Here is a 57671-nt window from a genome sequence, read left to right on the forward strand (position 1 = left end):
ATTTTACTTTTTATTGCCAAAATCTCGACATTTTGAGCCAGATAAGCTTGCATTAAAGCCACTCTTCCAATCTCTTCTTATGCATTTGAAGGATCCTGCATTATTAAGTTTATTTGGTGTTGGATTCTTGCTAATGGGATCTTTTGTAACGATGTACAACTATATAGGTTTCCAACTGATAGAACCGCCTTATTCTCTTAGCCAAACAATTGTTGGCTGGATTTTTTTAATTTATCTTGTAGGGACATTCAGTTCGGCATGGATGGGTAATTTAGCGGACCATCACGGGCGTTACAAAATTCTTTTGAGCGGGATAGGGCTTATGCTTGCCGGTGCTCTCTTATCATTAACGGATAACCTATTTATCAAGATTGCAGGAATAGCGATTCTTACTTTCGGTTTTTTTGGAGCTCATTCCATTGCAAGTGGATGGGTTGGAAAAAGAGCAACACATGAAAAAGCACAAGCTTCTTCGCTGTACCTCTTTTTCTACTACGTAGGATCCAGTGTCGGCGGAACAACCGGCGGGCTCTTTTGGTCTAAGTTCGGCTGGAGCGGTGTCGTAGGTATTGTTTTAGTCTTTTTAATCGCAGCGAGCATCCTTGCTTTTGCAATCCATAAGATTACAGTGCGCCAATCGCTCAATGCTCATCAATAAGGAACAAGACACAATAAAAGGCTTCTGTCATCCCAAACGATGACGAAGCCTTTTTGGTGTTATTCTAGTGTATTTAACAAAACGTATCCGTAGATTTTGGATTTTTCAATCCAAAGAGCGGACGTATAAAGAGTGCTACATATGTGCCGAAAAAGGCCATTACTGCCCACACCCAACCATGAAGGCTGAAGGAAGCTATACCGCTGAAATATGCACCAATGTTACAGCCGAATGCAAGACGGGCACCATAACCCATCATAAGACCGCCTACTACTGCAGCTGCCGCTACTTTCGGTTGAAGTTTCTTCGGTTTAAATGTACCTTGGAATGCAGCTGATATAAATGCGCCAAGGATAATACCGAAATTCATGACACTCGTTGCATCAAGGAGCACTGATTGGCTTAAGGCATTGCCTTTAGCTCCTGCGAAAAAGCCCCAGCTTGACACGTCTACGCCCATTGCCATTAATGCTTTGCCGCCCCATAGAGCAAAAGCAGAAGTAATACCCCAAGGACTGCCTTTTACTGCTAGAGTCAACGCATTTAACAATGCAAGAATAATAGCAGCTGCGAATAATGGCCAAGAACCGCGAATCATTTTTTTAAAGCCTTTAGTTGTTGGTAGAGGCTTCATCATCGGCGGGCGTTTCTTTTTCGCAATCTGTACAGTAATCCAGTAGATGACAGCAAATGCGATGAGTTGGACGATTAGTGCGCCCACATAACCGAGACCTGTTGATTCAGCTAACGAAATGGCTGGCAATGAAGGTGTGTCCTCCATCCAAAATGTGAAATTATATGCACCTAGAACAGATCCCGCAATGAATGCAATGAGCGTTAAAAGCATGGAAGATGTTCCTCCACCCACTTGGTAAAGTGTTCCTGATGCACATCCATTTCCAAGTTGCATACCAATCCCGAAAAGAAATGCACCGACAAGCAAGCTTGTGCCTACAGGTGATACATTGCCCTCAGGAGCGACTCCAGTAAAACTAAAGCCCGTTCCGAGTATTATCGCGAACAAGATAGATGCAATTGCAAGCATAAGCATATGCGCTTGCAACCCTTGCACATTACCGACTGATGCCAGACGACGGAAGGCAGAGGTAAAACCAAAGCGTGCATGCAGTAACGTCATGCCAAGGGCAATGCCGATAATAAATAGTACACCTTGGGTCCAATTTGCCACGTAAACAATTGAAATCAAAAGAATAATTGCTATAAGAATCCCTGCTGAAGCTAGCGGTTTTTGCATAGGGTTCAGCTTGGCAACCACTGTAGTTGATTTGTGGTCCCAATTTGAGACAGTTTTTTGAGTCATACTTTTCCCCTCTTATCCTATTAGAATACTTGGTTTTATGTTCTTTATAATAGTCTCTTTTCGATAAAAAGTAAAGAAGTTTGCTATTCATTTGATCTGTAATACATAAAATTTTATTATTTACTAGATAAAAATGGAGAATAAGACTTCATTTGAATTATTGAAACCTCTATAAATAAACAATCCCCTTTGAGCTTTTCTGTTAGGGGATTGTTATGGACTACGTGTTTTGCCATTTTTTGCGGCGTACATACCATGCCCAAACTATAACAAACCAAGTGAACCCCAATGCCCACCCAGCTGCTACATCTGAAGCGAAGTGCCTGCCTTCCGCGATACGTGACAAGCCAATTAATAAAGACAATAGTATTGCTACTAGCCATACAATTATTGAACTAGCGCTCTTCCTTTTATCCTCAGTCATAAAATAAGCGAGGGTGAATAAAAAGAGGACACTCATCATCGCATGATTAGATGGAAAACTAAAGGATGCCAATTGATTAGGAATGTCTGGTCTAGCACGATGCACCCATTCTTTAATAAATTGATTAATCATATTTCCTCCGCCGATCGTCAGCAGTGTAAACATCATGCCACGATAATTGCGATCGCGTAGCCATAACCAAACTAGCAGCAAAACAGCGATCATTAAGATAAATGTTTGTTCGCCAATATAATGGAAAGGAATAATAAATGCATTGCCCTTAAGTAAATGAGCTGCTACTAAATCGATTGTCGTTACCCATTCATTCTTTAAACTAATCCTTAAAAAAATAAAAATAGCAAAAGCAAGAATGCCTAAGGAATACATGATTTTTGACATGCCCAATCCCCCCTTGTTTATTAGCATACCCTTTTATACACAAACCTACTTCATCTAACGCAAGCTACTCCAGAGTAGTTTCACTATCATACACAACAAAAAACACCTAGCCATCTTGGGCTAGGTGTTAACAGTGATTATAAAGCTTTTTCTACTTCTTTGACCATTTCTTTAACAGATTGGATACCTCCACCTGATAAGTACCATACTTCTGGGTTTAAGTAGATCATTTTTCCATCTTTATAAGCAGTTGTTTTCTTTACAATATCGTTTTCGATATCTTTTTTCGCTGAAGCGCCTTCTGTTACAACAGCATCGCGGTCTACTACGAAAATGATATCTGGATTTTTCTCTAATACATATTCATACGAAACGTTTTGTCCATGAGTTGATACTTCAATGCCTTTATCTACTGGTTTAAAACCAAATACATCGTGAATAAGGCCGAAGCGTGAAGCAGGACCGTAAGCGCTGATTTTACCTTCAGAGCCTAGGATAATTAGTGATTTTTTATCTAAACCTTTTGTTTCGCCTTGAACTTTTGCGATAGTTTCATCTACACTAGCAAGTTCAGTTTTCACTTGATCTTCTTTGCCGAAAATTTTGCCTGCTAATTCTGTGTTTTCTTTAAATGATTCCATATAGCGAGATGTATCTAAACCAACATAAACAGTTGGCGCAATTTTGCTGAATTCTTTATAAAGGCTAGCTTGACGTCCAGAAATAAAGATAACATCAGGATTCAATGAAGCTAATTTTTCAAAATCTGGCTCTTTTAATGAACCAACGTTTTCGTAATCGCTACCTTCATATTTTTTCAAGTAACCAGGAATCGAATCTTGTGGAATACCTGCAACTTTTACACCAAGTGTATCAAGTGTATCTAAGAAGCCCATATCAAATACAACTACTTTTTTCGGGTTTTTCGGAACATCAACTTTATCTTTTACAGAATCAGATGAACCATCTTCATTTTGTACTCCAAAATCGTTTGTTACGGCAATTGTTTCTTTAGAACCGCTATTAGAATTCCCTTTATCTTTGCTAGAATCTTTTGAATTACAAGCACCTAGCACAAATAGTACTGCAAATACTAATGTTAGTAATGACCACTTTTTCATTTGTTTTTCCCCTTTATCATGAATTAAAATACACACAGATTCGGCAGCTATTCATCTCTTGAATAGGTATATCCATATCGTATATTTCTTTGAGTGACGCGGAATTAATGATTTCACTGGTTGGTCCTTCTTTTACGACTTTCCCATCTCTGAGCGCCACAATAAAATCTGAATAAACGGATGCGAAGTTGATATCATGAAGTACAATCACTACAGTCTTGCCCAATTCATCAACAAGTTTACGCAAAATCTTCATGATTTGAACAGAATGTTTCATATCCAGATTATTTAATGGTTCGTCTAGCAAAACATATTCGGTATCTTGAGCAATAACCATCGCAATAAATGCGCGTTGTCGTTGCCCACCAGACAATTCATCTAAATAATCATGTTGGATATCCTCTAAGTTCATATAATGAATGGCTTCATCAACTTTTTTTTGGTCCTCTTCAGTAAGATGGCCTTGCGAATATGGGAAGCGTCCAAAAGAAACGAGTTCACGAATGCTTAATCTAACATTCATAAAATTGGATTGTTTTAGAATAGATACGCGTTTTGCGAAATCATTGGACTTCACTCTCTTTACATCAGTGCTGTCTAACAATACTTCACCGGTATCCGCATCAAGTAAACGGCTTACCATCGACAATAGCGTCGATTTTCCGGCGCCATTTGGGCCAATAAAGGAAGTGATTTTACCTCTTTGTATATCAACACTTACCTTATCAACGACCATTTTCTTTCCAAAATACTTGGAAATCTCTTTTACTTGGATCATGCAGATCGACTCTCCTTCAATAATAAGTAAATAAAGTAGATACCACCGATGAAATTGACGATAACACTTAATGTTGTTGAGAATGTAAATACTCGCTCAACTATCCATTGGCCTCCGATTAATGCAACTAAACTCATAAATGACGCACCCGTAATCAAAATGGAATGCTTATACGTTTTGAAAAATTGATAAGATAAATTGGCTACTATCAAACCGAAGAATGTAATAGGCCCAACAAGTGCCGTTGATACTGAAATAAGTATCGCTGAGATGATCAGCATGCGCTTGACCACTTTATCATAAGGCACACCTAAATTAATCGCTGTATCTCGGCCGAGTGATAGAACGTCTAGTTGATTGATCATTCTAACACCATAGATCATGACAATCACAACTACCACTAATGCCAGCCATACGAGATCACCGTTGACATTATTGAAACTAGCAAACATTTTGTCTTGTACGCGGGTAAATTCATTTGGATCAATCAAAACTTCCATAAAAGTTGTGATACTTCCTAAGAACGTCCCCACAATTATGCCCACTAAAAGCAAAAAGTAAATCGGTCTCCCGCCAGCGCGAAATAAAAATTGGTATAGGATTAGCGCAAAGCCTATCATAACGACAACTGACACAAAGAAGTTCACTTGCGCGTTCATAATGACAATATGGCCAGATCCAAAAAAGAAAATAATAAACGTTTGCAAAAGCAAATATAGAGAATCTAACCCCATAATACTTGGAGTCAAAATACGGTTATGCGTAATCGTTTGGAAAATGACCGTTGAATAAGCGATAGAAACACCTGTCAAAGCCATTGCCAAAATCTTAATTACTCTCCGAGGCAATATGTAATCATAATTGCCGTTCAAGCCTTGGAAAATATACAGTGCGCTAAATATAAACGCAACGCCTAGCAATATTGCTAATTTAATACTATTACGCATACGCCTTCCCCCTAAACAACAAGAATAGGAAGACTGCACTGCCTATGACGCCTACCATTAAGCTGATAGAAATCTCATATGGATAGATAAGGACACGGCCTAATATATCGCAGAATAAGAGGAATATAGCCCCTAAAAGCGCAGTATGTGGCAGTGTTTTTTGCAAGTGGTCTCCTTTAAAAATGGAGACAATATTGGGAATGATCAATCCTAAAAATGGAATCATACCAACTGTTAAAACAACAGTAGTAGTAACTAAAGCAACAAGGATTAAGCCGAAATTAACGATACGTTTATAAGCAAGCCCTAGGTTTTTTGCGAAATCTTCACCCATTCCAGCCACTGTAAAACGGTTGGCATAGAAGTAGGCGATAATCAATACAGGCACACTAATATAAAGCAGTTCGTAGCGACCTTTCATGATCATCGAGAAGTCACCTTGTAGCCATGTGGAGATATTTTGGATGACATTGGACTTATAAGCAAAGAACGTCGTGATAGAAGACAATATATTCCCAAACATCAATCCGACAAGCGGTATGAAAATCGCATCTTTAAATTTAATGCGGTCCAATATTTGCATAAATAATAATGTGCCGGCAAGCGCAAATACGAAGGATACCGCCATTTTTTCAAGCATCGAAGCGTTTGCAAATAACAGCATCGATACAAGAATCCCTAAACGAGTAGCATCTAGTGTACCAGCCGTTGTAGGCGATACGAATTTATTGCGGCTCAAACTTTGCATAATTAAGCCTGCAATACTCATCCCAAAGCCCGCCAAAATAATCGCAACCAATCTTGGTACGCGACTGATGAGGAAAATTTGTGTCTTTTCTGAATGTAAGTTTAATAAGTCCTTTGGTGTGATATCACTTACCCCCACAAAGAGAGAGATAAGAGACAACACAACAAGTGCTATCAATAAATATCGTTTTTTCATGGCAATCCCGTCTACTTCCTCTTCCTTTATTAGGTGATACATCTGCAAATGAAAATCATTATCACTTGCTCCTACTTAATTATAGCATCTGAATATTATATTTCAACCGTTAATTGAAAATGATTATCAAAAGGATTTATATAGTATAGATTAGTATTTCTTTCGTTATCTTAGTACGTAAAGTAATACTTAAACCTCTACGAATTGAAAAATCTCTTTATTCGACAATATGTTTATTCTTAGTAGACAAGGGTAATAAAGTCGATATCAACAGGAATATTTTATATTTGGAGGTAAAAAGATGGTCAATCGATTTACAGGTGAATTTCATGACATGTGGTACAGAATAGCAAACTTTATTCCCAATATATTAGGAGCTATTCTGCTACTGGTCGTAGCTTGGCTTGTTGCAACTCTTATCCAAGCTATTTTTACAAAAGGCCTCAAAAAAATCGGCGCATCACGAGCAATGACGAGAGCTCATATGGCTACTGATGATAGGGACGCCTACAATAAGCTCAATTCTATTGGTAAAATACTTTACTATCTTGTGTTCATATTGTTCTTGCCGAGCGTATTAGATCAGTTGAGAATGAATTCAGTAGCGAATCCTATTTCTAATATGATGGATAAAACGCTCGATTTCCTACCTAACTTATTCATGGCTACTATTATTTTAGTGATTGGTTATTTTGTAGCCAAATTTGTTCGCAATATCGTTTCTATGATTTTAGGAACAATCAATATTGATAAATGGTTCAATAAATTGACCAAACGTGGAAACGGAGAAGTAATGTCTCCTGATAGTAAAACTACGCTTACCAATGTACTGTCCAACGTTGTTTTCATTTTAATCCTGATTCCGATTGTCACTGTTGCACTTGAAACACTTGGAATCGACTCCATTACACGTCCAGTTACTGCTATGTTAAATGAAGTGCTCAATATGATTCCAAATATTTTTGTAGCGGTTATATTAATTCTTATAGGTATCGTTCTAGCACGTTTTATCGGAGAATTGCTTAGCAATCTATTAAAAGGTACAGGCATCGACGATGTATCAAAATATTTAAATCAAAAACAACAATCATCTATGCCATCATTTGATATTGCCACAATCATTGGTAAAGTCGTGCAAGTACTTATTATTATATTCTTTACAGTTGAAGGACTCAATGTTTTGCATCTAGAAGTTCTACAAGATATCGGTATGGCTGTTATTAGCTACTTGCCACTTCTATTAAGTGCACTCGTTATTATTTTGCTTGGCTTTATTGGCTCTACCCTTCTTGGCAACTATATTCGCCAAGCTACAGGCAATCGTTTATTTGGCGGCATCGTTAAGTATGCCATTCTTATCATGGCAATCTTTATGGCCCTTTCACAATTGCACTTCGGTACAAGCATTGTCAATCTAGCCTTCTTGTTCGTCATAGCTGGCCTTTCAGTGGCATTTGCCCTATCATTTGGGCTTGGCGGTCGAGAATTTGCTAGTCGCCAACTGCAAAAGTTTGAAGCGAAAATGGAGAAAGAAAGTAAGAATTCAAAAGACGAATAAACGCTCCCTCAATAAAGCCTAATTTCTAAATAAGGAAATTAGGCTTTAATATTGTCTTAATGGAAACAAAATAAAAAGCTTGCCTGCAAACCATATAAACTGATTTACAAGCAAGCTTATTTTAAAATCGCTATAAAGCGAATTTCGATTTTATTTAATATCGCCCATTTTTTTAGAGATCCATGGACTTAGTATTAACATGATGATAAATAATGCAACGGAAGCACCACCAAGGAATCCGAAGTATTGTACCTCAGAAATTTTATCAAACAACTTAGCTAATTGAGCATTCAATGCTTGTGCTGCAGTACTAGTCAAGAACCATAGTGACATTGTTTGCGCAGCAAATGCAGCCGGAGCTAATTTTGTTGTTGCCGATAAACCAACCGGTGACATTAATAACTCACCTACTACTACTAAGAAGAACGAAATAACGATCCACCATGGGCTAATTAACTCTGTACCACCTGAAGAGATTGCTGGAATAATCATAATCAAGAAAGATGCCCCTGCAAATAACAAAGAGAATGAGAATTTAATCGGCGTAGATGGTTGACGATTGCCAAGCTTCATCCAAATAGCTGCAAAGATTGGTGCCATTGTAATAATGAATAATGGGTTCAATGATTGGAACCATGGTGCCGGGATATTATAAGAGCCAATTGATAAGTCTGTACGCTGTTTAATATAAGTAGCAAGTATAGTAGAACCTTGCTCTTGAATAACCCAGAACATTGTACCAGTAATAAACAAAGGGATGTATGCAAGAAGATGAGACTTTTCTTTCGCTTCTGTTTTCTTACTAGTAAACATCCAAATGAAAACACAAATTGGTGCTAATAAACCAATGACTGTAAAGAAGTTTACAACATTGTTAATTGTAATGAGGCCAACCATTGCCGCAATCACAACTAAAATTGCTATAATTACTAGGGAAATTATGAAATTCTTAATGATTTTCCCACGTTCAACATCAGTCAATGGATTTTTAGGTTCCATACCTGCTAGTCCTAATTTTTGCTTTTGATTATGTGTATAGAAGAACAATCCAATTGCCATACCAATAGCAGCAACACTAAAACCAACGTGATAGTTGTATTCTTCTTTTACAGCACCTACAACTAACGGAGCGATAAATGCCCCCGCATTAATTCCCATGTAGAAAATATTAAAGCCTGCATCACGACGATTGTCATCTTCGGCATAAATTTCACCAACAATTGAAGATACGTTTGGTTTCAATAAACCTGTACCTAGAATAATAAATACCATTGAAGTGAATAAGAATGGCAAACCTCCTGGAATCGCCAGACAGATATGTCCAACAATAATTAATATACCACCCCAGAATGAAGTTCTTCTTGTTCCTAATAAGCGGTCAGCAACCCATCCGCCAATAATACCTGACATATAAACTAATGAGCCATAGATTGCCATAATGGAAGAGGCAGTAGTTTCACTAAGGCCTAAACCGCCGTTTTTCACGGTATCATACATGAAATAAATCAGAATTGCTTTCATTCCGTAATATGAGAAACGCTCCCAGAATTCAGTAAAGAATAAACTAAACAGGCCTTTTGGATGACCAAAGAATCCCTTTTGAGGGACTGATTTAACGATTTCCTCTCTTGTTGCCATAAGAAACTCTCCTTCTTTCAATATAAAAAATAGTCCAACAATTCTAACTATAAACTATATCTCTTTTCATAACTTTAAAGTTTAGTGAAGTATGTTGTCCATTATACATGCACACTTGTGTTATGTCAAAAAAATTTTTCATGGTGGAAAATTTTATATTTTCTGATTTCATATGGAGTAACCGCACGTTTTTCCCTATTATTCAATAGCATTATTAATTATTAAATAAATATGTATATTTAAAAATAAAATATTAAAAAAACAATAGAGTTTTACGTGTATGCTCTATAAATACAAATAACCTTGTCCGACTTAGTAGCATAATCCCTATTCCACAGGAAAGACTGTAAGCATGCTTTATAATACCTGCACGTTTACAGTCTCATTATATTTCTATTATGGAGTGTCCCTTGTGAATTTGCTAAGCATGAGGACTAAATTAAGTATTGCTTGTACTTTTGCATAATAGCTTCCTTAACTTCTGCTTTGACGACTGTCCCTGATTCCTCATAGGATGTCTCCAGTATATGGGCATGCTCATTTAAATAAGATACGATCTCTCCCTTTTCATACGGGATGCAGAGTGTGCAGGTAACATAATCTTTAAAAATATGGCTGCGAATGAGCTGCAGCAATTCATCTATGCCTTTTCTTTCCTTAGCTGACATCCATATCTGATTGTGATTGGTGTATGGGTAGGCCAAGTTTGCAAGATCTGCTTTGTTGAAGACATTGATTGTTGGAACATCTACTACACCAACTGCTTCAAGCGTATCATTGGTGACTTCCATCATATATTGATTTTCCGGATTAGAGGCATCTACCACATGAAGCAACAAATCCGCATCTCTCGCTTCTTCCAATGTTGAACGGAAAGCCTTTACTAAATGGTGAGGTAATTTGCTGACAAAGCCAACTGTATCCGTCAGCAAAAAGCTCTTGTTATCAGGCAATGAAATCTGTCTCACAGAAGTCTCTAATGTAGCAAAGAGCATATTTTTTTCAAATACTTGCTTGTGCTCTTCCTGGCTTGAGTTTTGAAGCAGCTGATTCATGATAGTCGATTTACCAGCGTTTGTATAGCCGACAATGGAGACAATAGGAATTTCGCTTTTCCGTCGTTGCTTCCTTTGCGTTTCTCGCTGTTCTTTTACACTCTCCAGCTCTTTATGAAGCTTAGCAATTTGATCTTCAATTTTACGTCGATCCAGCTCCAGCTTTGTTTCGCCGGCGCCTCTGTTTTTGAAACCACCGCCTGTACCGCCACCCTGCCTACTTAATGAATCGCGAAGACCGACTAATCGTGGCAGCATATATTGCAATTGTGCGAGTTCCACTTGCATTTGCGCTTCCTTCGACTTGGCGCGCCTTGCAAAAATATCCAGGATGAGCATAGTTCGATCAATGACTTTGCATTCCAGGTCTCTTTCAAGATTTCGTATTTGAGATGGTGATAATTCATCATCGAAGATGACTAAGTTTGCATCGACTGCTTCATAATATCTTTTGATTTCTTCTATTTTACCAGTCCCTACATAGTGTGAAGGATTGACTCGTTCCAAATTTTGCGTAACCACACCCACTACTTCTACATTCAATGCTTCCGCTAAATTTCCAAGCTCTTCAATTGAGTAGTCAAAGTGCAAATCATTATGTAGATTGACTCCAACTAATACCGCCTTTTCTTGCAATTCTTCCATGTATGTTCCTCCTTCGTGCGACTGGATGCTAAAAGAAAGGAGAGCAGATAGACCACTCTCCTTTTCCTTTTCTTCTATATATTATGTCCATCCTATCACAAGAAATGTTTACGATTCAAATTTTCCCTAATTCAATATTGTGCAAACGTTCTTTCTGTTCATTAGAAGCTTGGAATATAAATGTTGTGTTAGGAAGTTTTAATGTGTTGCCGTTTACCGGCAAAGATAAAAGTCTCGACCATTGAGTAATTTTTTGATCAGTGTTTCTTACATTGAACAGACAGCGTTCAATAATTAAATCCTCATTTCCCTCTTGTACCATCCCAGTTGCTTTTAGATTTTCATATCTTACTGCTAAAGGCTGCTCCCATTGGATGAAAAATGGATATGGTAGATCATCCCCTATCCTCTGCTCAATAAACAGCATTTTCCATCTTAATAGCTCACCATCTTGTGTTTTTCTTTCTGCCGGAATGACACCAGTTGTCCGGTACCCCAGTTTCCGGAAGTAACTATTTTTCTCTTCTATACTATCTGTTCTTAGACATAACGTATAAAAACCTTCACCGCCAGGCAAATCATAGAGCAGTTGTTGCACTAACGGCTGGGAAGATTTTCGAGCCACTGATTCATCTTCCACTGCTAAATACTCGATATAACTATCTCTTGTGTATAATAATGCATTGTGAGTTCCCCACTGAAGGTGTTGTCCGCCAATAACAGGATGTAGACTTTCAATCGTCACTTCTTTTGTAATTTCTTCTGGCGTTTTTTTCGTAAAATAAACCACATGATCGAGTTCAAACATATTTAGACACCCCTTAGAAAAAATGCCTGCAGCTTTACAGATACTACAGGCAATTTTTTAGTTTATTTTCTTTTCTCTTCCGCTAATAGATCAACTGTACTATCAAATTCTTCTTCAATCTCTTGATTTGGTCTATATGTCAATAAACTGACTATAACTGCAACGATCAGACAAACAAGGAATCCTGGAACAATTTCATACAGACTATTGTGCAAGGTTTTAATAGAACCCCAGACATAAGCGGTGATGGCACCAGTGACCATACCCGCAAGTGCTCCCCAGTTCGTAATCTTCCTCCAATACAATGTAAGCAATATTACTGGACCAAACGCTGACCCAAAGCCCGCCCAGGCAAATGATACCAAGTCTAATATTTTATTATCTTGATTCCAAGCAAGAGCAATCGCTAGAAGGGATACAATCAATACAGCCATTCTGCCTAAAAATACATAATGTTTATCAGTTGCATTGGTTTTAAACACAGCTTTATAGATATCTTCTACTAAAGCAGAAGACGTTACAATCAATTGAGAAGAAATCGTACTCATAATCGCAGCCAGTATCGCTGCTAACATAATTCCTGCGATAAATGGATGGAACAGTATTTGGCCTAAAGCAATAAATACGGTTTCAGGATTTTTCAGTTCTAAACCATTTTGTTGATAATAAGCAATCCCAATTAAAGCAGTGGCGATAGCTCCAAACAAACTTAAGAACATCCATCCAATGCCGATTCGTCTCGCTTGTTTTGTTTCTTTCACACTGCTAATTGCCATAAAACGTACGATAATATGTGGCTGACCAAAATAGCCTAACCCCCATGCTACTGCTGAGATGACCCCTGTTACGGTCGCTCCCGTTAGAAAGCTTAATCGATTTGGATCTACTTCACGTATCGATTGAGCAGTGTCTGAAAACCCACCTGTGAGGAACAATCCGAAAATTGGGACTATAATAAGTGCTAAGAACATGACAAGCCCTTGAATAAAATCTGTATAACTCACAGCTAAGAAACCGCCAAACAATGTATAGGCTATCACAACTCCTGAAGTTACCAATAACCCTGTATGGTAATTAAAGCCGAATGAGCTTTCAAAGAAGACGCCGCCTGTTACCATTCCAGAAGAAACATAGAAAGTAAAAAAGACTAAGATAATTAATCCAGAAGCAATACGAAGCAACTTTGTTTTATCTTTCAAACGGTTATCCAAATAACTCGGTATCGTAATAGAATTATTCGCTACTTGTGTATACATCCTAAGTCTAGGAGCAACAAATAGCCAGTTTAGATAAGCACCTACTGTCAGCCCTATTGCCATCCAAGCTTCCATCAAACCGCCTACGTAGATGGCGCCCGGCAATCCCATTAAAAGCCATCCCGACATATCCGCAGCACCTGCACTTAAAGCGGTAACTGCCGGACCTAGTGAGCGCCCTCCTAACATATAGTCTGTTAAACTGGACGTTTTACGAAACGCATACCAGCCAATCACCAGCATGGCAATCATATAAATCAATATTGCCAGCAATTGATACATATGATCCGACATAGAAATTCCTCCTTTTTCTCTACTATATTCATTCTTTCTTCCATTTACATCTTGCTCTATGGAATATGTAAAAAGAATTCATTGAATCTACTAAAAATTGATTCAATTTCATTTATCTTAACATATTACTTTATCCAATAAAAATACGAAAACACGCTTCCACACTAGGTTTATCTGTACTTTACTTTTTTTATTTTAACTCCTTTCTGAGCTCGAATTTTTCCATCTTATTCTTTTTCTCTAAATCTTATTGACGTAAGCAAATAAAGTGGTAAAATACTTTATAACTTCAACGCGTTGAATCGAAAAAGTGAACAAGTGCAAGTGATGGAATTAAAGTAGCATTGGTAAGTACAGCAAAAAGAAACTTGGCGGGTGATGTAAGCCAAGGTTTTACCAATCGTGAATTACACCATGGATGCTTGTATTTCCGAGAGTGGCCAAGAAAGCTTTGGCAATAAGGGTGGTACCGCGGAGTTTCCCTTCGTCCCTTACTAAGATTTTTTTATTAAGAGATTAGGAGGAACGATGAGATGTTTCGTATAGAAGCAAAAATGATGCCGCGTTTTCTAGAGGCAGTTAGTTTAATTGTTGTTATTATTGCCATTATGGCTCTATGTATCGCAAAATTGGATGCCCCACCGCATATGCCGATTCTCATATCAATTATGTTATTAATGGTGTATGGGCTGTTTAAAAAAGTAGCTTATAAAGATTTAGAAAAAGGGCTGATTGAGGGAGCTTCCGCAGGACTTGGCGCTATCTTTATATTTTTCTTTATTGGTGTGCTAATTAGCAGCTGGTTGATGAGCGGCACAATTCCTACTTTTATCTACCTGGGCTTTGAATTAATCACGCCCCACTTCTTTTATGCCATTGTTTTCCTTGTGACCTGTATGGTTGGCGTTGCTATCGGCAGCTCACTTACGACAACAGCAACAGTCGGTGTAGCGTTTATTGGCATGGCAAGCGCAATGGATATTTCACTTGCTGTCACTGCTGGTGCTATTGTTTCCGGCGCGTTTTTCGGGGATAAGATGTCTCCCCTATCTGATACTACCAATTTGTCTTCGGCAATATTGGGCGTTGACTTGTTTGTTCATATAAAGAATATGTGCTGGACAACAGTTCCCGCATTTATCCTATCATTCATACTGTATGCAATAATGTCACCTACGGCAACGCTGCATAACAAATCCAAAATCGCATCATTCCAGCAAGGCTTATTGGATACAGGAATGATCCATTGGTACACATTCATACCACTGGTTGTCCTTATTCTATTAACATTAAAAAAGGCACCGGCCATTATGACCTTAGCAGCCAGTTCTGCAGTTGCCATTGTCATCACATACTTCCATCATACTTACGGAGCGGGAGATGTAATGAATATTCTATTCAATGGTTATACCTCTGAAACAGGTATTCAAGATATTGACTCATTATTAACACGTGGTGGCATTAACAGCATGATGTTTACTATTGGGCTTGTTATATTGGCTCTCAGTATGGGCGGCTTGTTATTTACATTAGGCATTGTCCAAACAATCCTTCTGAAGGTAGAAACCATTTTCAGGAGTGTCGGTTCCGTCATTACTGGAGCTGCCCTTACTGCTGTATCAATCAATACGCTAATTGGGGAACAATATTTGTCCATCCTGCTTACGAGTGAAGCATTCCAGTCGCAATTTCAAAAAGTTGGCTTACAAAATAAGAACTTAGCACGGGTAGCAGAGGATGCCGGCACGGTCGTGAACCCACTGATCCCTTGGAGCGTGTGCGGTATTTTTATTACAAAGGTATTGGGTGTACCGACAATTGATTACTTGCCATTCGCATTGTTCTGTTTGCTGTCACCTATTCTTACCATCGTATTTGGCTGGACTGGCAAGACACTCAGTTATCTGCCAAAGGAGCAGGTGAAAAATTAAAAATATGGTACAATACATGGAGCAATTAAATCATAAAGAAGGCGATATTATTGGACTTTAATGAAATGAAACAACAGCTCCTCGAGCAATTAACGGATGAATTGCTAGTGACTGCAACGATCAGCCAGCCACGCGCAAAATCAAATGAACTAAAGCGCGTGAAGCTAAAGCCTTTAATGCTCAAAGGGATTTACCATATCCAGCTTGAATACCAGACGGCACAGACCATTAAGCATGAAAATATAACGAAGGATCAAATCGCTTCATACCTAGACAGCTTATTTGATCAATTCCGCCAATTCCAAGGCGAAATGACGACTGAAAAAATACATGTACAGCTTTCGAAGAAAAACAAAGTGTTATGGAAAGCAGAAAAAACAGAAGCCAAATCAGTTGATTTACAACATAACCGAAAGAAAAATTATTTGTTAAACCCTGATACTCCCTACCCTTTCCTGATTCGGCTAGGTGTTCAATCGCCTGAAGGAAAAGTAAAAAACCAAAAATACGATAAGTTCAAACAAATCAATCGCTTCATTGAATTTATTCATGATTCTCTGGATTACTTGCCAAAGGATCGCACCATTCGAATTTTAGACTTCGGTTCCGGCAAATCTTATTTAACATTCGCTTTATACCATTATTTAAAGATTGAGCAGGGCTTAGATATTCGTGTCACGGGCTTAGATCTAAAAAAAGATGTAATTGAAGAATGCAGCCAAATTGCCAAGGATCTTCAATATGATGGGCTAGAATTTTTAGTTGGCGATATCAATGATTATAACGATGAAAATACAGTTGATATGGTCGTCACACTGCATGCATGCGATGTAGCAACAGATATGGCATTAGCACGCGCTGTAAAATGGGGAGCAAGCGTTATCTTAAGCGTCCCTTGTTGCCAGCATGAATTAAATCGCCAACTCCAATCACCTCAGTTGGACATCATGATGCAGCATGGCCTAATCAAAGAACGATTCGCATCCCTTGCCACAGACTCAATTCGTGCCGAAATTCTAAAGCTTGTTGGCTATGATGCGCAACTGCTCGAATTCATCGATATGGAACATACGCCTAAAAACATTTTGATTCGTGCGTACTATACTGGTGCGAAGCCAAAGCAAGAACAGCGGAAACGTTATGAAGACTTTACAGCTTTTTTATCTGCCGAACCGTTCTTGGAAAAAGAATTGAAAGAATACCTTAAATAATAAAAACCGTAGCTTAACAGGTGATCCTGGTTATGCTACGGTTTTTTGCATCACTTAATATATTTATTGCTCACTAAATCTTTTTCAATCACATGCGTTGGGATAGTAAATTTCACAACACCCATATATCCAGGAGCTACTTCATATTCATCGAAGGCAATCACCAATTGATGTTTTTTATTGATATAGAAGTTTTGATTCGTTTTAATGCTTTCGAATAGTTCATCCTCTGTCAAATCATCAACTGGCACACCTGCACCGCGTACCCAATATACTTTTTCTTGGTTGGATTCTTTGATTTCTTTAATCATTTCATCTTTTATATAACTTGAAATGTGATCAACATAAGCTTTGTCTTTAAATAACATTGGTAATGATAATACAATCTTGTTTTCTTTATCAATCGTATCGTATTTCATTGTAGTCGAAGAAGAAGCTGCAGTTTGTTCCTCATAGCGTTCAATCGTAAGTAGTTGTTGATCGTTCAAGAGTACTTTATAGCCGCTGTCTACGCTATAATGTCCCCCGCCTTTTTTCTCTAAATCTTTTACTGTTTTCTCATAATGGCTATAAAGCTTTTGTCCATCTGCAATGTAACGCTCGTTTAGTGTTTGTTCTAATTTTTTATTATCTAAGCCTTTTACGTTAGCAACTTTAATATCCGCTCCATAGTTCTTGTCATTTTCCTTATATTCACGGAACGTTAGAACCTGCGTAACCTTGCCAATCACCGGTATATCGTTAACCGTTTGTGCTAAAGCAGGACTTGTATTTAATCCAACTGTAAAGATGGCTGCTGCTGCTGCAACACTTCCCACCCATTTCGTTACGACCGTTGGCATTTTTTTATGATTCTTCATCTTTTCTTTCTTCCCTTTCATTATTGCTGCCTCGACAATATCATCCAGTTCATCTGGAATGCGGGCATTCTGATATTGTTTTTTCAATTCATTTAGCTTTTTGTCCATCATCTCATCCTTCTTCCTGTTCCATATCGATACGCAAAATTTTTAAAGCTTTATATAAACGAGTTTTAATGGTATTTGAATTTTCATTTAAGATATAGGCAACTTCCTCAATCTTGAGATCTTCAAAATAGCGAAGGATCACAATCTCCCGATACTTTGTCGGAAGTCGTTCTAATGCGCCAGCTAAATCTAGATTTTCATACTGGTCTTCACTAGACGATGAGAGATAGAGCAATGTCTCGTCATCTGTCACTTGAACTCTGCGAAATTTTTTTAGGAAATCGAGCGATGTATTTATAACAATTCGATAAAACCAACTTTTCAATTTTTCCTTGTTCAGCAGTTGCTGATAGTTTTGCATTGCTTTTTGAATACTGTCTTGAACAATATCCAACGCATCTTGCTCGTTTTTAACATAACTGTATGCAAGCCAGTATAATTGTTTTTTATTTTGCCTGATCCACTCTACTAGATCATCGTCATAGAACAATTGCTTTTTTCTTTTCATTTTAGGAGCTCCTTTAGATCATCACGTGTATACATTAAAAAGACGTCGCACATGTAGTAGAAAGTTTTAATAACTTTTTAATTCATCCTTATATATTGTTTCTTTAAAAGAGAAATATATGAACTGCTATTATATAAGAAGAAACACTGTTTTAATATTTATAAAAAAAACCAAAATAATGTTATTTTATCTAATGAATTCTAATTATCTTTCTAAATATTTTTGCCCCTATTAATTTTTATTAAAAGTTCAGAAAAACAACTATTGCTTTTTCTTTTGATAATGATTATCATTACTAACAGAAAACAGATTCGTGCTTAATTTTTATTCCCCTCCCCTTATATAGCCGCTCCAAATTGGGCAGGGATTTTTTAGCTATTATTCCATATGAGAAAGAAGGATTATTTTAATGAAAGCAACTCCATTCGCAGCGGTCCTGCTTGCAGGAAGCATTTTAATGACAGGGTGCAATAATTCAGATGATACGAAGACTAGCTCTGCCGCAAAAAAAGAGGAAACAACTACTTCTTCTACAAATTTACAAAAGGAAGTGGATGCATATAAAGAGTTTGCGCTTGGCCAAATGGACCATTTCATCGTTGAAACAGATAAGTTTGTGAAAGCCGTAAAAGCAGGCGATATAAAAAAAGCGAAGGAAATTTACCCTGTGGCTCGTATGTATTTTGAACGCTCTGAACCAATTGCAGAGAGCTTCGGTGACCTTGATCCTCGGATTGATGCACGTTTGGCAGATTTAAAAGAGGAAGGACAAGGAGTAGAAGATTGGACTGGTTACCATAAGATTGAATATGGCTTATGGAAAGAAAATAAAACAAAAGGCTATGAAAAAACAGCTGATCAGCTGTTAGCAGACTCTAAGGAATTGCGCGCACGTGTGGAAACAGTTGAAGTAACCCCTGATACAATGCTAACTGGTGCAGTGGACTTGCTAAATGAAGTATCTACATCGAAGATTACCGGCGAAGAAGAAATCTATTCTCACACAGATTTATACGACTTCAAAGCAAACGTCGAAGGTGCTGAAAAAATCTTCACTATCTTGAAAGACCAAATTGAAAATAAAGACCCTAAATTAGTCAAAGATTTAACTGAAAAATTCAAAGCAGTCAATGATCTATTAGCTAAATATCAAACAAAAGATGGCGGCTATATCTCTTATACCAAACTTACAAAAGAAGATACCAAGGCTTTATCTGAAGCAGTGAACCACTTAGGTGAACCATTAAGCCAAATGGGCATTATTATGGAGTGATTAAGCAATGACTAAAACAAATGATGAACGTTTACTAGATAAAAAAATCACACGCAGACAAATGATGAAAATGACTGGCGCAGGTGCAGTAGGATTAGCAATCGGTGCTTCAGGCATGGGCGGTGTTCTAAAAGCCTTTGGGAAAGATATCTTAGAGGATCAATCTACTGTAGCCAATAAAGTTGATTTTTACGGGAAACATCAGTCAGGCATCGCGACTGCTGTACAGACAAGTATCTATTTCGCATCATTAAATGTTTTAGTAACCTCTAAATCCCAACTGCAAGAGCTGTTCCAAATGTGGACACCCCTCGCAGTCCAAATGATGAATGGCGATTTAATTGGCACAGCTTCAGAAAATGCGCTTATCCCACCTAAGGATACAGGAGAAGCAAAAGGGCTAGATGCCAATAACCTTACTATCACATTTGGAGTGGGGCCCTCTCTATTTGAGAAAAAAGAGTTAGGTCTCTCACATCTGAAACCTAAAGAATTACAAGACCTGCCCCACTTTCCAAAGGACCAGTTAGAGGAAACATTTACGGGTGGAGATATTTGTATTCAAGCTTGTGCTGATGACCCGCAAGTAGCTTTCCATGCGGTCCGCAACTTGATTCGTGCGGCGTCAGGCAAAGTATCATTGAAATGGTCGCAAGCCGGATTTAATTCTATCCCCATGAAAAATGGAAAAAAAGAAACACCACGCAACTTATTTGCTTTTAAAGATGGCACAGAAAATCCTATAACTGATAATGAAAAAGATATGAACGAAGTCGTATGGGTACAGTCCGGTGATTCGAAGCCATGGATGGCAGGTGGCACTTATTTAGTAGCACGCCGTATACAAATGCATTTAGAAACTTGGGACCGTACAGCTTTAAGAGAGCAAGAAGCAACATTTGGGCGGCATCGCGACAGTGGTGCACCTCTTGGCAAGAAGGGCGAATTTGAAGCGATGGATATCGACCGTAAAGATGCAAACGGCAATCCAATCGTACCTGAAACTTCACATACGTTCCTGGTGAAGAAGGCAAATGCGCGTTTATTACGCAGATCATTTTCCTATTCTTCTGGCGTGATGGATGCTACGGGCACGTTTGATGCCGGATTGCTTTTTATCTCGTTTCAAAAAAATCCTAAACAATTTATCAAGATACAGAACAGTTTAGGCCGCTTAGACAAAATGAATGAATACATTACCCATCGTGGGAGCGCATTATTTGCATGCTTCCCAGGTATAAAAAAAGGAAGTTATATAGGTGAAGCATTATTTAATACGCTGTAGTCAAATTCTTATACTATGTACTTTAACTGCTTTTATTGCCATGAAACCCGTATCAGCAGCCGCATCCTATAGCAACCTGTATATTTCAATCAGCGATGCGATTATGGACAGCAAACAAGGCGATGATAAAAAGGCTGAAAAGGCGCTCTCTGCTTTTGCACAAGATTGGAAGAAAGTACGTTCACAAGATTCCAAGGAAACGAAAGCAGTTGACCAAGCATTGAAAGAAGCCCAAGCAGCTTCTTCAACTGACCAACGTCTTGATGCCCTATCTACTCTTTCTAAGGCTCTAACAGCTTTAGAAAAAGCAGAAAACCCTATCGATGGGAAAGCGGAAAGACAGGCCTTCCTGACAGCGATGAATCCTGCGCTAGAACAGCTTCAAGCTGCCATTAAAGAAGGCGATGTACCCAAGATGACAGCAGCATATACTACATTCAACGCTTATTGGAAGAAGAAAGAAACACCTGTTAGAGAGCAAGACATTGCTACTTACGGCAAGATTGAAACACAAATGTCGTTCATCCGAATTGCGCTAGCTGATGAGCATCCCAACTTTGATACCATGCAAGACCAGTTTAACGTATTAAAACAAACAGTGAATGACTTTGGACTAGGGAAAAAAGTGGCCTCTTCTACTAAAGGAGACACATATTCACTGCAATCGCTCATTGATTTAATTGATAAAGCCAACGGGCAAATCGTTGCCAATGATTATTCAAAGGCTTCCGCCACTATCAAACAGTTCATCGTCACTTGGCCAAATGTAGAAGGCGATATACGCACTAAAAATGCTGGCCTTTATACAAAAATCGAAAGCGAAATGCCCATTATTGCTGGTGATTTGATGAAAGATCAGGTGGATGCAAAAGGTATTCAAACAAAGCTCGGAGACCTAAAACAACAAATCCAATTAATTCAGGGCGACCAAAATTATACACTCTGGGATTCTGCACTTATTTTACTGCGTGAAGGTTTAGAAGCACTTTTAATTATGATCGCATTAATTGCATTTCTTAAGAAATCTGACCAACGTCATATGGAAAAATGGATTTATATTGGAGCAGGACTCGGGATTGCATGTAGTGCAGTGGCAGCTATTTTAATGTCAACGCTGTTCAACTCCTCTACAATCAATACTAGCCGCGAAATGATTGAAGGATATGTAGGTTTAATTGCCGCTGCTATGATGATTGGTGTTGGCGTTTGGATGCATAGCAAATCGAACGTCAAAGCTTGGAATGCGTATATTGCTAAACAGATGAACCATGCAATGTCCAAACAAAGTGTGTGGGCAATGGCATTTATTAGTTTCCTTGCCGTCTTCCGCGAAGGGGCCGAAACACTGATTTTTTATGCGGGAATAGCACCAAAAATGTCTACTTCCCAATTTTCACTAGGTATCGGGATTGCAGCCGTCATTTTAGCTGTTGTAGCATTCATCTTATTGCGTGCGACAAATAAAATTCCTGTTCATAAATTCTTTGCCGTAGCGACTATATTCATCTATTTGCTGGCATTTAAAATAATCGGTGTAAGTATTCATACGTTGCAATTGACTGATGTTGTACCTTCGAATGTTATGAGCCATATGCCAGTATGGGCTACGATTGGCTTTTACCCAACAATTGAAACCATTAGCGGCCAGGCCATTCTTCTTGCGCTGATTATCTTTACGATTCTATTTAAAAAACGCAATGCAACAACTGCTTAGCAAAAAGACTGTAGACAGCTTGAAAAAGCTAATCTACAGTCTTTTTATTTCATTCCATTCTATCTCGCAGCTTAAACAATAAACAAGACAGCTCCGCTAAGAATAATGGAAACAATCGTCATCATTAACAGTGGCTTCAATGCTCTTGATTTCAATTCCTTTAAGTCAACAGACATGCCAAGGGCAGCCATAGCAACCGCTAAGAAAAATGTGCCTGTTTGTGCGATGGCATCTTCTACAGATGCACTCAAGAATCCTTGCTGTGTTCCCCAGGTGCCAAGCGCAGAGACCGCTAAAAATCCTAGTAAGAAATAAGGGAAGGAAGCTTTCTGCCCTGTTCCCCCTTTTTTAAACTTCAAGAAACCTACAAGCACAAGTGTTACAGGGAACAATAAGAGAACTCGGCTCAATTTTGAAAGCAATGCAGGTGTTAGAGATTCGTCGCCATAGGCTGCTCCTGCTAGTGCAGCATGTGCAATTTCATGCAAGCTGAAGCCGGACCAATAGCCATATACGGCTGGTGCTAAGTGTAAAAGTGATCCTACTGCTGGATATAGTAACGAGAAGATGGTGCCCATCAATGCAATCATACCTACAGCCATTGCTGTATCCTCTTCTTTAGCCTTTAGGATTGGTGAAACGGCTGCAATGGCTGCGGCACCACAAATTCCTGTACCAAATGCCAGTAACATCATTAAATTATCTTCTACCTTTAAAAGCTTTCCTATAATGATGGTTAGCAAAATGGCTCCTACAATAACGCCGGCCGCACGAGCAATTAACGGCAGCCCTTCATGGGCAACGACAGCGATATTGAGGCGGATTCCATACATAATGATAGCAAACCGCAAAATCTTCTTCGCGGCAAAATCGATGCCAGTTTTCCACTTTTGTGGATAAGGCAGTGTATTACGTATAATCACTGCTATCAGGATGGCTATAGCTAAAGGTCCCAGATAATTGAGCATCGGAACCTTGCTTAGGAAGTAGGATGCTATTGCAATGATGAGTACCATTAAGATTCCTTTATAGAATCCACTATTGTGTTTCATACGCTCATCTCCAGTTCATAATTTCTATTTATATGATAAGATGTACTCACCTAAAAAGATAATTAATCATTTTAATCTTTATCATAAGTGATTACTTATAGAAGGATGGTTATATGAATGATAAGTTAAGCATTTTCCTCCTCGTTGTGAAGAATATGAATTTTTCCCGTACAGCGGAGGAATTATTCATGACGCAGCCTGCTGTCAGCCAGTATGTAAAGAATTTAGAAGAAGAGCTTGGAGTCCAGTTATTTGACCGCTCCCATAAGCAGATTCAATTAACGAAGGCCGGAGAAATCGTAGCCTATTACGGAAAAGAAATAGATACACTGTCCCAAAGCATGAAACGAAAATTAGATGATTTAACAAGCCATGTGGGCGGTGATTTATTGCTAGGTGCGAGCTACTCTTATGGGGAATATTTGCTTCCAAAAAGACTAGCAGCCTTTCTTGATGTTTATCCACAAGTTGTCCCGAGCATTTGTATTGCCAATACTGCAGAGATTGCAGAAAAGATTGTGGATCAAACATTGGATTTGGGGATAATTGAAGGTACTGTCAACAATAAGTGGATAGAATCGCACAAAATTGCTACAGATCATTTAGTTGTGGTAGCAAAGTCTGGACAACCTGTGCATAACTTAGACGCACATACATGGATTATAAGAGAAGAAGGATCGGGTACACGAGAGGCTTTTGACAATTTTAAAAAAGAGCATAAATTGAATCCAACACATACGATGGTATTTGGCAGTACTCAGCTGATTAAAGAAGCGGTTGCGAATGGTCTCGGACTTGCATTGCTTTCTGAATGGACCATTCAAGATGAAATTCACCTAAATAAATTGCAAATCATCCGCCGAGAAGACTTTCATTATCAGCGAGACTTTCATGCAATCCATCTGAATACTCCCTTTTTAACCAAAACAACGGATACATTTTTAGACTATTTGAAGAGAAATAAATAAAGCTGTGGAATACTTGCACCTTTGCAAGCTTATCCACAGCCTTTACTTCTTAAAACTTAATCATTTTGCTTGGTACAACCCATTCATTAAATTGTTCTTCTGTCACAAGTCCTGTATCTAATGCGGCTTCTTTTAGCGTTAATCCATTTTTATGGGCATGCTTTGCAATTTTCGCTGCATTTTCGTAGCCGATGTGTGGATTTAGTGCTGTCACCAACATTAAAGAATTGTTTAAGAAGTGTTCTAATTTGTCTTCATTTGCTGTAATGCCTTGCAGACAGTGTTCATCAAAGCTTCTGATGACATCAGATAACAATTCAACTGATTGCATGAAGTTATAAAGAATGACTGGTTTAAATACATTCAATTCAAAGTTACCTTGAGAAGCTGCCATGCCTAATGTAACGTCATTACCCATCACTTGGACAGCCACCATTGTCACTGCTTCACATTGTGTAGGGTTAACTTTACCTGGCATAATAGATGAACCTGGTTCGTTTTCTGGAATTGAAATTTCTCCAAAACCTGAACGAGGGCCAGAAGCTAACCAGCGAACATCATTGGCAATCTTCATCAAATCTGCAGCTAAAGCTTTCATTGCACCATGCGTTGTAGCCATTTGGTCATGAGAAGTCAGTGCATGGAATTTGTTTGGCGATGGTACAAATTGCAAACCTGTCTCTTTCGCAAGAACAGCTACTACTTTTTCATCGAAGCCTTCTGGTGCATTTAAACCTGTTCCGACAGCCGTGCCACCGATTGCTAGCTCTAGCATGTGCTTAGCACTTTCTTTAATCATTTCCTCTGATTTTTCAATCATGTAAAGCCAACCGCTGATTTCTTGGCCTAATGTAAGAGGAGTTGCATCTTGCAAGTGTGTACGACCAATTTTGATTAACTGCATGAATTCTTCAGATTTTGTTTTCAATGTTGCTTTTATTTGTTCCAATGCAGGAAGTAAGTTCTTCTCTACCGCAATCGCTGAAGCAATGTGCATAGCAGTCGGGAATGAGTCATTGGAGCTTTGTGATTTATTGACATCATCATTTGGGTGCAAACGCTCATCACTGCCTTGTGCTTCTAGATACTCATTGCCAAGGTGTGCGATGACTTCATTGACGTTCATATTTGTTTGTGTACCGCTTCCGGTTTGCCAGATGACTAAAGGAAACTCTTGATCCCATTTGCCTGCAATGATTTCATCTGCCGCATGTGCTATGGCATCTGCTTTTGTTTGTGACAAGGTTCCTAGATCAACGCAAACTTTCGCTACTGATTTCTTAAGTAATGCATAGCCATGGATAAATTCGATTGGCATATGTTCAGAACCAATTCTAAAGTTTTGCTTGCTTCGCTGTGTTTGGGCTCCCCATTTATGTGCTGCAGGTACTTTAATTTCTCCCATGGAATCATGTTCAATACGATAGTCCAAATTCTCCAACTCCATTTCTTAAGATTGTTGAATACTCACTTCATATGATAGCGTTTTCCCCATTATTTGTCTGCTAATCTGTTTAGAATGAGCAAATTGCTGAGAAAGCTAGAAAGAACCTATCTAATCTTTAAGCTGGTGGCATTGGTGTTTTTGTTGGTTTCGAATAACCTTCTTTATAGTCTTCGTCGATCTTTTTACGGATATCTTTTAAAGGAACGCCTTCCTGTGCTTGTTTAATGGATTTAATAGCAATTTCTACACAAACAATGCAGCGTGTACCATGATCATCCCAGACAATCGAGCCGTCTTTTTTAACTTCTTTAATAAAGCAGTTTAGATTGCTTTCATGATTTGCGCTTTCCGCGCAGCCACAATAGCATGGCATCCATTTAAGTACTTCTGTCGCTTTGCCTGCTGCCTGATAGACCAATTTTAAATCCTCTGATTGTTTGTCCAAGAAACTCGGCAAAATATCACTTGATGCTGTTTCCTCTTGTAAATCACCATTAGGCAACTCATGCTGGCCCCCTTGGTGTGCCGTGTGTTCTGTCTTTTCTGACTGAGTTGCTTTCTCGCTATCTTGGTTTTCTTTCGCTGTTTTATCTGCACTGTTGCCACAAGCAGCTAAAAGCATCGTGCCCGCCAATAAACATGATAACCACTTTTTCTTCAAATTGTTCTACTCCTTCAAACGCTTTTCTTTCATTATACCTTATCAGGGTATAACAGTCGTATGACAAATTGACGTCAAGATGCTTTCAAAAAAATAACCTCTATCGGAAAAAATTCCGATGAGGTTATCTGTGTTATTTCTCTACAGTTGCTGCTGTATGAGCGTCATTTTTGCTTTCTGCTAAGCGCTCAATGCTTGGTCTAATATTATATTTGCCTGAGTAGTTTTCAAGCATCTCTTTCAAATCTATACCCGAAGAGGCTTTCAATGATTCTTGTAATGAAGCCATCAAATCTGTTGCATAGCCTGTCACCTTATTTGCACCGCCACCAGCTCCGCCGCCAGTGTCCACAACCGTAATTGAATCGATATTAGATAGTGGGCCCGCCACTTGTTTTGCATATTCAGGCAGCATGCTAATCATCATATCTAATACTGCAGCTTGGCCGTATTGCTCAAAGGCTTCTGCGATTTTACGTTTAGCTTCTGCTTCCGCAAGACCTTTCAAGCGGATAATTTCTGCTTCTGTTTCCCCTTGGGCTTTTTCTGAATCAGCTTTAGCCAAACCGTCTAAACGAATTTTTTCAGCTTCTGCTTTCGCTTTAGCTTCAATACGATATTGTTCTGCATCAGCTTGGGCTAATTGTTTCATTTTGTCAGCCGCTGCATTTTGTTCAACAGCATAGCGATCTGCATCAGCTTTTTTCTTGACTTCTGAATCGTATTGTTTTTCACGGCGAAGAATTTCTTTTTCTTCTAGCTCGATTTGCTTTTGACGCTCGATAATCTTGATTTGCATTTCTTGTTCTGTTACTTCTTGCTTCGCTCTTGCTGTTTCAAGTTCGTAGGCTTGGTCGGCGCGCGCTTTTGCGATATCTTGCTCACGGCGATATTCAGCCACTTTTAGTTGGTTCTCTTTTTCTGCTTCAGCAATTTCAGTGGCACGTTCTAGCTCTGCCTTTTGTGCTTCTTTATCTGATTCCGCCCGTTTGATGCGAGTTTCTTTTTCAGCATCCGCTGTCGCGATATCCGCATCGCGTCTAACTTGGGCGATACGTGGTTTACCAAGTGATTCCAAATAGCCATTTTTGTCACGTACATCTTTTATAGTGAAGGATACAATCGTTAAGCCCATTTTAGCTAAATCTTGTGAAGCAACACGCTGTACTTCTTGCGAGAATTTGTCGCGGTTTTTATAAATTTCTTCCACTGTCATAGAGCCTAAGATGGAACGTAGATGACCTTCCAATACTTCTCTTGCTTCCATTTCGCGTTCTTCTTTTGGCTTTCCTAAAAATTGTTCGGCAGCTGTGGCAATTTCCGTAATAGAGCCACCAATTTTGATGATAGCAATACCATCGGCCATGACAGGCACACCTTGCTCTGTGTAGACTTCTGGCGTAGTAACTTCCAGTTTGCTTGATAATAAGCTAAGCGGTTCTGCTTGTTGGAATACAGGTAATACAAATGTACCTCCACCGCGAATAATCTTAATGCGGTTTCCTGCTTCATCCTTATGGACATTTTTAGAGCCAAGATAACTCCCTGTCACAATCAATGCTTCATCTGGTCCTGCTGTACGATATTTCTTTACATAGACGCCAATAATCGCCAATACTAAAACAACTACAATTCCGCCAACTATCAATGCTAAAGGCATAATTTTTTTCCTCCTATTTTTACATGTTGAGCCAAGTAGTTATCAAAATATATTACTTCTTCACTTAAAAAGCAGCTTTAGAAAATCGGGCTATACTCCCTTACAAATACAGTACTTTCTTTTACTTCTATAACTAATACTTTTGCGTCATAAGGTATTTCCACAAGATCATAGCTTGCCGCTCTTTTTGATATAATGCCATTCACCGTCTCGATCACAACTTCCCCGTATCCATCAACAGGCACCGGTACGATGACTTTTCCTACTTGCCCTCCAAGAGATTCTTCTGTATAGGCCATGGAAACTTCGGCTGACTTCAAAGGAATAAGCACAAAATAATATAAAAGAATATCTAAAATAATAGCTGCTATTACTGAAATGATGGCAATGCTTATACTATTTAGTGCAGTGAAAGTTTCAAGGACCCACCCAATTGCAGTATAAAAGGTTAAAAATGCAAGTATGACTGCCGGATTAAAAAAAGGAATACCTTCTCCTACGCACTCAACCATATCGCCAAAAAACAAATAAAAGACCATGCAAATCGCTAAAATAATCAATAAGCTTAAATACCACTGTTCTATCGACCAAGTGTGAAAATCCATTGATTTCACCCCCTTCTTCGCTCGCTTTCTTCGTTACTATCTATATCTACGGTTCAGGAGGCCAAAAGTTTCATTTTTTCTGATTATTTAATTTTAAATGTGTGCAATCTAAATATTACGGGAATGTAAATTTTAATCGGACCGTGACGAAATTTGTAGGGATTTATATCGCAATTTGTTATTATTATAGTTGTGTTTTTATTTAAAACATCTACCGGTTTTTATAATTAGGAGGCTTTGTATGTTTAGCACAAAAAAAGAAGATCCCTTCTTTGCAACATTATTGAAAATTGCTGAGAATTTAAAAGAAGCATCTCATTATGCAGATGACTTTAAAATTACAAGCATTGCGGGTTTAAAAGAACTCAGCGTTACGCTGAAGAAATATGAAACAGATGGCGATTCGCTGATCCATGACCTTATTCAAATGTTGAACAAGTCTTTCATGACCCCAATCGAGCGTGAAGATATTTTGGAATTAGCTGTACGGATGGATGACATTCTAGATGGAGTGGAAGGTTGCATTGCCCACTTTGAAATGTTTTCACTTACAGAAGTCGATGATTATATGAGAGATTTCTTGAAATACATTGTGTTAAGCACCGACGAAATTGCTGCTGCTATGCAGCATTTAGCAAATAAAAAACTAATTAATATGCGCGATCATGCCATTTTAATTAAAGATTATGAGCGTAAGTGCGATGAAGTATTGCGTACTTCCATTAAGCAACTATTCCTACATGAAAAAGATCCTATCCGCATTATTCAATTTAAAGATATCTACGAACAGCTTGAAGAAGTGGCTGACTATTGCCAAAACGTAGCCAATGCAATGGATACGATTATCATGCGCAACGCATAGGAGATGTAGTAATACATGAATACAATACTGATTTTAACTGTACTGGTCGTAATCTTTGCTCTATTATTCGACTTTATTAATGGTTTCCATGATACAGCCAATGCGATTGCCACTGCCGTTTCTACACGTGCGTTAACACCTCGTACAGCCGTTATTATGGCAGCTACAGCAAACTTTATCGGCGCGGTAACCTTTACAGGGGTAGCCCAAGCAATCGCAAAAGACATTGTAGATCCATTCGCTTTAAAACATGGTGTTGTCATTATCTTAGCTGCATTGCTATCTGCAATCATTTGGAACTTACTGACTTGGTACTTCGGTATCCCGTCTAGCTCCTCGCATGCCTTAATCGGTTCGCTTGCAGGTGCAGCGATTGCATCTTCTGGATTCGGCGTGATCAACTATGAAGGATTTGGGAAAATTTTTAAGGCGCTAATCTTCTCTCCTTTTATCGCGATTATTGGTGGTTTCCTTATGATGTCGCTGTTTAAATTCGTATTTAAAGATCGCAACTTAAGCCGAATGAACAATACGTTCCGAAAAGTGCAAATTTTCACAGCTGCTCTACAATCTTTTTCACACGGAACGAATGATGCCCAAAAATCGATGGGTATCATTACTATGGCTTTAATTGCCGGCGGTTTCGTGAACCAAGGCGGAGATGTGCCGATGTGGGTAAGAATTAGCGCTGCAACCGCTATGGGCTTAGGTACATCTATCGGTGGATACAAAATTATCAAAACAGTCGGTGGCAAAATCATGAAAATTCGCCCTGTAAATGGGGTGGCTGCTGATTTATCTTCAGCAATCATTATTTTTGGAGCTACTCATTTCCATTTGCCTGTCTCTACAACACATGTTATTTCTTCTTCTATCATGGGTGTAGGTTCTGCGCAAAATGTAAAAGGCGTTAAATGGGGCGTGGCCCGTAAAATAGTCATGACATGGATTATTACACTCCCAATCTCCGGATTGCTTGGCGCTTTGATTTTTTATATTTTTAACTTATTTATGTAATAGTATTTTGCTATACAAAAAAGCCGCTCCTAGGAGCGGCTTTTCTTATTTATCCTCTAATACTATTATCCACATGTAGCTCTGTTGCATGGCCAGTCTGATTAGGTTGGTGAGGATTATTTTTAAAGAAGGTCGCAATAGACAGGTAGATTAAGATTAAGCATACAAGGACAATTCCAATGATTAGGAATGTCATCTTTTTACCAGACATAGTCTTCTCCTTTTCTATTCATTATTATTGGGCAGACGGCTTAAATCCTTCTGCATATAAATAGTCTTCAGCATCATCGCGTGTACCAAAGCTTTCTTCTAAATTTTCTCCATGATAAATATTCCAATAAGGATCATCATTTACAAGCAAAAGCTCTACTTTGTCTCGATTAAGCCAGGTTTGTTCAAATTTTTCTTCCTCTACAGGTTCGTCAACCTCTGAAAGATACATGATTGAATCCTCGACCACTTCTCGCAGTTCTTGCTCTGTGAAATCTCTAATATTCACAAGACCTTTTTGGGCTGTTGGATAACGCAGCAAGTCGCCAACATAAACAAAGCCATTACCGTTTGGGTGAAGTTTCTCTACTACAATCTTCTTCTCGTATTGGCTACCCTCAAAGTGGTAGTTTAAACGGCCCATCGATATCTCTTTACGGGTTAATTCTTTAAAACTCTCAATGATTTGTTGTTTTTCTTCAAATGTTAGCATATGATCTCCTTTTTAATATCGCTTTATATATTTTTAGTAGCAGCAGATTTAATATCTTTCCGATGTTCATAGACATTTTTGACGATGACTTTAGCGACAGCATAGAGTGGCACTCCGAGTAAAATTCCGATAAACCCGGCAATATTGCCTGCAGCTAAGATAATCGTAATAACGGTAAGCGGATGAATATCAAGCGTCTTGCCCATAATGTTGGGCGTGATAAAGTTGCTGTCAATTTGTTGAGCGACAAGTGTTACCACACACACCCATACAGCTTTCATAGGGTCGTCTAGAAAGCCTACAATGATGGCAGGCACAAGCGCAACCCATGGGCCGATAAAAGGCACCATATTCATGAAAAATGCAAACATAGCGAGCAGGAGCGCATATTCAAGGCCTATAATTTTATAGCCGATAAAAATAAGGGTCGCTAATATAAAACTGATCAATATTTGACCTTGGATATAATTACGTAATACATCATCAATATCAGTTAACGTTTTTTTCACCCATTGGCGACGTGAGCCTGAGAATAAGTTATAAATCGCAGGAGCAAACTTCTCATGATCCTTCAACATGTAGATGAAGAAAAATGGTACCAGAATTAAAATGAAGGCACCAGATACGAGGCTAGAAATAAGTTGCACCAAAAACTTACTTGTAAATACAGCGTATTGCTGTATCGAATTGGTGATTCGTTCAATCGCATCATTCAACTGGTCAGGGAATTTTTCGCGATTCTTTAAGATATAATCAATCATATCTGAAAGCTCATTTGCGAGATTGGGCGCTGCCTTAATCAAATGATTAATTTGGTTATTGATTGGCGGCACAATAACGGCGATAAAAGCATAAATAAGAGCCCCTATAATGACCAGTATAGATAAGATGCTTGCCCATCTTGGAAACTTTCTTTTTTCTAAAAAGCGCTGAATGGGTTCTGTGACATAGTATAGAACGCCCCCAGCTAGCAACGGAATAAAAATAGCACTTAGTATGACTGCAATCGGATAGAAAAGGGATTTAATTTCTAGAAAATATTTAATAATCAATAGAGCTAATAGAATCCCGACACCCGCTTGAAACCATAGTTTCTTTGTCAAATGGTTCACTTCCTCTTCGGCATTAATAACGGTCTGTAAAAACTACAATAATTGACGTTTCACTATATATTCTTATATCAGTATACGCTATTCAACTATAAACTGAAAATAGCCACCTTACGCTCAATAAAAAAATCCCGTACTCTTAGAGAGCAACGGGATTTTCAGTTTATATAATTCTATAATTGGTCATCCGCTACACTATCAAGATAGTCGCGAATCGCAACCATAACAGAATCTACACAGCCATCTTCGAATGGAGAAACAAGATTTGCTTCTTCCACCAATTTTGTAAAGGACATTTTTCCGCCTAGCTTGCAAAGGTGGATATAATCCTTCCATGCTTCCTCATGATTTTCACGAGATCTCTTCCAGAATTGGAATGCACACACTTGAGCAAGTGTGTAATCGATATAATAGAACGGGCTGTTATAAATATGTGCTTGGCGTTGCCAGAAGCCACCCTTTTCTAAATAGTCGATGCCATCATAATCACGATGTGGCAAGTAGATGCCTTCGATTTTCTTCCACGCAGCTTTTCGTTCCTCTGGTGTCATTTCCGGATTTTCATATACGACATGCTGGAACTCATCGACAGCTACACCGTAAGGCAAGAATAAAAGTGACTCGCTTAAATGCGCAAATTTATACTTCTCTGTGTCTTCTTTAAAGAACAATTCCATCCATGGCCATGTGAAAAATTCCATACTCATAGAATGTATCTCGGCTGATTCAAATGTCGGCCAAAGGTATTCTGGTATTCCAATCTTTCGGCTTGAGTATACTTGGAAAGCGTGACCCGCTTCATGCGTCAATACATCGATATCCCCTGATGTGCCGTTGAAGTTTGAAAAAATAAACGGCGAGTCATAGTCTTCGATGAATGTGCAATAACCACCGCTTTCTTTCCCCTTTTTCGCTACTAAATCCATCAACTCATGGTCAACCATGTAGTGGAAGAACTCAGATGTTTCATGAGAAAGCTCATCATACATCTTTTTGCCGTTGTCTACAATCCACTCTGGCGTTCCTTTTGGCGTTGCATTGCCGCTTAAGAAATTCAGTCCTTCATCATGGAACTTTAAATCTTCTAGGCCAATTCGTTTTGCTTGGCGTTTTCTAAGCTCTGTTGCATAAGGAACCACTACATCGCGAATTTGATCTCTGTACTTCTTAACCATGTCTGCGTTGTAATCAATTCGGTTCATCAGGACATAGCCAAGCTCTACATAGTTTTTATAGCCAAGTTTGACTGCCATCTCATGGCGTACTTTGACTAATTCATCATAAATACGATCGAAATCTTCTTCATGCGATTGGAAGAATCCAAAGCGAGCTTCATTCGCCTCTTTCCGTGTCGCACGGTCTGTAGACTCTGTATAAGGACCAAGCTGGGCAAGCGTCAATTCTTTGCCATCATAAGAAATTTGTGCAGACGCCACCAATTTGGAGTACTCAGATGTTAGCTTGTTCTCTTTTTGCATAAGATCCATAATCTCCGGTGAGAATCCCTTGATTTGGTTATCTGCTAGAGAAAATAATTGAGAGCCCCACTTTTCTTCTAGATTATTGCGGAAAGGGGAAGCAATAAGAGCTTTATAGTAATTCGTTGTTAATTCTTCCACTTCGGGTGTAATTTCATCTAAATAGTCTCGCTCTTTTTGATAGAATTCATCGTTAGTGTCGATAGAAGCACGAATATAAACCAAGTTATATTTCGTTGAGAAATCATTACGCAAACGATTGATTTGTTCAATCACATCACTTTGCGCTTCTACCGTTTTTGACTCATTGAATTCTTGTAGAAGACTATTAAATTGTTTCTTCATGTCTTCCAAGTCTGGGCGTGTATATTGATATTCATTAAATGTAAGCATCTACTATTCCCCATTTCTATTATGTACTTGTACTCTTCGTAAAGCGAAGTATTGATTACATTATTTATTATATTCAGAAAAATTTCAACTATTCTTATGAAAATCATTCTTTTTTGATAGTTTGTTTAGTTTTTGACGCTGGAAAAATTATAATACTTATTTTTTTCTTCAAATTGTGCTAACCTATTTCTATGTGCAATTTTTAAAGTGAGGTGCAATACATTGATAGGTCGTAATGATCCTTGCCCATGCGGCAGCGGAAAGAAATACAAAAAGTGTCATGGTAAAAACGCTCAAGGCGATATTACTACACTTGTAAGCGAAGAGATTGATCGTATTGTGGAGGGCTTTGTGAAGGAATCTTTCCATCCTGCAGATTACCGTCAATTAGAAAAAAGAAATCAAGTTTGGCGAGATTCTTTACAACAAACTTTTTCAATTAAATTAATAGATAAAATTGCGATGGAAACTTACATTTACATCGACCATCGTGAACTATGGCAAAGCTATATCAATCAACAGCTAACATTGCAAACTCGCAAGCAAGTGAGCGATATTTTGACTTCATGGCTAAAACCTATTTATATGCTGGCTAAAGTGGATGCCCAAACACCAGAAACTATCTCTATTACAGATATGGTGACAAACAAAAGTTACGTAATGAGCGGCACTCCATCGAAAACATTCTCCGGCAATTGGTTATTCGGTATATTTATGCCTGATGCACGCCAAGGCGAAAATGGACTTACTGCTACTAGCAGTGTTGTATTTATTCCAGAAGATAAAGAAAATGTCACAGAGATTCTATGCTCAAAACTTCAAAATGGCTATAAAGATTCACTTGATCTTTATCAATCATTTGTAGAAGAGGGAAAAATGCCTGTAGAGGAAGCAGCTCAGGAAATAAAAAGCGCAGATGATGAAGTAGCTTCCACAGTTGATAGCACTGTGAGTTTATCACCTTTTACAACTGAGGTACTAACATTAACAGACCGCTATTTAACAGAGCATGGACTAGTGGCACCTGCATTTATTGAATTACTAACACGCTTCCTTGAAGAGACTTCAATCAAAGCGAAAAAAGCCGAAACAGTTGCTGCAGGCGCTGTCTTAGCTGGACAAGCAAATGGTCAAATTCCAGAAGGCGGCTTGGTTAAAGTGAAAGATGTAGCAGGTTACTTCACTGTGTCCGCTTCTTCTATTTCCAAATACCGAGACCAAATTAGCGAATATATTAACAAATAGATAGAACAGCCAACATGGCTTTCTATCCTTTCTGTTCTTTCTTGCAGAAAGAACAGGCACTAATAAAAATAGCCACCCGCATAATCATCTGCGAGGTGGCTATTTTTTATTTCCCTAAGACAACTGTTTTTAAAAGAGCCAAACGTTCCCTTAATCTTGATTTTGCTTCCACACTTTTCGGTGTTCTTGCAGGAATAACATCACAATCTAATCCCACATTCTCTGCCAGCATTTTCGCTCGTGCCAGATGGTAGTCATTCGAAACGATTGTGATTTTCTTACTCTCATTCCCTATTATTTTTTTAGCATTTACCAGATTTTCATATGTTGTAGTAGATTTGTCTTCCAGCTTAATTCTTTTTTCATCTATCCCTCTGTCTACTAAATAGTTTTTCATTACAGAAGCTTCTGTCGCATCTTCGTCAGGACCCTGACCACCCGTTACGATGATGAGAACTTCAGGATACTTTTTAGCGTATTCGAGTGCTGCATCTAAACGATATGCCAATGACTTAGATGGAACAGCTCCTTTTTTCACCTTTGCCCCCAGGACCACTACATATTTGTTAGTGCCTGTTGCTCTTGGCTTTTCCCCTTCAGCTAGCCACTTTGACGTCAAAACCCAAAAGCCAGTGATTACCAAAATTATGACTACTATAATCCACATCTTCTTCCTTTTCACCTCATACCATTCCTTTATAATTTATATGTTGTTATGTATTTTAATAGAATCTATAAACCTAGTATATATCTAGCAACCTATAGCAAAGGCCTGGCAGTTAATTATACCAGGCCTTCTACCATTTATTTTACAAGTCTACGTTATGATACACTTGCTGTACGTCTTCTAGGTCTTCCAATAGTTCAATCAGGCGTTCAAATTTTTGTAAATCCTCGCCTTGTAGCTCAACCTCAGTTTGTGGAAGCATTGTTAGCTCCGCTACATTGAATTCAGAGATACCTTTTGCTTTTAATGCTTCTTGGACTGCATTGAATTGATCAGGCTCAGCATAAATAATAGTTGTATCCCCTTCTTCGAATACATCACGTGCGTCAACGTCTGACTCAATTAATAGCTCAAGTACATCATCAGCTGATTTGTTTTCTAAGGCAAATACGGCTGTTGTGTCAAACATATAAGCTACAGAACCACTGACACCCATATTTCCGCCGTTTTTCCCGAAAGTAGCGCGCACTTCTGCCGCTGTACGGTTTACGTTATTTGTAAGTGCATCTACGATGATCATGGAACCGCTTGGTCCAAATCCCTCATAGCGTAACTCATCATAGTTTTCTTCACCGCCGCCTTTTGCTTTTTCAATTGCACGGTCAATGATATGTTTTGGTACGCTGTATGTTTTCGCTCTTTCTAACACAACTTTTAGAGCGCCGTTTGATTCTGGATCTGGTTCGCCTTGTTTTGCAGCAACATAGATTTCACGTCCAAATTTTGCATAGATGCGAGATGTGCTTTGGTCTTTTGCTGCTTTTTTCTCTTTAATGTTATTCCATTTACGTCCCATCGGATTCACTCTCTTTCTTTTAATCGATAGATATGCTAATTGCTTTTTCATATTCAATAAGCCATTAAATTACTGTTGTATTATACACTATAATTGAAAAATGAAAAAGCTAGCCTATCTATCTACAGCTGCTACAGATCTTTCGCATTGAAAGTGTCGCCATCTTCAATGGTGCCGTATTTATAACCTCGCTCTAACCATTTCATTCGTTGAGCCGATGTACCATGTGTAAAGGTTTCTGGCACTGCATAGCCTTGCGCTTTCTTTTCAAGTGTATCATCGCCAATTGCGTTGGCAGCTGTAAGAGCTTCTTTAAAGTCGCCTTTATCTAGATATCCTTCACCTTGTACATAGTGCGCCCATACCCCAGCATAATAATCTGCTTGAAGCTCGAGCTTGACGGATAGCCGATTCGCCTCTGCCTTTGATGCTCTCTGTTCAAGCGCACTAACCTTGGAGGAGGTGCCAAGCAGATACTGCACATGGTGGCCTACCTCATGCGCCACAACATAGGCCATAGCAAAATCTCCTGGTGCTTTAAATTGGTTTTTCAATTCCTGATAAAACGATAAATCTATATAAAGCTTTTGGTCGCCTGGACAGTAGAATGGTCCGACAGCTGTGCTCATATTACCGCATTTTGTTTGGACACTGTTTGTGAAGAGCACAAGCGTTGGATCCTTATAGGTTTTTCCTTCTTTTGCAAATACATCTGTCCAAACATCTTCAGTATCAGCGAGAACGACTTTAACAAAGTCCGCTAATTCATCCTCTTCTGCAGTGGATTTATATCCGGTACTCTGGCTTTGCGGAGCTTGCGTATCAGTATTTAATATATCTTGGGGATTGCCTCCAAGTAATGTATAAATAATCACGATGATAATACCAATGCCGCCAAGGCCTCCACCTACAACTGCAGGTCCACTCATTCCCCGACGGTCTTCAACATTTTTACTTTCTCTTCTTCCTTTCCAATCCATTAGAAAAATCACCCGCCCTTATTGAAGTCCATCTATTTATACCCCGTTTTATTCCCCTATAGACACTAAGCGAAAATAGAAAAACGCAAAAATGCGATTGACTCTGCATTTTTGCGTTCAGTTTTAATAAGAATCTCATTTTATCATTTGTTTTTGTCGGCATCAATTTTCTCAAGCAATGCCTTACAGCCTGCCAAGCAAAGTTGATAGGTTTCCTCAAAGTCGCCTGTAAAATAAGGATCTGGCACATCTTTTTTCTCTTCGACCAAATCGAGCAGGCGAAATACCTTAGAACTTGCCTTTACGCCTAGCATCGGCAGGGCATTTTGAATATTGCTGTCATCCATACAAACAATATAATCAAAGCGACTATAATCTTCTTGCTTTAATTGGCGGCTAAACATGCCATTAGCAGGTATTTGATACTGAGCAAGAATCTGTGCTGTTCCAGCATGTGGCGCTTCACCTATATGCCAATCACCTGTGCCAGCTGAATCAATGTCAAATGCGTCTGTTAACCCTTTTTCTTCCACGAGGTGGCGAAAGATTGCTTCGGCCATTGGCGAGCGGCAGATGTTCCCCAGACACACAAAAAGTACGCTAGTTTTCATCATTTACCTCCTAGAACTTCAGCGGATAGAATTGGAATTTTACTTCTCCCGTAACAGCTGACTTTTTGATAAAGCCATAGTCGCGGCTATCGCTACTGTTTTGGCGGTTGTCGCCCAGTACGAAATAGGAATTCTTCGGTACTTTCTTTACACCTGACACTTCTTTTAATGTAAAGTCTTCCGTAAAGTTGTCGCCTAGACTTTCATATTCCTTAATGCCTTGTTTGAGGTATGGCTCTTTGTACTTCTTCCCATTGATATACAATTGATCATCTTTTACTTTTATTGTATCGCCGGGCAAACCGATAACTCGCTTAATGTAATGGTCATCTTCAACGGGTGAATCAAAAACAATAATATCAAAACGATCGATATGACTGACCTTACTAATAATAATTTTATTATTGTTATGGTAAGTAGGCTCCATTGACTCACCTTTGACTGTTACAGGAGAAAACAAAAACTGTCTGCATACTACAGCAATAATGACTGCAAGCAATATTGGCCAAACCCATGACAGCAATTCCTTGCCTATATTTCTTTTTTCCATTTTTATCACCTTCTATATGTGCGGCCTTCTTTAATAACTCTATCATATTATGCCACTAGCAAGAAGGAACTGTCATTTAAAAAACAAATAATTCTCCAAATAATCCTTTTAGCTACATCGGTGTACATGTTACCTAAAATATGGTCATTGCTTCCTTATGTATTGAGCTGTGCTTTTAGTGCCTCTAGCTCCTCATCCGGTATACCTAATACTTGATACACTTTTTTCAATGTTGTTTGTCTTACATTGCGATCTCCACGCTCAATCCGACTAATTGTCTTTTGCGTTACATTTGCTTGCTGCGCTAGCTCTGATTGCGTAAGACCGACAGCCATCCGATATTTAAAGATTAATTCACTACGCTTTACTGCCATCATTGCATCTGGTGAATTTTCTTGTTGTACTACATTTTCATCTTGTGGGTCATATACATTTGAAGTAACCACTAGACCACTCCTTTATCGAATTATTAGGCTTTCTGTTTCCTTGCCAGTAGTTACTTCCGCTAATTGTTGCATAATCATAGTTGAAAAATTCCCTCTTAAAATTATTGTAAGTAACTAATGGAATGATTAAATAAGAATATTGACTATACAACATTAAATTTACAGAAAATTGAAATATAGTTAATATTCTTATAATTTAAGTTGCTCCATTGTATAAACTAACAATGGTTGGTTTTGACTCTATTTATTTGCCATTCATTCTATTGTAATCTAAATTTTCTAAAAGTGTAATAACTTTTATCATATTTTTAGGATAATATTCTAAATGGTTTATTCTTATTTGGGTTGGCGATCACTTTTTGCCAAAAAAATCATAAGTGCAATCAGGCTGATAATATTGATTAACGTTCCACCTATAAGTAATACCCATTGCATTTTCATAGGGATATCTCTTGTGACAGCGAACGTAATGCTTAATGAACCGATAGCTATTAATACTACATAAAATGGCAGTCCTTTTAACATGGCTCTCACTTCCTGTTATTTATTTTTTTCATCTTATCATTAGCACTAGGAATCTTCTACCGTTCTGTATATAAAATAATATGCAAAAAGCCTATATTTTCAATAGGCTTTTTTACATTCTTTATGAAAGTTTTCTTTATTGTGCCACGCGTGTTTCTGAGTAAGATTTTATTTCGTTATAATATTTGTTTAGAGAAGAAGCAGAAACTCCAAACTCCTCCGCTATTTCCTTGATTGTCATTCCAACAGGCTCGAATAGCCCTGCCTCGCCACCAAAACGGATGGCACCTGCGGCGATGGCGACGGCTTTTCGGGCTTTTGGCTGAATTTCAACTACATAGTCTTCTACTATATCTACAAGTTCTTCCCATGGACGATTTCGTTCTTCCAAGAATGCTTCTATTTTCAAGAAGACATCTGCTTCGAAATCAGTAAACTCTAAACCGTCAAAGCCATTTTCACCTAAGCTCTCCCACAATTCAATTGAATGTGCCTTGTAGAACTCTTCTGCACTTTGCTCTTGTTTTTTAAAATTCCCGATCCATGTATCAAATACCTCTTGTTGGTCTTTCGGGAAGAAGATCATGCTTGAAATGGCTAAATAGCTCTCTTCCATTCCAGAACCATCTGGCAAGATAAAGCAGAAAACATGGACATCCAGCGGAACTGGTTTTTCGCCTTCTCTTCTTACTTTTATTTGCTTTCTAGTCAGTATGTCTTCAACAACAATATAGTGGTCCTCTACTCCAACAACTCTAGCTAGAATCATATACGGATGATTCCATGTCTCTAGAACTTCAATCGTTTTAGGTCGAACCATTTCTTTTTTAGTTTTCTCTAAATAACTTGTCCATATATCAATACGTTCATGGAAAAAGAAATAATCCATTACAATGGCCTCTGTCATCTCCTCAATTAAGTAAGGAGCGAGGCTTTTTTTCCATTCATCCGCCATTTGTATATAAGATTGATAGTCTTTCCTTAACGGATACACATCGTAAAAAGTTTGCAATACACGATCTAATTCTTCTATATAAACATCTTCTACTGTTATTGCCGCTTTTTGCGCACAGCACTTTTTGTATTTCTTTCCGCTTCCACAAGGGCATGGATCATTACGTCCTGGCATTCTTAACACTTCCTTTATCCTGCTCTTACGGCAGCAAGCCTTCGCTAATCTATAGCTGGTTTACTGACCGAAGTCTTTATTAAAAATAAAGAGCTTTTTTAGCATATCATTTTTTGGCAGCTAGTGAAAGTTTACATAAAATCTATGAATTTTTGCTATAAGTATGTTACTGTTTTTATATGAAAAAATATATTCCGCTCCTTATTCTAATTTTGGCTATCTTTATTTCTTCAAGCCAATCCTATGAGCAGCAAACTATTGTCCCTACCTTGCAAGCATATTTTCCAAATGAGCCATTCAGAGATTTACTTTCAAAACTTCACTTCTATTACTATGGGATGGATATCTCTGTAGATACAAGAGGCTACTATTATTTCCTTGAATTCCTATGTCGAAAAGCTGCCCATTTCTTTACATTTGGTGCCATTGGGATTGCTGTATATATTGCTTTACCAAGAAGAAAGCATCGTTTTGTCTTAGCTGTCTTGGCAGCATGCCTTTTAGCGGTGATAGATGAATTTCATCAGTATTTCACATCTGGACGTACCGCTTCCTATCAAGATGTGCTTTTAGACACTAGTGGAGCCATTGTCTTATTGCTCATCTGGAATGGCATCTCAATCCTTGTGAAACGACGTGCGAAAAAGAAAGCACATTAAAAAGAGACTATGATAAAAAAATAAGGTAATGAAAAAACCGAACTATATGTGATAATTTCACATTTGTTCGGTTTATCTTTTTATTATTTTGTGTTCTGTATCAGGCGGCTTTCCACGAGCTTGGCTTCAATCTCCTCGTCACTACGTTCCTGTGGGAATTTCAACTCAAGCTATTCCTACAGAAATCGCCGCCTTCTATTTCTATCCTCTTTAAGTTTGTTCTTCTAGCTTCTAATTCAGCTTATACGCAGCATTTCATTAAAACTTGCCGATACATACATCCAAATCAATAGTTACCTTACTTAATGATTTCTCGTTTATATCTTCCTTTTGATGCCAGCCAAGCGGTGTCATATGGGCTAAATCTGGTACGAGTTCTTTTTCAAGCGGCAAGGTTGCTGTGATGCGAGCGACCGTTACTTCTTTGAACTGTTCTTTAAACCGTTCAACCGTTTTGGCATTAGAATATGTCTTTTTATCTTCGTCCACAAAGAATTGATCTCTTAATTCTTTCAAATAACCGCTTTGTGGCACGACTTTGACCACGACTCCATCGGGTTTTAGAAGCCTTTGGAACTCACTATAATTAGCAGGCGAAAGGATATTTAAGATACAATCGAAACTTTGGTCTTTAAATGGGCTTTTAGCTAAATCACCCACATACCACATCATTCCACCGTAATTTTTGGCAGCAGCCACTATACCTTCTTTAGCAATATCAATTCCTGCAGCGTGCATTTTGTATGTCCCAGACTGCTCATAAGCTTCTTTTATTTTCACCAGATGGGAGCCTTCACCGCAGCCTGTATCTAATACAGTCAAATCTTTTTCATAGAGATTCAGCTGCTCAACGATTGTTTCATACATTAAGTGATAGAGATTTCTATCAATAACCTTTTTTCTTGCATTGAAAAGTTCACTGCCGTACATAGATGGAGCAGGATGAGTCATAAAATTAACGTAGCCTTGCTTTGCCAGATCAAATGTATGGCGATTTTCGCAGATCACGGTTGATTCCTCTGTGACCTTCATCTCTTTTTGACAAAGAGGGCAAGACAATATATCTTGGTGTTCCCGCATATAATTGGCGCTTGCTTCTTTCTTCGTCATTCCCATCAAAACACCTCCCGGCAAATTTTAGTATCCCGTGATATAGCTAAGTAATAAGCCTACAGAAGAAAGTAGTCCGTAAAGCGTATTCGTTAAAGCTGTGGACTTCATCGCTAGGCCCAACTTTGGCGGATTAGATTCTGCTTCTTTAAAGCTTTTAATGGCTTTAATAGGTTTTGGTACACTAATCAACACAACCAACAACCAAGGACTGACAATACCACAAAGGATAAGTACGATCATCCAAAGATATGAAACGATAAATGACCACCCTAGTATATTAATTGCTTTTTCACGCCCTGCTAGTATTGCTAACGTTTTTCGTCCGCCTTTTGTGTCTTCTTTGATATCGCGAATATTGTTTGCCATGTTAATACCACCGACTAAAATGCCAAGAGGGATGGAAACTAGAACGCTTGTTAAACTAATATCCCCTGTTTGAATATAGTAAGATATCAGTACGAACGCAAAACCCATGCTGAGCCCTGCAAATAATTCACCAAATGGCGTATAAGCAATCGGATAAGGACCACCTGTATAAAAGTAACCGATTGCCATACCTATAAGACCAATAACAACTAGCCACCAGCTGCTTTCCATACAGATATATACGCCTATAACAACAGCTAATGCATATAGTATCAAGGCAAAATTCAATATAGTACTTGGCTTTGTCCCATGACGAACAAGCGCGCCACCAATCCCGATTGATTCAGCCGTATCTAAACCACGTTTGAAATCGTAATATTCATTGAATAGGTTTGTAGCAATTTGGAGGCATAAACAGCACACCAACATCGCAATAAATAAAAGCCAATTTATTTTAATATCGAACAGTGCAAGTACTGTCCCTAATATGACTGGTGAAAAAGTAGCTGTTAATGTGTGAGGCCGAGTCAGCTGCCACATTAACTTAAATGTGCTAATTTCCTCAATCTGTGAAGAAGTTTGATTCATCGTAAGTCTTCCTTTCTACTTTGTATAACTACTCTATCTTAACTGATTTTTCGCTACTGTGCCAAAAAGGATTGTGGTTTGAATTTGGCTAAATGATTTGTTAGAATAAGGCTAATTAAATAAATGATTGATTTCTAGGGTTCCGCAATTTGATTTGGTCTGGGCCGAGAGAAATCACATAGCAATTGCTATGCCACGGAAGGAGAAAAGCCTGGGAGATTACTGATGTTCGCATCAGTATTCTTCAGGCTTTTTTCCATGAAAGGAGATATTATGCTTAGACATTGGTTAATTGTTTTAATCGCAGTATTGTTTGAAGTAGGTTGGGTTGTCGGCCTGAAACATGCCCATACGCCACTTGCATGGATTGTGACTGTCATTGCTGTTTGTTTTACTTTTTATCTTTTATTAGTAGCAGGTAAATATTTGCCTGTTGGGACTGTTTATACTGTTTTCGCAGGCTTAGGGACAGCAGGCACTGTACTCGTAGGTGCTTTTGTATTTGGTGAATCACTTAATGCTATAAAAATTGTACTGCTACTTCTTTTAATGGCAGGAGTAATAGGCCTAAAAATGGTAACGCCAGCATCAACAGAGACGGAGGGTGATTCATAATGGCTTGGGTTGCTATTATATTGGCTGGATTTTGTGAAGTTTTTGGGGTTGCAATGATGAACCGTTTTCAATTAGATCGAAAACTGTCGACGGTTCTTCTCCTAATTATCAGCTTCGGTGTCAGCCTCTTATTATTGTCATATGCCATGAACACTGTTTCGATGGGGATTGCTTATGCCGTCTGGACTGGAATCGGTACAGTTGGTGGCGCCTTGGTTGGTATGATCTTTTTTGGCGAGTCGACCAATTGGCGTCGTATTCTTTTTATCGTCATGATTTTGACTGCAGCTGTCGGATTAAAACTAGCTTCTTAATTCTTTTTTGTGCAGAATCTATATTCTGAAAATTTTTTTAGCTATAATAGAGCAAAAGAGGAGATGGGGAATTGAGATGAAAATTTTTGAAGTTACTACACAAGAAGATTTGCAAAGAGAATTCGATATCCGTCTTAAGGTTTTTGTAGACGAACAAAAAGTGCCAGCAGAGGAAGAGCTAGATGATCAAGATTATCTTGGCGGTGACTGCAAGCATTTTCTTGCCACTACCGATGACAATATCGCTGTAGGTACAGGACGTGTGCGCTTACTTGAGGATTACGGAAAGATTCAACGTGTTGCCGTATCAAGAGATTACCGTGAACATGGAATAGGGCGCTTAATCATCCAAGCTTGTGAAGACAAAGCAAAAGAACTGGGCGCTAAAAAAGCAAAATTAGATGCACAAGTGCAAGCACAAGGTTTTTATGAAAAGCTTGGATATGAAGTCAAATCAGGTGTCTTTTTGGATGCAGGCATAGAGCATGTACTCATGGTAAAACCGTTATAATGAACAAAAGCTGTTCAGGAAGTCAACTCGCTTCCTGGACAGCTTCTTTTTTATCTGTACTTTTTTCTGGTTGTTTCAGCGTATAGAGAATGCCCCCAAATATAAGAATCATGCCAAGCGTTTGCCAGATGGTTGGGCTAAAATCTAAAAGAGTGATATCCAGCAAAATAGCTACAAGCGGATCTAAAAACACTAAGGCAGACACAATGATGGCTGGAAGGCTACGTAAACTATCAAAGAAGAGATAATATACAAAACCAGTATGAATGATGCCGGTCCCTAAAATGTAGAACCAATTTAAACTGGTCAAACCACTAAAGACGCTGAAATCCATAAATGGCAATAGTATCACGATACCAACAGAAGTTTGAATAAACGTTAAAGCATAAGAACTAAGCTCTTTAATCCCCTTTCCAATAAACATCGTCATCGCATAACAGATGGCTGAAAGAATCGCCCATACAAATCCAGAATCTATCAGCATACTGAATGACGAAAACTGTTTTGTGCCGACAATTAAAAAGCTTCCTAAAAAGCAGACAATTACTGCTAATACTGCACCAACCGACATTCTTTCCTTTAGAAAAACACTTCCTAAAAGAAGCAGAAAAATGGGTGCTACATTATAGATAGAGATAGCGAGAGAAATCGCCATATCATGGAAAGCCTTAAATAGAAAAACCCAATTTAATACGAGAAATACACCGCATATAATCGTGTACAACATCTCTTTTTTGCTCCACTTTTCTTTCTTGTAGCCGCCGGTTAAAGACCAAACAGCACTTAAAAAAAGAGTCGCAAAAATGCATCTGATAAAAACAAGCTCCTCAGCAGGAATGCCTGTATGAATTGTAAAAAAACCAATTGATCCAAAAATGGCCATAGAAATAGCCATTTTTACCGCTGCAGATTTATTCAACTTTTCTCTCCCCTCTCAATTAACTGAATGTTATAATAACTATACTACTAATTTTATAGTGAAGACACAAAAAAGAAGCTGCTTTCTCAGCAGCTTCTTCCTATCAGAAGAATAAGGCGCTTAATCGCCCTACTCTCTATTTTCCATTTCACCTGGCAATAATAGTACACCTATACCGAACGCTATAATGCCGGTGTACAACATATATTTAAATAGATTAGCTTCAACAATACCAAGCGGATGTGCCAGCCCAATAATCAATAAGAGAAGGCCAGCATAAAACAATAAATATCTCATTGGGTAAAGCCTCCTTACTTGTGGCGAAAAGTGTATCCTTGCGCTTTATACGTTTTCTTCACTTAATATGCCCAAAATTTCAGATGCTTATATATACCCTATTATTATCATTTGAAACTTTTTCTTATTTAGTCAGATGATAAGGTACTGAAATAATCACTACATTTCGTTTATACAAAAGCCATGTTCGGATCAATAGGCTAGACTGGTTGTGCAATATATTTTGCCACCCTTTTTTCGGTATGAACTGTGGAATAATAATCGACACCTGTCGGTTTTGACAATTAGCCTTATGTTCAATTTTATCAATGGCTTTCGTTAACGGGGAAACGATGCTCCGATATGGTGAATAAAGAGCTAAAAGCTTAACATCCGGAAATCTACTTTCCCATTTTTTCTCAAATGCATGTAATTCTTCTTTATCAAATGCTACATAAATGGCAATTAACAGATCTGGAGACAATGACTTTGCGTAGCTGATAGAATGTTCTACTACCTTACTAATGCCTCCAACCGGCACTAAAATAACATTTCCATCAATACGTGGAAGTTCATTTGTTAATTTATTTACGCGTAATTGTTCGCCAACTAAATCATAATGATTTTTAATCCTATGGAAAATATAAATCAATGTTGGCAAAAAGATGAGCACTGGCCACACATGATCAAACTTCGTTAAGAAGAAGATCGCCGCAACAACAAATGAAATAAAGGCGCCGACCGTATTGATCAAAAATTTCCCTTGCCATCCTTTAGGCCTTTCTCGCCACCATTTCACCATCATACCTGTTTGCGCCAATGTGAACGGTATGAACACACCGACTGCATATAAAGGGATCAATTTTTCTGTAGAACCTTGTGTAACAAGAATAAGTAACATGGCAAATACGCCCAGCATAATGATGCCGTTTGAATAGCCTAAACGGTCACCTCTTACTTGAAACATTCTTGGAATGTATTTGTCTTTCGAAAGATTGACTGCTAATAGCGGAAAAGCTGAGAAGCCTGTATTAGCCGCTAATACTAAAATGAGCGCTGTAATTCCTTGGATAAAGAAGTATAGCCATGACCGTCCAAAGACTTCTCTTGTCATTTGGGAGACAACAGTTTCCTTTGGATCCGGCGCAACCCCTAGATAATAAGCCAAGAAAACAATTCCGGCAAACAGCACAGCTAACAATCCGCCCATAACCAATAGAGTTTTGGCTGCATTGACAGGAGCAGGCTTTTTAAAATTAGGAATCGCGTTTGAAATGGCTTCAACTCCTGTAAGAGCGGAACTACCTGAAGCAAAAGCCTTCAGCAGGATAAATAAGCTGACCCCTGCAACTGGCGTACCAATTGCCGTATGGAGATTAGGCGAAAATTGCCCAGTCAAGATTTTATAAATACCTGTGACAATTAGTATAATAAGGGCAGCAACAAAGAGATACACAGGATATGCAAGGATTGAAGCAGATTCTGTTACTCCTCGCAGGTTGATGATTGTCAAAAACAAAAGAAATAGTATGGCGATTTCTATATTATATTCATGCAAGCTTGGAAATGCCGATGTAATAGCATCTGTTCCTGCAGATACACTTACAGCTACTGTCAGAATATAATCGACCAATAATGAACCACCAGATATAAGGCCCGCAGTTATCCCTAGGTTTTCCTTAGAAACAACATAGGCCCCCCCACCATGCGGATAGGCAAAAATAACTTGCCTGTATGATAAAATAAGCGCCACTAACAAAACCACGACAAACACGGCAATTGGGATGGAGTACCAAAACGCTGCTGCCCCCAATGCCATTAGAACAATTAGAATTTGTTCAGGCCCATAAGCAACAGAAGATAGCGCGTCTGATGACAAAATAGCGAGCGCCTTTGTTTTGCTCAACTTTTGATCACCTAGCTCTGTTGATTTTAGTGGTTTGCCAATTAACATTCGTTTTACTGAAATTCTCATTAAAAACACCTACTTTGGATGCGTATCGCTTCATAACGTTGTTTTATAAGCAGGCAGAAATAACCTGCAGGCGCATAAATCCTTTATAGGCATTATGCATCCATGCAAGCCTCAGTTTCTCTTTATTAAGATGGCCGACCCAACCTAGAAAAAGTGTTACAGCAAGTTTTGCTGCTCTGCAGAATTACCTTTCTAGCTCGTAGCCTGACAATCAAATTATGAAGCGTGCCGTTATATTACTCCCATTTTCATCAAAAGTAAATAGGTTATTTTGAAGAAAAAAAGAGACTCATTTGTATGAGCCTCCCCCATTTTTCTAGTCTTTTTTCACTGATGTAGCGGTTTTTAACATATCCATTGAATCTTCTATTCTTTCTAATGAATACACGACACCATTATTTTGCCATTTTACAAAGTTGCCTGATGACTCTTTGGCAGACAGGTGAATCATACCGTGGTCTTTAGGTGCTGGCAACGTATTGTCTTCTAAATAATTTACTGCTTTCTTTGCGAGTTCAAGGCCATCTTTTGGCTTGTCTGTTGACGTACGAGCAGCAAGTGACCATCTGCCTTCATTCCAGCCAATCCACAATGAACCTGCACCTGCATCTTGGTAGCCTGTAATGTTATGTCCTAAATCGACTTTTTCTCCACCGGCTTTACTGTATTCTTCAAAACCGATTTGGTCGGATGCCTCTCCAGTGCTCGCATATTGGTGTCCTGTAAATTTCGCGATCACATAGTCTTTACTTAACTTTTTGACAGATTCATCATTAATCGGTACTTCTTTGTCCGTTTGGTAATAGACAACTGAGTAATTATTGTTATTTGATTGCACTTTTGCAGTCAAATATTTACCGCCTTCTACTGGTAAATTGGTTGGCAGCATCACTGGTAAGTTTGTTTTTATTTGTTTTCGGATGGATTCAACCACTGAGCTATTTGTATTTTCTACTTCTTTCCCTGTTTTTGACGTACTTGAAGAAGAATCATCGCTCGATTTATTGCCTTGCCCTTCTACCTTATTCGCTTTTTCCGTATCGGCCTCAGGCTCAGTACCACCTAATGTGTTTGTGCTACCTGTTTCATTTGTTTTTTTATCATTGTCACTTTTTGCTACTTGTCCTGTTTTTTGAGTATTTTCATCATCGTTTTGGTGATCTGCACTCTTGTCAGTATTGCTTGAACATGCCGTCAGCAAGCCAACAGCGACAAAACAGCTTAAAATTTTTGCAGAATATTTCATGTTGGCATCTCTCCTTTTTTGTCTCATTATATCACTTCCCATTTTTGTTAATTCTAAACGTTGCCTTGTCTCCTGCTTCCAATAAAAAAAGCCGTCATAGGACAGCTCTACACTTTCGGAATTTCCCTCGTAGCTATTAAAAAAACGACAGCAGATAAGACAAAAAAGATGAACGGTTTAATAGCGACATCCAGTCCTTGTCCAACCATTAAATGTGTGGAAACGGCACCTGCCATCAATGCAGCCAAGATACAGCTAGAAATTGGCACAAAACCTTTTTTCCAGAAGCCAAGCAATAAGCCGACCCCTGAAGTTGCTTCGAGTGCACCCACGCCGTACATGATTACTTTTCCGTAGCTAAATACTTCCGTAAAGTTTGCAACATGCATCGTGTGGGCGGTCAGCTTTAAATATCCAAAATACATAAAGCCAACAGACAAGAGCAACTGAATAGCAAGAGCTGAATATTTTCTAAGCATTAAAAAATCCCCCTACTATATATTCATTATTACTATATATAGGCGAGGGATCTTTTTTAGAATCTATAAAGGCAAATTTATGCTGTTTTAAACGTTATACGTATAATTTCATCCATTCTACGAAGTTTTCGATAACAGAGTCTAAAAACTTCACTGTACTCTCGTCAGTTAAGTTTCCATTGCTATCGAATTTATTATGCGCTGCTCCCACATATACTTCATTTCGTTGAAGAACTGGAGAACCTAAGCCTGGTGCAAATAAAATATCGCGTAGATGTCCTTGCGCTTTAACTGTGCCCAAGTTACCCATAGAAGCACCCATAATAAGCGAAGGTTTACCAATCATTACTTGGTCAACACGAGATAACCAGTCAATCGCATTACCAAGTACACCTGGAATAGAAGCATTATACTCAGGAGTTACCCAAAGAACAGCATCTGCTTCTTTTACTTTTTGTTTAAAATCAATCACCGATTGTGGTGGCTCATTTTCTGTATCTTGATTGTACATTGGGATATCATTTAAACGTAAAATTTCTAAATCAAATTGGTTAGAATACTTTTTCTCGATATATTGTGCCAACATTAAATTATAAGATTCTTTTCGAATACTTCCGACAATTGCTACGACTTTCACTTTAATTCCTCCTCTAAACTCTTTTCATTATTTTCCTTCTTTATATTACCCATTAATTCTGATATTGTCACAAACTTGAACCCTTTTTTCTGCAATTTATTTAAGATGACCTCAAGAGACTGAATAGTTTGCTTCCGATTCCCGCCTCCATCATGGAATAGTACAACATCGCCTGGTCTTGCTCCATTTAATACTTTTTTAGTGATTTTGTTAACACCAGGATTTTTCCAATCTTGTGTATCTAGATGCCATGACCATATCACGACTTTATAGCCTTCTTTTTGCGCTATCCGTATCATTTGGTCATTGTAATTGCCGCCAACCGGTCGAAAAAGATTTGGCGAAAAGCCGGTGATATTGTGAATTATATCATTCGTTTGGTTCAATTCTTCCACTAATGCCTTGCTATTGACCTTATACGGATGTGAATAAGTATGGTTTGCTAATTCGTGTCCTTCAGCGTATTGACGCTTAATAATATCTGGATGCTTTTCTGCGCTTTTGCCTAGAACAAAAAAGGTGGCCTTCGCATTATATTTTGACAACACATCTAAAATCTCCGGCGTGTATGTTGGATCTGGCCCATCATCAAAAGTTAATGCAATCATTTTTTCATCTGTTTCCACATCCCACAGCACTTGCCCTGTTTTCTCATAGTATTCCCGTCCCTTATTTTCCGCTTTGCTTAAGGTAGCGTAACCAATGGAGATGACTAGAACACAAACAGCAATCCATATAAATTTATTCCTTGTCACATCATCACCTCCAAAGCATTTATCATTACTATTTACAGATAGCGATAATTTATGCCTCATTACAGACATAGAAAAATTCACTTCAAATAAGTTTAATGCAGTTTTTTTTATGTAAAAAAGGGAACACTTTATACAAGTAATCATGCGTTTTAGGAGGATGAATTCACGGATGCCAAATGAAAAAGCTTTACCCAAAGAAGAAGGCGTTGATCACACTCTCAGTTTATTAAAAGAAGGCTATCTATTTTTAGCTAATCGCCGTAATACGCTGAATTCCAAAGTTTTTGAGACCCGAGTACTTGGAAAAAAGGCAATTTGTCTAAGCGGCAAAGAAGCAGCAGATTTATTCTACGATAATAAAAAATTTATTCGTCACGGCGTCGTACCCGAACGAGTTATTCAAACCCTTTTTGGAAAAGGCGGTGTACAAGGTCTTGATGGTGAAGAGCATACACATCGAAAAAAAATGTTTATGTCCGTTATGACAAAGGAACGGCTACAACAGCTTGCAGATATCACCGGCCAGCAATTCGCTATGGCTGTAGACAAATGGCGAAGCCAAGAACAGGTCGTTTTATTTGAAGAAATGCAATTACTTCTGACCAAAGTTGCATGTGAGTGGGCAGGTGTACCTCTATCAAAAGACCAAATACAAAAGCTTTCGAAGGATTTAACATCTTTATTTGAGACACCAGCAGCAGTAGGCCCTCGTAATTGGGGTGGCAGAATGTCACGTAATAGAATTGAAAAATCACTCATTGAGTTAGTAGAGGCTATTCGGGAAGAAAAGGTGACCGTTTCAGCGGATTCTATTTTATCGATTTTTGCTACACATCGTGATTTAGATAATCACTTATTGGATAAGCATGTGGTTGCGGTCGAAATATTAAACATCTTGCGCCCAATTGTAGCTGTTTCTATTTTTGTAAACTTTTTGGCTCTAGCTCTGCACAATTATCCAGAAGACCGAAAAAAGCTTGAAACAGGTGATCCAGCGTATGCGCAAATGTTCATTCAAGAAGTAAGACGCTTTTATCCTTTCTTCCCGTTCACAGGAGCCACAACAAAAGAAAGCTTTACATGGAAGGGATATGACTTTGAAGAAGGTACACTTACCCTATTAGATTTATATGGAACAAACCATGATCCTGATGAGTGGGAAAATCCTGATAAGTTCTTACCTGAACGATTTAAAGATTGGAAGGAAAGTCCTTTTTCATTTATTCCACAAGGTGGCGGTGATTTTGTAATGGGACATCGCTGTGCTGGTGAATGGGCAACGGTAGAGATTTTGAAGGTCTGCCTTGATTATCTAGTAAACAAATTAACATATACAATGCCCCCACAAGATTTAAGCTATAGCATGTCAGACATTCCGAGCATTCCTAAGAGCAAAATTATTCTTACGAATGTGGAACCTATAAAAGGATAATTTTTTCTCTACAATAAAAAAGGCCTCCATATGGGGGCTTTTTTTCATTAGGCAGGCTGTAAACTAGGCACACTTTGAAGTTTTTGAAAGTGTTCCAAATCTTCCTGATATAATTTTCGATAAGTAGATAAACTATGTTCTTTTATTAGATGAAAGCTTTCTTCCTCAACAAGTTGATAAAGACGATTTAACTTTTCTGCGTTCTTCCATGCTGTTTCTTCAAATACTATATTCATTTCGTGCTCTTCAATTAGCACACTCATTAATGTTTGATCAGCATAAAACTCATCAAAAGTATGGCTTTCCTTTAAGTCAAAAATCTCAAAAGTTCTAGTCAACGATGCTAGCAAAGCATCCCTGTCCATAGCATGGCCGAGTTCATGAATCGTAATGGCTTTTACATATTCTTCAATTGAAACTCTATGTGTTAGTTCATCATTTGCCTTCAACAAACGAGATGGATCAAAGCTAACATAATCTCCAATAAAATTATAGCTCATATTAATTCCTGATTGATCTTCTCTAAGTTCTTTTCCTATATTAACTACTTCCATAATTGATTGAATAAGTTCTTGAAAATGTTGTGATGTGTACTGTGCTTGCATAATGCATTAACTCCTCAAAATGTTCGTTCGCAAGAAATGGGCCAAGCCCGTCAATAAAAATCAAACTTGATTTAATATATACGAAGTAATATGTAAATTCAAGGAAAAATATTCATCACAATAAAAAAAAACATGCTAAATATTAAAAATACTATTTTTGACACAAAAAAAGAGTGTTTGTGAAGAATAAATCCTCACAAACACTCTTACCTAGTAATTTTCACTTTTGTGTGCTAAAATAAATACACCTAGTAATGATAGAGATTAATTAATTATTGATTAATCTCTGTCTTATTTTTTGCGGTTTTTACGAGCACGAGCTTCTCCGCCTTTACGGCCAGCTTCTTCGCGGCTCATTTTGCCGTCGTTGTCATCGCTATCAGAGCGTTGGTTGCTGCGAGCTTCTCCGCCTTTTTGGCCAATTTCTTCATAGAATTCACGGTCATGGTTTTTAGAAGTAGCTTCTCCACCTTTTTTACCGATTTCTTCGTAGAAATCACGATCATGGTTGTCAGCTGTTGCTTCTCCGCCTTTTTTACCGATTTCTTCGTAGAATTCACGGTCATGGTTTTCAGCTGTTGCTTCTCCACCCTTTTTACCGATTTCTTCGTAGAATTCACGGCCATGTGATTCTGCTGTTGCTTCTCCACCTTTTTTACCAATTTCTTCGTAGAATTCACGGCCATGTGTTTCAGCTGTTGTTTCTCCGCCTTTACGTCCTGCTTCTTCCACTGTCATTTTTCCATCGTTACGTTCTTTATTGTCTTTAGCCATTTTAAATTCCTCCTAGTATGTTTGGTATTTTGATGTTTTTTTGAACTTATTCTTTCTTAGTTAAGCTCATTATTTATATTCCCGCGGACCAAATTATTAAACTCTTTTTTTGAAATTTTTTAGATATTTATATACTTATCGCTTAATTAGTAATTATATTGCTTTCTGATTCCCCCTTTATTATCGTTTTCTATTAAACAAGTCTTCATAGGAACGTCCTTCATTATATAAAAAACCGCAAGCCATGGCCTGCAGTTCTTTTACGGATTTGTTCTTCCATCTGTACTAGAATATTCGTTAAACTTTACATCATTTTCATTGCTTAATGCTTGTCGACGTTTGCCCTCAGAAGAAACCGCTTCATTTGCAGCAATTTCGATTTGGTCGCCATCACTAGTACCGCTTACAGAGGGATTAGACTGCTTTTCTTCTAATAGATTGTTCTCAACAAGTCGACGTACATACTCTTCTAGTGGCAATCCTTGTTCTTTGGCTTTCGCATTAAGTTGTGTCATCTCTTCATCCTGCAGCTGTATTGTTATTTGTTGTGCCATATGTTTATCATCCTTTCTAGTAGTTCTATCTACCTTTACCTACTTTCTTCGAATTTCAAACAAAACACGTCCGCCTTATAAACTTGAAAATTTCGCTAAATCATCTCTATGACCAATCATTACCAGGAGATCTTCTTTTTCGAATTTTTGATCAACAGGTGGTGTAACAATGATTTCTCCGTCTCGCAACAATGCGATAACGCTTAAATTATACTTCGCACGGATATCAAGTTCCCTTAATGTCTTACCTTCCATGTGCTTAGGTATGACTATTTCTTCGATATTATAGTTTTTAGAGAGCTCAATATAATTTAGCATGTTAGGAGATAACAGTTGGTTTGCTACCCGCTCGCCCATATCTCGTTCCGGATAAATAACCCAATCAACACCTACTTTTTCTAAAAGAATTCCATGACGTCGGCCAAGGGCTTTTGCAATTGTCTTTTTAACACCCAACTCTTTTAAAAGCATCGCTGTTAATATATTTGTTTGTAAGTCATCACCAATTGCTACAATGACACAATCAAACGTATCAACTTCCAATGAAACAAGCGATTTCTTCTCCGTAGCATCTGCAATAACAGCTTCTGTTACATATTGCTCAGCATCATTGACTCGTTCTTCATTAATATCGATACCTAACACTTCTTGGCCAGCCTCATGCAGCCTGCGTGCGATACTTGTTCCAAATCTACCTAACCCAATGACTGCGTATTGTCTAACTACCATCATTTTCACTCCTATTCATTAACCGATCATAATATTACCTTTTGGTCGATGGAACGTTTCTTTTTGGCGTCTCCGTGTAATAGCAATACCAATTGTAAGTGGACCTAGTCTCCCTGCAAACATCGTTAGTATAATGAGCAGTTGGCCGATCGGTGAAAGCTCAGTTGTTAAACCCATGGTCAAACCTACTGTCCCAAATGCTGATGTTGCTTCAAATAAATACATAATAAAGTGATGCCCTGTATCTGTAATGCTTAATATGAAGGTGACAAAAGCAACTATAGCAAAACCACACATTGCTACTGTGAATGCTTTAAATACTATTTCCTTTACCAGTCTTTTCTTAAAAATCACAATATCTTCGCGTCCTTTTATTTGGCTCCAAACTGTTGCAAGTAAGACGACAAAGGTTGTTACTTTGATACCGCCTGCAGTCGAACCTGATCCTCCTCCAATGAACATAAGAAACATCATAATTAACAACGTTGCGTGCGTTAAATCTCCTATAGGCAATGTATTGGCGCCCGCAGTACGAGATGTTACAGATTGGAATAACGCACCCAATACTTGCCCTAATGGTGAAAGAGGACCAAATGTTTTGGTATTGCCAAGTTCAAGTAAGTATATAGCTATTGTTCCGAAAAGCGTAAGAGATATAGATGTGATTAGCATAATCTTTGTATGCAAGGATAGTTTCCTTGTTTTTCTATACTCATACAAATCATTCATTACAATAAAGCCAATTCCCCCTAGTGTTATGAGAGCACAGATGGTTAGAACAATGACGGGATCATCCACATAAGATGTCAAACTACGAAATCCTCCCAATAAATCAAAACCAGCATTATTAAAATTTGAAATGGAATGGAAGACTCCATAATAAATAGCTTTTCCAATTGGCATATCGTACGAAAAACGAATCGCTAAAAGAAGAGCGCCCGAAAATTCAATTACCCCTGTAAAAAGCAATATCCTTCTCACCAAAATCCCAATACCTGTAAAGTCATTTAAATTAATAGCCTCTTTTAATACCAACCTTTCTTTTAAGGAAATTCTCTTTCCTAGTAGCATAAAAATAAAAGATGCGAAGGTCATGAATCCTAGTCCGCCAATTTGGATTAAAGAAAGAATGACTAACTCGCCAAAAAGAGAAAATGTACTCCCAGTGTCTACCACAACTAAGCCTGTAACACACGTCGCGGACGTAGCTGTAAATAAGGCCTTCAAAAAGGGCAATCCCTCACCATTCTCCGTTGCAGCTGGCAAAGATAAAAGAGTTGCGCCAACCAAAATTAAAATCGCAAAACCTAGCACCAACGTTTTAGATGGATTTATATTTCTCTTTATTTTCACTATCGCTACTCCTATTTTCGTTGTAATTTCCGCAATCCTATTTTAAACGCGGATTGATTTAAATTTATCTCA

At 38.4% G+C, this 57671-nt stretch carries 59 protein-coding genes and 1 riboswitch (1 of these 60 only partly in view); of the genes, 16 read left to right on the forward strand and 43 right to left on the reverse strand.

Annotation, left to right across the window (positions count from 1 at the left end; translation table 11 throughout):
• On the forward strand, positions 1-658 hold the 3' portion of the coding sequence (locus tag RCJ93_RS13095) for an MFS transporter (RefSeq protein WP_446739243.1). The gene continues 551 nt to the left of window position 1, outside the view; 658 of the gene's 1209 nt are visible here — the last part of the coding sequence; the start codon falls outside the window, past its left edge; the stop codon is at positions 656-658.
• A gap of 73 nt (positions 659-731) precedes the next feature.
• Here RCJ93_RS13095 and RCJ93_RS13100 read toward each other — a convergent pair whose 3' ends face one another.
• The 6 genes from RCJ93_RS13100 to RCJ93_RS13125 all read right to left on the reverse strand — a co-directional run bounded on the left by RCJ93_RS13100 (position 732) and on the right by RCJ93_RS13125 (position 6591).
• Positions 732-1979 carry a YeeE/YedE family protein gene (locus RCJ93_RS13100; protein ID WP_147197070.1) on the reverse strand — a complete coding sequence of 416 codons (1248 nt, stop codon included), beginning with the start codon at positions 1977-1979 and terminating at the stop codon, positions 732-734.
• 220 nt (positions 1980-2199) lie between these two features.
• A complete protein-coding gene (locus RCJ93_RS13105; RefSeq protein ID WP_446739244.1) occupies positions 2200-2802 on the reverse strand; it encodes a phosphatase PAP2 family protein in 603 nt (200 codons plus the stop codon).
• A gap of 137 nt (positions 2803-2939) precedes the next feature.
• The gene (locus RCJ93_RS13110) at positions 2940-3923 is read right to left on the reverse strand and encodes a siderophore ABC transporter substrate-binding protein (protein ID WP_147197067.1); all 984 of its coding nucleotides are present in this window, start codon (positions 3921-3923) and stop codon (positions 2940-2942) included.
• Between the two features lie 16 nt (positions 3924-3939).
• Positions 3940-4701: an iron ABC transporter ATP-binding protein gene (locus RCJ93_RS13115; RefSeq protein ID WP_150285435.1), complete on the reverse strand. Its 762-nt coding sequence runs from the start codon at positions 4699-4701 to the stop codon at positions 3940-3942.
• Complete coding sequence (locus RCJ93_RS13120) at positions 4698-5648, reverse strand: iron chelate uptake ABC transporter family permease subunit (protein WP_446739245.1); 951 nt, start codon at positions 5646-5648, stop codon at positions 4698-4700. Before RCJ93_RS13120 ends, RCJ93_RS13115 begins: the two co-directional genes overlap by 4 nt.
• Entirely contained in the window at positions 5641-6591 is a 951-nt protein-coding gene (locus tag RCJ93_RS13125) for an ABC transporter permease (RefSeq protein ID WP_446739246.1), read from the reverse strand. The genes RCJ93_RS13120 and RCJ93_RS13125 overlap by 8 nt, the downstream gene beginning before the upstream one ends.
• 301 nt (positions 6592-6892) lie before the next feature.
• Here RCJ93_RS13125 and RCJ93_RS13130 point away from each other — a divergent pair, with 301 nt between their 5' ends.
• Entirely contained in the window at positions 6893-8149 is a 1257-nt protein-coding gene (locus RCJ93_RS13130; protein ID WP_446739247.1) for a mechanosensitive ion channel, read from the forward strand.
• A 150-nt stretch (positions 8150-8299) separates the two neighbouring features.
• On the opposite strand, the gene RCJ93_RS13135 is transcribed toward RCJ93_RS13130, so the two are convergent.
• The 4 genes from RCJ93_RS13135 to putP all read right to left on the reverse strand — a co-directional run bounded on the left by RCJ93_RS13135 (position 8300) and on the right by putP (position 13845).
• Positions 8300-9787 (reverse strand): peptide MFS transporter, encoded by a 1488-nt coding sequence (locus RCJ93_RS13135; RefSeq protein ID WP_251648334.1) that lies wholly within the window; start codon positions 9785-9787, stop codon positions 8300-8302.
• A gap of 434 nt (positions 9788-10221) precedes the next feature.
• A complete protein-coding gene (gene hflX, locus RCJ93_RS13140; protein WP_150285437.1) occupies positions 10222-11487 on the reverse strand; it encodes a GTPase HflX in 1266 nt (421 codons plus the stop codon).
• Between the two features lie 115 nt (positions 11488-11602).
• Entirely contained in the window at positions 11603-12295 is a 693-nt protein-coding gene (locus RCJ93_RS13145; protein WP_446739248.1) for a VOC family protein, read from the reverse strand.
• Between the two features lie 62 nt (positions 12296-12357).
• The gene (putP, locus tag RCJ93_RS13150) at positions 12358-13845 is read right to left on the reverse strand and encodes a sodium/proline symporter PutP (protein ID WP_446739249.1); all 1488 of its coding nucleotides are present in this window, start codon (positions 13843-13845) and stop codon (positions 12358-12360) included.
• A gap of 533 nt (positions 13846-14378) precedes the next feature.
• Between putP and nhaC the strand changes: the two genes are divergently transcribed.
• Together nhaC and RCJ93_RS13160 are read left to right on the forward strand one after the other, a co-directional pair.
• On the forward strand, positions 14379-15776 hold the full coding sequence (gene nhaC / locus RCJ93_RS13155) for a Na+/H+ antiporter NhaC (RefSeq protein ID WP_446739250.1): 1398 nt from the start codon (positions 14379-14381) through the stop codon (positions 15774-15776).
• A gap of 50 nt (positions 15777-15826) precedes the next feature.
• Entirely contained in the window at positions 15827-16987 is a 1161-nt protein-coding gene (locus RCJ93_RS13160) for a class I SAM-dependent methyltransferase (protein ID WP_446739251.1), read from the forward strand.
• Between the two features lie 50 nt (positions 16988-17037).
• Here the strand turns inward: RCJ93_RS13160 and RCJ93_RS13165 are convergent, their stop codons facing one another.
• Both RCJ93_RS13165 and RCJ93_RS13170 read right to left on the reverse strand, forming a co-directional pair.
• Entirely contained in the window at positions 17038-17955 is a 918-nt protein-coding gene (locus RCJ93_RS13165) for a DUF3298 domain-containing protein (RefSeq protein ID WP_446739252.1), read from the reverse strand.
• Between the two features lie 4 nt (positions 17956-17959).
• The gene (locus RCJ93_RS13170) at positions 17960-18463 is read right to left on the reverse strand and encodes an RNA polymerase sigma factor (protein WP_147197047.1); all 504 of its coding nucleotides are present in this window, start codon (positions 18461-18463) and stop codon (positions 17960-17962) included.
• A gap of 409 nt (positions 18464-18872) precedes the next feature.
• Here RCJ93_RS13170 and efeO point away from each other — a divergent pair, with 409 nt between their 5' ends.
• Genes efeO through RCJ93_RS13185 form a run of 3 tightly spaced genes read left to right on the forward strand, consistent with a single transcriptional unit; the run spans position 18873 to position 22735 of the window.
• A complete protein-coding gene (gene efeO / locus RCJ93_RS13175; protein ID WP_446739253.1) occupies positions 18873-19736 on the forward strand; it encodes an iron uptake system protein EfeO in 864 nt (287 codons plus the stop codon).
• Between the two features lie 7 nt (positions 19737-19743).
• Complete coding sequence (gene efeB / locus RCJ93_RS13180; protein ID WP_446739254.1) at positions 19744-21021, forward strand: iron uptake transporter deferrochelatase/peroxidase subunit; 1278 nt, start codon at positions 19744-19746, stop codon at positions 21019-21021.
• Complete coding sequence (locus tag RCJ93_RS13185; RefSeq protein WP_446739255.1) at positions 20996-22735, forward strand: FTR1 family iron permease; 1740 nt, start codon at positions 20996-20998, stop codon at positions 22733-22735. The genes efeB and RCJ93_RS13185 overlap by 26 nt, the downstream gene beginning before the upstream one ends.
• A 71-nt stretch (positions 22736-22806) precedes the next feature.
• Here the strand turns inward: RCJ93_RS13185 and RCJ93_RS13190 are convergent, their stop codons facing one another.
• Entirely contained in the window at positions 22807-23787 is a 981-nt protein-coding gene (locus RCJ93_RS13190) for a YeiH family protein (RefSeq protein ID WP_446739256.1), read from the reverse strand.
• A gap of 113 nt (positions 23788-23900) precedes the next feature.
• Between RCJ93_RS13190 and RCJ93_RS13195 the strand changes: the two genes are divergently transcribed.
• On the forward strand, positions 23901-24755 hold the full coding sequence (locus tag RCJ93_RS13195) for a LysR family transcriptional regulator (RefSeq protein WP_446739257.1): 855 nt from the start codon (positions 23901-23903) through the stop codon (positions 24753-24755).
• Positions 24756-24804: 49 nt separating this feature from the next.
• On the opposite strand, the gene fumC is transcribed toward RCJ93_RS13195, so the two are convergent.
• From fumC to RCJ93_RS13215, 4 genes are all read right to left on the reverse strand, one after another.
• Positions 24805-26187 (reverse strand): class II fumarate hydratase, encoded by a 1383-nt coding sequence (gene fumC, locus RCJ93_RS13200; protein ID WP_251648355.1) that lies wholly within the window; start codon positions 26185-26187, stop codon positions 24805-24807.
• Between the two features lie 130 nt (positions 26188-26317).
• The gene (locus RCJ93_RS13205) at positions 26318-26863 is read right to left on the reverse strand and encodes a PCYCGC domain-containing protein (RefSeq protein WP_236717647.1); all 546 of its coding nucleotides are present in this window, start codon (positions 26861-26863) and stop codon (positions 26318-26320) included.
• 133 nt (positions 26864-26996) lie between these two features.
• Complete coding sequence (locus tag RCJ93_RS13210) at positions 26997-28523, reverse strand: flotillin family protein (RefSeq protein ID WP_446739258.1); 1527 nt, start codon at positions 28521-28523, stop codon at positions 26997-26999.
• 77 nt (positions 28524-28600) lie between these two features.
• Complete coding sequence (locus tag RCJ93_RS13215; protein WP_446739259.1) at positions 28601-29128, reverse strand: hypothetical protein; 528 nt, start codon at positions 29126-29128, stop codon at positions 28601-28603.
• 241 nt (positions 29129-29369) lie between these two features.
• Here RCJ93_RS13215 and RCJ93_RS13220 point away from each other — a divergent pair, with 241 nt between their 5' ends.
• Positions 29370-29990, forward strand: a complete 621-nt coding sequence (locus RCJ93_RS13220; RefSeq protein ID WP_066790398.1) for a DUF47 domain-containing protein — start codon at positions 29370-29372, stop codon at positions 29988-29990.
• Positions 29991-30005: 15 nt separating this feature from the next.
• Entirely contained in the window at positions 30006-31007 is a 1002-nt protein-coding gene (locus tag RCJ93_RS13225; RefSeq protein ID WP_446739260.1) for an anion permease, read from the forward strand.
• Between the two features lie 49 nt (positions 31008-31056).
• Here the strand turns inward: RCJ93_RS13225 and RCJ93_RS13230 are convergent, their stop codons facing one another.
• The 4 genes from RCJ93_RS13230 to RCJ93_RS13245 all read right to left on the reverse strand — a co-directional run bounded on the left by RCJ93_RS13230 (position 31057) and on the right by RCJ93_RS13245 (position 34690).
• The gene (locus RCJ93_RS13230; protein WP_190323509.1) at positions 31057-31218 is read right to left on the reverse strand and encodes a hypothetical protein; all 162 of its coding nucleotides are present in this window, start codon (positions 31216-31218) and stop codon (positions 31057-31059) included.
• 24 nt (positions 31219-31242) lie between these two features.
• A complete protein-coding gene (locus RCJ93_RS13235) occupies positions 31243-31710 on the reverse strand; it encodes a hypothetical protein (protein ID WP_446739261.1) in 468 nt (155 codons plus the stop codon).
• Positions 31711-31733: 23 nt separating this feature from the next.
• Positions 31734-32813, reverse strand: coding sequence for an AI-2E family transporter (locus tag RCJ93_RS13240; protein WP_147197024.1), 1080 nt, complete (start codon positions 32811-32813; stop codon positions 31734-31736).
• Positions 32814-32992: 179 nt separating this feature from the next.
• On the reverse strand, positions 32993-34690 hold the full coding sequence (locus tag RCJ93_RS13245) for a M3 family oligoendopeptidase (protein ID WP_066790406.1): 1698 nt from the start codon (positions 34688-34690) through the stop codon (positions 32993-32995).
• Between the two features lie 222 nt (positions 34691-34912).
• Between RCJ93_RS13245 and RCJ93_RS13250 the strand changes: the two genes are divergently transcribed.
• Positions 34913-35935: a YecA family protein gene (locus RCJ93_RS13250; protein WP_446739262.1), complete on the forward strand. Its 1023-nt coding sequence runs from the start codon at positions 34913-34915 to the stop codon at positions 35933-35935.
• 106 nt (positions 35936-36041) lie between these two features.
• Here the strand turns inward: RCJ93_RS13250 and RCJ93_RS13255 are convergent, their stop codons facing one another.
• The 8 genes from RCJ93_RS13255 to RCJ93_RS13290 form a co-directional block, all read right to left on the reverse strand.
• Entirely contained in the window at positions 36042-36617 is a 576-nt protein-coding gene (locus tag RCJ93_RS13255) for a YdcF family protein (RefSeq protein WP_446739263.1), read from the reverse strand.
• Positions 36618-36744: 127 nt separating this feature from the next.
• Positions 36745-37458 carry a YebC/PmpR family DNA-binding transcriptional regulator gene (locus RCJ93_RS13260; protein WP_446739264.1) on the reverse strand — a complete coding sequence of 238 codons (714 nt, stop codon included), beginning with the start codon at positions 37456-37458 and terminating at the stop codon, positions 36745-36747.
• Between the two features lie 131 nt (positions 37459-37589).
• Entirely contained in the window at positions 37590-38438 is an 849-nt protein-coding gene (gene ypfJ / locus RCJ93_RS13265) for a KPN_02809 family neutral zinc metallopeptidase (RefSeq protein WP_066790415.1), read from the reverse strand.
• A gap of 143 nt (positions 38439-38581) precedes the next feature.
• A complete protein-coding gene (locus RCJ93_RS13270; protein WP_446739265.1) occupies positions 38582-39049 on the reverse strand; it encodes a low molecular weight protein-tyrosine-phosphatase in 468 nt (155 codons plus the stop codon).
• A 10-nt stretch (positions 39050-39059) separates the two neighbouring features.
• Complete coding sequence (gene lepB, locus RCJ93_RS13275; protein ID WP_066790420.1) at positions 39060-39599, reverse strand: signal peptidase I; 540 nt, start codon at positions 39597-39599, stop codon at positions 39060-39062.
• Positions 39600-39754: 155 nt separating this feature from the next.
• Positions 39755-40045: a helix-turn-helix transcriptional regulator gene (locus RCJ93_RS13280; RefSeq protein ID WP_066790422.1), complete on the reverse strand. Its 291-nt coding sequence runs from the start codon at positions 40043-40045 to the stop codon at positions 39755-39757.
• Positions 40046-40381: 336 nt separating this feature from the next.
• Positions 40382-40570: a hypothetical protein gene (locus tag RCJ93_RS13285; protein ID WP_066790425.1), complete on the reverse strand. Its 189-nt coding sequence runs from the start codon at positions 40568-40570 to the stop codon at positions 40382-40384.
• Between the two features lie 136 nt (positions 40571-40706).
• Positions 40707-41699 (reverse strand): YecA family protein, encoded by a 993-nt coding sequence (locus tag RCJ93_RS13290; RefSeq protein WP_392996712.1) that lies wholly within the window; start codon positions 41697-41699, stop codon positions 40707-40709.
• Positions 41700-41878: 179 nt separating this feature from the next.
• Between RCJ93_RS13290 and RCJ93_RS13295 the strand changes: the two genes are divergently transcribed.
• Positions 41879-42358, forward strand: a complete 480-nt coding sequence (locus RCJ93_RS13295; protein ID WP_446739266.1) for a VanZ family protein — start codon at positions 41879-41881, stop codon at positions 42356-42358.
• Between the two features lie 258 nt (positions 42359-42616).
• Here RCJ93_RS13295 and RCJ93_RS13300 read toward each other — a convergent pair whose 3' ends face one another.
• Together RCJ93_RS13300 and RCJ93_RS13305 are read right to left on the reverse strand one after the other, a co-directional pair.
• A complete protein-coding gene (locus tag RCJ93_RS13300; RefSeq protein ID WP_446739267.1) occupies positions 42617-43474 on the reverse strand; it encodes a putative RNA methyltransferase in 858 nt (285 codons plus the stop codon).
• A 21-nt stretch (positions 43475-43495) separates the two neighbouring features.
• Positions 43496-44425 (reverse strand): 1,4-dihydroxy-2-naphthoate polyprenyltransferase, encoded by a 930-nt coding sequence (locus RCJ93_RS13305; RefSeq protein ID WP_150285457.1) that lies wholly within the window; start codon positions 44423-44425, stop codon positions 43496-43498.
• A gap of 123 nt (positions 44426-44548) precedes the next feature.
• A riboswitch (guanidine-I (ykkC/yxkD leader) is annotated at positions 44549-44645 on the forward strand.
• Positions 44646-44698: 53 nt separating this feature from the next.
• On the opposite strand from RCJ93_RS13305, the gene RCJ93_RS13310 reads away from it, so the two are divergent.
• From RCJ93_RS13310 to RCJ93_RS13320, 3 genes are all read left to right on the forward strand, one after another.
• Positions 44699-45040 (forward strand): DMT family transporter, encoded by a 342-nt coding sequence (locus RCJ93_RS13310; protein WP_446739294.1) that lies wholly within the window; start codon positions 44699-44701, stop codon positions 45038-45040.
• A complete protein-coding gene (locus tag RCJ93_RS13315; protein WP_150285458.1) occupies positions 45040-45354 on the forward strand; it encodes a DMT family transporter in 315 nt (104 codons plus the stop codon). Before RCJ93_RS13310 ends, RCJ93_RS13315 begins: the two co-directional genes overlap by 1 nt.
• Before the next feature lie 76 nt (positions 45355-45430).
• The gene (locus tag RCJ93_RS13320; RefSeq protein WP_446739268.1) at positions 45431-45865 is read left to right on the forward strand and encodes a GNAT family N-acetyltransferase; all 435 of its coding nucleotides are present in this window, start codon (positions 45431-45433) and stop codon (positions 45863-45865) included.
• A 22-nt stretch (positions 45866-45887) separates the two neighbouring features.
• Here RCJ93_RS13320 and RCJ93_RS13325 read toward each other — a convergent pair whose 3' ends face one another.
• From RCJ93_RS13325 to RCJ93_RS13355, 7 genes are all read right to left on the reverse strand, one after another.
• Positions 45888-46760: a DMT family transporter gene (locus RCJ93_RS13325; protein WP_446739295.1), complete on the reverse strand. Its 873-nt coding sequence runs from the start codon at positions 46758-46760 to the stop codon at positions 45888-45890.
• A gap of 153 nt (positions 46761-46913) precedes the next feature.
• Complete coding sequence (locus RCJ93_RS13330; protein ID WP_158512605.1) at positions 46914-47081, reverse strand: hypothetical protein; 168 nt, start codon at positions 47079-47081, stop codon at positions 46914-46916.
• Positions 47082-47205: 124 nt separating this feature from the next.
• The gene (locus RCJ93_RS13335) at positions 47206-49035 is read right to left on the reverse strand and encodes an APC family permease (protein WP_446739269.1); all 1830 of its coding nucleotides are present in this window, start codon (positions 49033-49035) and stop codon (positions 47206-47208) included.
• Between the two features lie 316 nt (positions 49036-49351).
• Positions 49352-50281, reverse strand: a complete 930-nt coding sequence (locus RCJ93_RS13340; RefSeq protein ID WP_446739270.1) for a hypothetical protein — start codon at positions 50279-50281, stop codon at positions 49352-49354.
• Positions 50282-50388: 107 nt separating this feature from the next.
• A complete protein-coding gene (locus RCJ93_RS13345; protein WP_446739271.1) occupies positions 50389-50760 on the reverse strand; it encodes a DoxX family protein in 372 nt (123 codons plus the stop codon).
• A gap of 94 nt (positions 50761-50854) precedes the next feature.
• Complete coding sequence (locus tag RCJ93_RS13350; protein WP_150285464.1) at positions 50855-51397, reverse strand: NADPH-dependent FMN reductase; 543 nt, start codon at positions 51395-51397, stop codon at positions 50855-50857.
• Positions 51394-52152, reverse strand: a complete 759-nt coding sequence (locus RCJ93_RS13355; protein WP_223823628.1) for a polysaccharide deacetylase family protein — start codon at positions 52150-52152, stop codon at positions 51394-51396. The genes RCJ93_RS13350 and RCJ93_RS13355 overlap by 4 nt, the downstream gene beginning before the upstream one ends.
• 169 nt (positions 52153-52321) lie before the next feature.
• Here RCJ93_RS13355 and RCJ93_RS13360 point away from each other — a divergent pair, with 169 nt between their 5' ends.
• Positions 52322-53584, forward strand: a complete 1263-nt coding sequence (locus RCJ93_RS13360) for a cytochrome P450 (protein WP_446739272.1) — start codon at positions 52322-52324, stop codon at positions 53582-53584.
• A 47-nt stretch (positions 53585-53631) separates the two neighbouring features.
• Here RCJ93_RS13360 and RCJ93_RS13365 read toward each other — a convergent pair whose 3' ends face one another.
• The 5 genes from RCJ93_RS13365 to RCJ93_RS13385 form a co-directional block, all read right to left on the reverse strand.
• A complete protein-coding gene (locus tag RCJ93_RS13365) occupies positions 53632-54189 on the reverse strand; it encodes an integrase (RefSeq protein WP_446739273.1) in 558 nt (185 codons plus the stop codon).
• Positions 54190-54480: 291 nt separating this feature from the next.
• Positions 54481-54963: a KGG domain-containing protein gene (locus RCJ93_RS13370; protein WP_150285468.1), complete on the reverse strand. Its 483-nt coding sequence runs from the start codon at positions 54961-54963 to the stop codon at positions 54481-54483.
• 260 nt (positions 54964-55223) lie between these two features.
• Entirely contained in the window at positions 55224-55517 is a 294-nt protein-coding gene (locus tag RCJ93_RS13375) for a hypothetical protein (protein WP_150285469.1), read from the reverse strand.
• A gap of 75 nt (positions 55518-55592) precedes the next feature.
• Positions 55593-56246 carry a potassium channel family protein gene (locus tag RCJ93_RS13380; protein ID WP_150285470.1) on the reverse strand — a complete coding sequence of 218 codons (654 nt, stop codon included), beginning with the start codon at positions 56244-56246 and terminating at the stop codon, positions 55593-55595.
• A gap of 18 nt (positions 56247-56264) precedes the next feature.
• Positions 56265-57602, reverse strand: coding sequence for a TrkH family potassium uptake protein (locus tag RCJ93_RS13385; RefSeq protein WP_190323513.1), 1338 nt, complete (start codon positions 57600-57602; stop codon positions 56265-56267).
• Positions 57603-57671 lie beyond the last annotated feature (69 nt).

The sequence above is a fragment of the Rummeliibacillus sp. BSL5 genome, assembly GCF_052928305.1.

What these genes read in the sequence shown, in the direction of transcription:
- RCJ93_RS13210 (WP_446739258.1), bottom strand. Translation starts at nt 28,523, where the DNA reads ATGCCTTTAGCATTGATAGTTGGCGGAATTGTAGTTGTTTTAGTATTG.
- ypfJ (WP_066790415.1), bottom strand. Translation starts at nt 38,438, where the DNA reads ATGGATTGGAAAGGAAGAAGAGAAAGTAAAAATGTTGAAGACCGTCGG.
- RCJ93_RS13190 (WP_446739256.1), bottom strand. Translation starts at nt 23,787, where the DNA reads ATGAAACACAATAGTGGATTCTATAAAGGAATCTTAATGGTACTCATC.
- RCJ93_RS13125 (WP_446739246.1), bottom strand. Translation starts at nt 6,591, where the DNA reads ATGAAAAAACGATATTTATTGATAGCACTTGTTGTGTTGTCTCTTATC.
- efeB (WP_446739254.1), top strand. Translation starts at nt 19,744, where the DNA reads ATGACTAAAACAAATGATGAACGTTTACTAGATAAAAAAATCACACGC.
- putP (WP_446739249.1), bottom strand. Translation starts at nt 13,845, where the DNA reads ATGTCGGATCATATGTATCAATTGCTGGCAATATTGATTTATATGATT.
- RCJ93_RS13260 (WP_446739264.1), bottom strand. Translation starts at nt 37,458, where the DNA reads ATGGGACGTAAATGGAATAACATTAAAGAGAAAAAAGCAGCAAAAGAC.
- RCJ93_RS13320 (WP_446739268.1), top strand. Translation starts at nt 45,431, where the DNA reads ATGAAAATTTTTGAAGTTACTACACAAGAAGATTTGCAAAGAGAATTC.
- RCJ93_RS13100 (WP_147197070.1), bottom strand. Translation starts at nt 1,979, where the DNA reads ATGACTCAAAAAACTGTCTCAAATTGGGACCACAAATCAACTACAGTG.
- RCJ93_RS13120 (WP_446739245.1), bottom strand. Translation starts at nt 5,648, where the DNA reads ATGCGTAATAGTATTAAATTAGCAATATTGCTAGGCGTTGCGTTTATA.
- RCJ93_RS13345 (WP_446739271.1), bottom strand. Translation starts at nt 50,760, where the DNA reads ATGCTTAGAAAATATTCAGCTCTTGCTATTCAGTTGCTCTTGTCTGTT.
- RCJ93_RS13165 (WP_446739252.1), bottom strand. Translation starts at nt 17,955, where the DNA reads ATGGACAAAAAGCTAAATGAATTGAAAAAACAATATCAGAATGCCCGC.
- RCJ93_RS13325 (WP_446739295.1), bottom strand. Translation starts at nt 46,760, where the DNA reads ATGGCTATTTCTATGGCCATTTTTGGATCAATTGGTTTTTTTACAATT.
- RCJ93_RS13195 (WP_446739257.1), top strand. Translation starts at nt 23,901, where the DNA reads ATGAATGATAAGTTAAGCATTTTCCTCCTCGTTGTGAAGAATATGAAT.
- RCJ93_RS13220 (WP_066790398.1), top strand. Translation starts at nt 29,370, where the DNA reads ATGTTTAGCACAAAAAAAGAAGATCCCTTCTTTGCAACATTATTGAAA.
- RCJ93_RS13365 (WP_446739273.1), bottom strand. Translation starts at nt 54,189, where the DNA reads ATGCAAGCACAGTACACATCACAACATTTTCAAGAACTTATTCAATCA.
- RCJ93_RS13225 (WP_446739260.1), top strand. Translation starts at nt 30,006, where the DNA reads ATGAATACAATACTGATTTTAACTGTACTGGTCGTAATCTTTGCTCTA.
- RCJ93_RS13215 (WP_446739259.1), bottom strand. Translation starts at nt 29,128, where the DNA reads ATGGATTTTCACACTTGGTCGATAGAACAGTGGTATTTAAGCTTATTG.
- RCJ93_RS13295 (WP_446739266.1), top strand. Translation starts at nt 41,879, where the DNA reads ATGAAAAAATATATTCCGCTCCTTATTCTAATTTTGGCTATCTTTATT.
- lepB (WP_066790420.1), bottom strand. Translation starts at nt 39,599, where the DNA reads ATGGAAAAAAGAAATATAGGCAAGGAATTGCTGTCATGGGTTTGGCCA.
- RCJ93_RS13360 (WP_446739272.1), top strand. Translation starts at nt 52,322, where the DNA reads ATGCCAAATGAAAAAGCTTTACCCAAAGAAGAAGGCGTTGATCACACT.
- RCJ93_RS13300 (WP_446739267.1), bottom strand. Translation starts at nt 43,474, where the DNA reads ATGGGAATGACGAAGAAAGAAGCAAGCGCCAATTATATGCGGGAACAC.
- RCJ93_RS13335 (WP_446739269.1), bottom strand. Translation starts at nt 49,035, where the DNA reads ATGAGAATTTCAGTAAAACGAATGTTAATTGGCAAACCACTAAAATCA.
- RCJ93_RS13115 (WP_150285435.1), bottom strand. Translation starts at nt 4,701, where the DNA reads ATGATCCAAGTAAAAGAGATTTCCAAGTATTTTGGAAAGAAAATGGTC.
- RCJ93_RS13235 (WP_446739261.1), bottom strand. Translation starts at nt 31,710, where the DNA reads ATGCTAACATTTGAAGAAAAACAACAAATCATTGAGAGTTTTAAAGAA.
- RCJ93_RS13340 (WP_446739270.1), bottom strand. Translation starts at nt 50,281, where the DNA reads ATGAAATATTCTGCAAAAATTTTAAGCTGTTTTGTCGCTGTTGGCTTG.
- RCJ93_RS13330 (WP_158512605.1), bottom strand. Translation starts at nt 47,081, where the DNA reads ATGAGATATTTATTGTTTTATGCTGGCCTTCTCTTATTGATTATTGGG.
- RCJ93_RS13305 (WP_150285457.1), bottom strand. Translation starts at nt 44,425, where the DNA reads ATGAATCAAACTTCTTCACAGATTGAGGAAATTAGCACATTTAAGTTA.
- RCJ93_RS13315 (WP_150285458.1), top strand. Translation starts at nt 45,040, where the DNA reads ATGGCTTGGGTTGCTATTATATTGGCTGGATTTTGTGAAGTTTTTGGG.
- RCJ93_RS13135 (WP_251648334.1), bottom strand. Translation starts at nt 9,787, where the DNA reads ATGGCAACAAGAGAGGAAATCGTTAAATCAGTCCCTCAAAAGGGATTC.
- RCJ93_RS13370 (WP_150285468.1), bottom strand. Translation starts at nt 54,963, where the DNA reads ATGGCTAAAGACAATAAAGAACGTAACGATGGAAAAATGACAGTGGAA.
- RCJ93_RS13310 (WP_446739294.1), top strand. Translation starts at nt 44,699, where the DNA reads ATGCTTAGACATTGGTTAATTGTTTTAATCGCAGTATTGTTTGAAGTA.
- RCJ93_RS13380 (WP_150285470.1), bottom strand. Translation starts at nt 56,246, where the DNA reads ATGGTAGTTAGACAATACGCAGTCATTGGGTTAGGTAGATTTGGAACA.
- efeO (WP_446739253.1), top strand. Translation starts at nt 18,873, where the DNA reads ATGAAAGCAACTCCATTCGCAGCGGTCCTGCTTGCAGGAAGCATTTTA.
- nhaC (WP_446739250.1), top strand. Translation starts at nt 14,379, where the DNA reads ATGTTTCGTATAGAAGCAAAAATGATGCCGCGTTTTCTAGAGGCAGTT.
- RCJ93_RS13145 (WP_446739248.1), bottom strand. Translation starts at nt 12,295, where the DNA reads ATGTTTGAACTCGATCATGTGGTTTATTTTACGAAAAAAACGCCAGAA.
- RCJ93_RS13230 (WP_190323509.1), bottom strand. Translation starts at nt 31,218, where the DNA reads ATGTCTGGTAAAAAGATGACATTCCTAATCATTGGAATTGTCCTTGTA.
- RCJ93_RS13285 (WP_066790425.1), bottom strand. Translation starts at nt 40,570, where the DNA reads ATGTTAAAAGGACTGCCATTTTATGTAGTATTAATAGCTATCGGTTCA.
- RCJ93_RS13375 (WP_150285469.1), bottom strand. Translation starts at nt 55,517, where the DNA reads ATGGCACAACAAATAACAATACAGCTGCAGGATGAAGAGATGACACAA.
- hflX (WP_150285437.1), bottom strand. Translation starts at nt 11,487, where the DNA reads ATGGAAGAATTGCAAGAAAAGGCGGTATTAGTTGGAGTCAATCTACAT.
- RCJ93_RS13110 (WP_147197067.1), bottom strand. Translation starts at nt 3,923, where the DNA reads ATGAAAAAGTGGTCATTACTAACATTAGTATTTGCAGTACTATTTGTG.
- RCJ93_RS13245 (WP_066790406.1), bottom strand. Translation starts at nt 34,690, where the DNA reads ATGCTTACATTTAATGAATATCAATATACACGCCCAGACTTGGAAGAC.
- RCJ93_RS13105 (WP_446739244.1), bottom strand. Translation starts at nt 2,802, where the DNA reads ATGTCAAAAATCATGTATTCCTTAGGCATTCTTGCTTTTGCTATTTTT.
- RCJ93_RS13270 (WP_446739265.1), bottom strand. Translation starts at nt 39,049, where the DNA reads ATGAAAACTAGCGTACTTTTTGTGTGTCTGGGGAACATCTGCCGCTCG.
- RCJ93_RS13130 (WP_446739247.1), top strand. Translation starts at nt 6,893, where the DNA reads ATGGTCAATCGATTTACAGGTGAATTTCATGACATGTGGTACAGAATA.
- RCJ93_RS13170 (WP_147197047.1), bottom strand. Translation starts at nt 18,463, where the DNA reads ATGAAAAGAAAAAAGCAATTGTTCTATGACGATGATCTAGTAGAGTGG.
- RCJ93_RS13290 (WP_392996712.1), bottom strand. Translation starts at nt 41,699, where the DNA reads ATGCCAGGACGTAATGATCCATGCCCTTGTGGAAGCGGAAAGAAATAC.